Origin of the sequence: Rhizobium leguminosarum bv. viciae (genome assembly GCF_012276115.1) — a bacterium.
Classification (GTDB): domain Bacteria; phylum Pseudomonadota; class Alphaproteobacteria; order Rhizobiales; family Rhizobiaceae; genus Rhizobium; species Rhizobium leguminosarum_T.
On the sequence record NZ_WIEU01000006.1, the window covers coordinates 57,299 to 114,969 of the forward strand.

The 57,671-nt window shown below is 57.0% G+C and carries 51 protein-coding genes and 2 pseudogenes (2 of these 53 running past the window's edge); 30 read left to right on the forward strand and 23 right to left on the reverse strand.

Annotated features, from left to right (window positions below; translation table 11 throughout):
* The 7 genes from GFM02_RS13330 to GFM02_RS13360 form a co-directional block, all read left to right on the forward strand.
* A protein-coding gene (locus GFM02_RS13330; protein WP_168321867.1) for an NAD-dependent epimerase/dehydratase family protein crosses the window boundary here: on the forward strand, nt 1-407 show its final stretch. 547 nt of this gene lie to the left of the window's left edge; 407 of the gene's 954 nt are visible here — the last part of the coding sequence; its start codon lies off the left edge, out of view; the stop codon is at nt 405-407.
* Between the two features lie 30 nt (nt 408-437).
* A complete protein-coding gene (locus GFM02_RS13335) occupies nt 438-1,658 on the forward strand; it encodes a glycosyltransferase family 2 protein (RefSeq protein ID WP_168321868.1) in 1,221 nt (406 codons plus the stop codon).
* Nucleotides 1,652-4,654, forward strand: a complete 3,003-nt coding sequence (locus GFM02_RS13340; RefSeq protein WP_168321869.1) for a trifunctional glycosyltransferase/class I SAM-dependent methyltransferase/polysaccharide deacetylase — start codon at nt 1,652-1,654, stop codon at nt 4,652-4,654. Before GFM02_RS13335 ends, GFM02_RS13340 begins: the two co-directional genes overlap by 7 nt.
* A 7-nt stretch (nt 4,655-4,661) precedes the next feature.
* On the forward strand, nt 4,662-5,738 hold the full coding sequence (locus tag GFM02_RS13345; RefSeq protein WP_168321870.1) for a glycosyltransferase family 2 protein: 1,077 nt from the start codon (nt 4,662-4,664) through the stop codon (nt 5,736-5,738).
* Complete coding sequence (locus tag GFM02_RS13350) at nt 5,731-7,485, forward strand: ABC transporter ATP-binding protein (RefSeq protein ID WP_168321871.1); 1,755 nt, start codon at nt 5,731-5,733, stop codon at nt 7,483-7,485. Before GFM02_RS13345 ends, GFM02_RS13350 begins: the two co-directional genes overlap by 8 nt.
* Nucleotides 7,482-8,606, forward strand: a complete 1,125-nt coding sequence (locus tag GFM02_RS13355) for a glycosyltransferase (RefSeq protein WP_168321872.1) — start codon at nt 7,482-7,484, stop codon at nt 8,604-8,606. Before GFM02_RS13350 ends, GFM02_RS13355 begins: the two co-directional genes overlap by 4 nt.
* A gap of 1,316 nt (nt 8,607-9,922) precedes the next feature.
* Nucleotides 9,923-10,129 (forward strand): hypothetical protein, encoded by a 207-nt coding sequence (locus GFM02_RS13360; RefSeq protein ID WP_003542083.1) that lies wholly within the window; start codon nt 9,923-9,925, stop codon nt 10,127-10,129.
* 270 nt (nt 10,130-10,399) lie between these two features.
* Here the strand turns inward: GFM02_RS13360 and GFM02_RS13365 are convergent, their stop codons facing one another.
* From GFM02_RS13365 to GFM02_RS13395, 7 genes and pseudogenes are all read right to left on the reverse strand, one after another.
* Nucleotides 10,400-10,648 (reverse strand): hypothetical protein, encoded by a 249-nt coding sequence (locus tag GFM02_RS13365; protein WP_168321873.1) that lies wholly within the window; start codon nt 10,646-10,648, stop codon nt 10,400-10,402.
* A gap of 103 nt (nt 10,649-10,751) precedes the next feature.
* The gene (locus tag GFM02_RS13370) at nt 10,752-11,459 is read right to left on the reverse strand and encodes a TfuA-like protein (protein WP_131667019.1); all 708 of its coding nucleotides are present in this window, start codon (nt 11,457-11,459) and stop codon (nt 10,752-10,754) included.
* The gene (locus GFM02_RS13375; protein WP_168321874.1) at nt 11,456-12,664 is read right to left on the reverse strand and encodes a YcaO-like family protein; all 1,209 of its coding nucleotides are present in this window, start codon (nt 12,662-12,664) and stop codon (nt 11,456-11,458) included. The genes GFM02_RS13370 and GFM02_RS13375 overlap by 4 nt, the downstream gene beginning before the upstream one ends.
* Nucleotides 12,665-12,706: 42 nt before the next feature.
* Nucleotides 12,707-12,919, reverse strand: a complete 213-nt coding sequence (locus tag GFM02_RS13380; RefSeq protein WP_168321875.1) for a hypothetical protein — start codon at nt 12,917-12,919, stop codon at nt 12,707-12,709.
* A 20-nt stretch (nt 12,920-12,939) separates the two neighbouring features.
* Nucleotides 12,940-14,787: a peptide antibiotic resistance protein gene (locus GFM02_RS13385; protein ID WP_168321876.1), complete on the reverse strand. Its 1,848-nt coding sequence runs from the start codon at nt 14,785-14,787 to the stop codon at nt 12,940-12,942.
* 9 nt (nt 14,788-14,796) lie between these two features.
* Nucleotides 14,797-15,222: a helix-turn-helix domain-containing protein gene (locus GFM02_RS13390; RefSeq protein ID WP_168272595.1), complete on the reverse strand. Its 426-nt coding sequence runs from the start codon at nt 15,220-15,222 to the stop codon at nt 14,797-14,799.
* Nucleotides 15,223-15,353: 131 nt separating this feature from the next.
* Nucleotides 15,354-15,593: pseudogene (locus GFM02_RS13395) on the reverse strand (hypothetical protein); the annotation flags it as partial.
* A 124-nt stretch (nt 15,594-15,717) separates the two neighbouring features.
* On the opposite strand from GFM02_RS13395, the gene GFM02_RS13400 reads away from it, so the two are divergent.
* Nucleotides 15,718-16,608 carry a DUF6030 family protein gene (locus GFM02_RS13400; protein ID WP_168272593.1) on the forward strand — a complete coding sequence of 297 codons (891 nt, stop codon included), beginning with the start codon at nt 15,718-15,720 and terminating at the stop codon, nt 16,606-16,608.
* 30 nt (nt 16,609-16,638) lie between these two features.
* On the opposite strand, the gene GFM02_RS13405 is transcribed toward GFM02_RS13400, so the two are convergent.
* A complete protein-coding gene (locus GFM02_RS13405; RefSeq protein ID WP_168321988.1) occupies nt 16,639-17,013 on the reverse strand; it encodes a hypothetical protein in 375 nt (124 codons plus the stop codon).
* Between the two features lie 204 nt (nt 17,014-17,217).
* Between GFM02_RS13405 and GFM02_RS13410 the strand changes: the two genes are divergently transcribed.
* From GFM02_RS13410 to GFM02_RS13475, 14 genes are all read left to right on the forward strand, one after another.
* Nucleotides 17,218-18,291, forward strand: coding sequence for an endo-1,4-beta-xylanase (locus GFM02_RS13410; RefSeq protein ID WP_168272591.1), 1,074 nt, complete (start codon nt 17,218-17,220; stop codon nt 18,289-18,291).
* Between the two features lie 31 nt (nt 18,292-18,322).
* Nucleotides 18,323-19,474 (forward strand): glycosyltransferase, encoded by a 1,152-nt coding sequence (locus GFM02_RS13415; RefSeq protein WP_131665158.1) that lies wholly within the window; start codon nt 18,323-18,325, stop codon nt 19,472-19,474.
* Nucleotides 19,474-19,980 carry an acyltransferase gene (locus tag GFM02_RS13420; protein ID WP_003542119.1) on the forward strand — a complete coding sequence of 169 codons (507 nt, stop codon included), beginning with the start codon at nt 19,474-19,476 and terminating at the stop codon, nt 19,978-19,980. Before GFM02_RS13415 ends, GFM02_RS13420 begins: the two co-directional genes overlap by 1 nt.
* The gene (gene pssM, locus GFM02_RS13425; protein ID WP_168272590.1) at nt 19,977-20,879 is read left to right on the forward strand and encodes an exopolysaccharide glucosyl ketal-pyruvate-transferase; all 903 of its coding nucleotides are present in this window, start codon (nt 19,977-19,979) and stop codon (nt 20,877-20,879) included. The genes GFM02_RS13420 and pssM overlap by 4 nt, the downstream gene beginning before the upstream one ends.
* 151 nt (nt 20,880-21,030) lie before the next feature.
* Nucleotides 21,031-22,533 carry a lipopolysaccharide biosynthesis protein gene (locus GFM02_RS13430; protein ID WP_168321878.1) on the forward strand — a complete coding sequence of 501 codons (1,503 nt, stop codon included), beginning with the start codon at nt 21,031-21,033 and terminating at the stop codon, nt 22,531-22,533.
* A gap of 30 nt (nt 22,534-22,563) precedes the next feature.
* Complete coding sequence (locus GFM02_RS13435; protein WP_131665161.1) at nt 22,564-23,595, forward strand: polysaccharide pyruvyl transferase family protein; 1,032 nt, start codon at nt 22,564-22,566, stop codon at nt 23,593-23,595.
* A 12-nt stretch (nt 23,596-23,607) separates the two neighbouring features.
* Complete coding sequence (locus GFM02_RS13440) at nt 23,608-24,429, forward strand: galactosyl transferase (protein ID WP_168321879.1); 822 nt, start codon at nt 23,608-23,610, stop codon at nt 24,427-24,429.
* A gap of 83 nt (nt 24,430-24,512) precedes the next feature.
* Nucleotides 24,513-25,457, forward strand: coding sequence for a glycosyltransferase (locus tag GFM02_RS13445; protein WP_017961657.1), 945 nt, complete (start codon nt 24,513-24,515; stop codon nt 25,455-25,457).
* A gap of 167 nt (nt 25,458-25,624) precedes the next feature.
* Complete coding sequence (locus GFM02_RS13450) at nt 25,625-26,593, forward strand: glycosyltransferase (RefSeq protein ID WP_168321880.1); 969 nt, start codon at nt 25,625-25,627, stop codon at nt 26,591-26,593.
* 91 nt (nt 26,594-26,684) lie between these two features.
* Entirely contained in the window at nt 26,685-27,659 is a 975-nt protein-coding gene (locus GFM02_RS13455) for a glycosyltransferase (RefSeq protein WP_168321881.1), read from the forward strand.
* The gene (locus GFM02_RS13460; RefSeq protein WP_168321882.1) at nt 27,656-28,540 is read left to right on the forward strand and encodes a glycosyltransferase family 2 protein; all 885 of its coding nucleotides are present in this window, start codon (nt 27,656-27,658) and stop codon (nt 28,538-28,540) included. Before GFM02_RS13455 ends, GFM02_RS13460 begins: the two co-directional genes overlap by 4 nt.
* Nucleotides 28,537-29,520 (forward strand): glycosyltransferase family A protein, encoded by a 984-nt coding sequence (locus GFM02_RS13465; protein ID WP_168272583.1) that lies wholly within the window; start codon nt 28,537-28,539, stop codon nt 29,518-29,520. Before GFM02_RS13460 ends, GFM02_RS13465 begins: the two co-directional genes overlap by 4 nt.
* A gap of 209 nt (nt 29,521-29,729) precedes the next feature.
* On the forward strand, nt 29,730-30,188 hold the full coding sequence (locus GFM02_RS13470) for a glucuronosyltransferase (protein WP_011653119.1): 459 nt from the start codon (nt 29,730-29,732) through the stop codon (nt 30,186-30,188).
* A complete protein-coding gene (locus GFM02_RS13475; RefSeq protein ID WP_168321883.1) occupies nt 30,185-30,661 on the forward strand; it encodes a glycosyltransferase in 477 nt (158 codons plus the stop codon). The genes GFM02_RS13470 and GFM02_RS13475 overlap by 4 nt, the downstream gene beginning before the upstream one ends.
* A gap of 44 nt (nt 30,662-30,705) precedes the next feature.
* On the opposite strand, the gene GFM02_RS13480 is transcribed toward GFM02_RS13475, so the two are convergent.
* The 4 genes from GFM02_RS13480 to GFM02_RS13495 form a co-directional block, all read right to left on the reverse strand.
* Nucleotides 30,706-31,401 carry an SGNH/GDSL hydrolase family protein gene (locus GFM02_RS13480; protein WP_168272608.1) on the reverse strand — a complete coding sequence of 232 codons (696 nt, stop codon included), beginning with the start codon at nt 31,399-31,401 and terminating at the stop codon, nt 30,706-30,708.
* A 150-nt stretch (nt 31,402-31,551) separates the two neighbouring features.
* Complete coding sequence (locus tag GFM02_RS13485) at nt 31,552-32,859, reverse strand: HlyD family type I secretion periplasmic adaptor subunit (protein ID WP_025395613.1); 1,308 nt, start codon at nt 32,857-32,859, stop codon at nt 31,552-31,554.
* A 15-nt stretch (nt 32,860-32,874) separates the two neighbouring features.
* Complete coding sequence (locus GFM02_RS13490) at nt 32,875-34,641, reverse strand: type I secretion system permease/ATPase (protein WP_168321884.1); 1,767 nt, start codon at nt 34,639-34,641, stop codon at nt 32,875-32,877.
* Between the two features lie 467 nt (nt 34,642-35,108).
* Entirely contained in the window at nt 35,109-36,719 is a 1,611-nt protein-coding gene (locus tag GFM02_RS13495) for a right-handed parallel beta-helix repeat-containing protein (protein ID WP_168321885.1), read from the reverse strand.
* Between the two features lie 689 nt (nt 36,720-37,408).
* On the opposite strand from GFM02_RS13495, the gene GFM02_RS13500 reads away from it, so the two are divergent.
* Nucleotides 37,409-38,107, forward strand: a complete 699-nt coding sequence (locus tag GFM02_RS13500) for an Ig-like domain-containing protein (RefSeq protein ID WP_168321886.1) — start codon at nt 37,409-37,411, stop codon at nt 38,105-38,107.
* A gap of 236 nt (nt 38,108-38,343) precedes the next feature.
* Here GFM02_RS13500 and GFM02_RS13505 read toward each other — a convergent pair whose 3' ends face one another.
* The 5 genes from GFM02_RS13505 to GFM02_RS13525 form a co-directional block, all read right to left on the reverse strand.
* Nucleotides 38,344-39,048 (reverse strand): hypothetical protein, encoded by a 705-nt coding sequence (locus GFM02_RS13505; protein ID WP_168272579.1) that lies wholly within the window; start codon nt 39,046-39,048, stop codon nt 38,344-38,346.
* Complete coding sequence (locus tag GFM02_RS13510) at nt 39,048-41,324, reverse strand: polysaccharide biosynthesis tyrosine autokinase (protein ID WP_168272578.1); 2,277 nt, start codon at nt 41,322-41,324, stop codon at nt 39,048-39,050. The genes GFM02_RS13505 and GFM02_RS13510 overlap by 1 nt, the downstream gene beginning before the upstream one ends.
* A 54-nt stretch (nt 41,325-41,378) precedes the next feature.
* Complete coding sequence (locus tag GFM02_RS13515; protein ID WP_168272577.1) at nt 41,379-42,035, reverse strand: sugar transporter; 657 nt, start codon at nt 42,033-42,035, stop codon at nt 41,379-41,381.
* A gap of 72 nt (nt 42,036-42,107) precedes the next feature.
* Nucleotides 42,108-43,319 (reverse strand): polysaccharide biosynthesis/export family protein, encoded by a 1,212-nt coding sequence (locus GFM02_RS13520; protein ID WP_168272576.1) that lies wholly within the window; start codon nt 43,317-43,319, stop codon nt 42,108-42,110.
* A 289-nt stretch (nt 43,320-43,608) separates the two neighbouring features.
* Complete coding sequence (locus GFM02_RS13525; protein ID WP_168272575.1) at nt 43,609-45,033, reverse strand: O-antigen ligase family protein; 1,425 nt, start codon at nt 45,031-45,033, stop codon at nt 43,609-43,611.
* A gap of 307 nt (nt 45,034-45,340) precedes the next feature.
* Between GFM02_RS13525 and GFM02_RS13530 the strand changes: the two genes are divergently transcribed.
* Both GFM02_RS13530 and GFM02_RS13535 read left to right on the forward strand, forming a co-directional pair.
* Nucleotides 45,341-45,940 carry a transglutaminase-like cysteine peptidase gene (locus tag GFM02_RS13530; RefSeq protein ID WP_168272574.1) on the forward strand — a complete coding sequence of 200 codons (600 nt, stop codon included), beginning with the start codon at nt 45,341-45,343 and terminating at the stop codon, nt 45,938-45,940.
* 269 nt (nt 45,941-46,209) lie between these two features.
* Entirely contained in the window at nt 46,210-47,538 is a 1,329-nt protein-coding gene (locus GFM02_RS13535) for a UDP-glucose dehydrogenase family protein (protein ID WP_168272573.1), read from the forward strand.
* 116 nt (nt 47,539-47,654) lie between these two features.
* Here GFM02_RS13535 and GFM02_RS13540 read toward each other — a convergent pair whose 3' ends face one another.
* Entirely contained in the window at nt 47,655-48,446 is a 792-nt protein-coding gene (locus GFM02_RS13540) for a metallophosphoesterase (RefSeq protein ID WP_131665173.1), read from the reverse strand.
* A 125-nt stretch (nt 48,447-48,571) separates the two neighbouring features.
* Nucleotides 48,572-48,811, reverse strand: a pseudogene (locus GFM02_RS35090) (TolC family protein); the annotation flags it as partial.
* Nucleotides 48,812-49,118: 307 nt separating this feature from the next.
* Between GFM02_RS35090 and GFM02_RS13550 the strand changes: the two are divergent.
* Nucleotides 49,119-49,361, forward strand: coding sequence for a KTSC domain-containing protein (locus tag GFM02_RS13550; protein WP_003542164.1), 243 nt, complete (start codon nt 49,119-49,121; stop codon nt 49,359-49,361).
* 104 nt (nt 49,362-49,465) lie between these two features.
* On the opposite strand, the gene GFM02_RS13555 is transcribed toward GFM02_RS13550, so the two are convergent.
* From GFM02_RS13555 to ung, 3 genes are all read right to left on the reverse strand, one after another.
* On the reverse strand, nt 49,466-50,071 hold the full coding sequence (locus tag GFM02_RS13555) for an alpha/beta hydrolase (RefSeq protein ID WP_168272572.1): 606 nt from the start codon (nt 50,069-50,071) through the stop codon (nt 49,466-49,468).
* A gap of 11 nt (nt 50,072-50,082) precedes the next feature.
* Nucleotides 50,083-51,015, reverse strand: a complete 933-nt coding sequence (locus GFM02_RS13560; RefSeq protein ID WP_168321887.1) for a VOC family protein — start codon at nt 51,013-51,015, stop codon at nt 50,083-50,085.
* Between the two features lie 134 nt (nt 51,016-51,149).
* Complete coding sequence (gene ung, locus GFM02_RS13565) at nt 51,150-51,851, reverse strand: uracil-DNA glycosylase (protein WP_168321888.1); 702 nt, start codon at nt 51,849-51,851, stop codon at nt 51,150-51,152.
* 239 nt (nt 51,852-52,090) lie between these two features.
* Here ung and GFM02_RS13570 point away from each other — a divergent pair, with 239 nt between their 5' ends.
* From GFM02_RS13570 to GFM02_RS13580, 3 genes are all read left to right on the forward strand, one after another.
* Complete coding sequence (locus tag GFM02_RS13570; protein WP_168321889.1) at nt 52,091-53,515, forward strand: phosphomannomutase; 1,425 nt, start codon at nt 52,091-52,093, stop codon at nt 53,513-53,515.
* Between the two features lie 39 nt (nt 53,516-53,554).
* The gene (locus GFM02_RS13575; protein WP_168321890.1) at nt 53,555-54,982 is read left to right on the forward strand and encodes a mannose-1-phosphate guanylyltransferase/mannose-6-phosphate isomerase; all 1,428 of its coding nucleotides are present in this window, start codon (nt 53,555-53,557) and stop codon (nt 54,980-54,982) included.
* A gap of 119 nt (nt 54,983-55,101) precedes the next feature.
* Nucleotides 55,102-55,407 carry a hypothetical protein gene (locus GFM02_RS13580; protein WP_130684412.1) on the forward strand — a complete coding sequence of 102 codons (306 nt, stop codon included), beginning with the start codon at nt 55,102-55,104 and terminating at the stop codon, nt 55,405-55,407.
* 36 nt (nt 55,408-55,443) lie between these two features.
* Here GFM02_RS13580 and GFM02_RS13585 read toward each other — a convergent pair whose 3' ends face one another.
* Complete coding sequence (locus GFM02_RS13585) at nt 55,444-56,400, reverse strand: endonuclease/exonuclease/phosphatase family protein (protein ID WP_168272569.1); 957 nt, start codon at nt 56,398-56,400, stop codon at nt 55,444-55,446.
* Nucleotides 56,401-56,681: 281 nt separating this feature from the next.
* Here GFM02_RS13585 and GFM02_RS13590 point away from each other — a divergent pair, with 281 nt between their 5' ends.
* Nucleotides 56,682-57,671: the 5' portion of an NAD-dependent epimerase/dehydratase family protein gene (locus GFM02_RS13590; RefSeq protein ID WP_168272568.1), read on the forward strand. 27 nt of this gene lie beyond the right edge of the window; only the first 990 of its 1,017 coding nucleotides appear in the window; its start codon is at nt 56,682-56,684; its stop codon lies off the right edge, out of view.

The following is a 57,671-nucleotide window of genomic DNA, read 5'->3' on the forward strand; positions in this document are numbered from 1 at the left end:
ACGATGGCCGAGCAGTCTCCAACTTCATCACCCAGGCGCTTTCGGGCCGGCCGATTACCGTGTTCGGCGACGGCCTTCAGTCGCGCAGCTGGGGCTATGTCGACGACGTTGTCGATGGTTTCGCGCGATATTTCTGGATGAATGAAACCGACTATAAGGGGCCTCTGAACGTCGGCAATGATCGCGAAATTTCGGTTCTCGAAGTCGCGCAATATGTCTCCAGACTTGTTGGCGGCGTGCCGATCGTCTTCGAACCGTCACCTCCGCAGGACCCCACGAACAGACGGCCGGACTTGACCAATGCGCACTATGTCATGCCCGAATGGTCGTGCAAGATCACCTACGAACAGGGCGTGGCGATGACTCTCGACTGGTTCAGGGACCAAATGAGGCACGCCGCGGAATAACCATGTCGGCTTTCGAGACTCGCGTCTTGGATGCGCGCGGCGTATGTTCACGGTGCGATTGAGAGAGTGATGATGCGAGAAGCAATTCCGTCCGATCTGAAGGATATGAGTTTTCCCGTACCGATTCACTATCTCGATCTCGCCTCCTCTCGTCTCGATGCCGTTTCGCCCCCGATCTCCGATGGGCTCGTGGTCTTTCTGTCGGATGGTCTTCCCGTCGGACAGACCTATATCGAAAGGCCAGAGACAGCTGCCGCCCTCGCCGAGCGTATCGTGCGGCCCGAGACCCTCGAGCATGCGCGTCATGTCACGCAAACGCCGGTGCGCAACCGAGACGTCAGCATTCTGATTTGCACCAAGGACCGGCCGGAGGAGCTACGTCGGTGCCTGGCCTCGATCCCCAAACAGTCGCTCGGCCCCGTAGAGATCATCGTGGTGGATAATGCCTCCGCCGGTGATGCGACACGTCGTGTGGTGGAGGAATCGGGCGCAACCTATGTCCGGGAAGATCGGGTCGGGCTGGATTATGCGCGCAATGCGGCGGTTCGTGCGGCGAGAACCGAATTCGTCGCGTTTACGGACGATGACGTCGTCCTCCACGAGCGCTGGCTGGAAAACCTGATGAAGGGGTTCGACCTGCCGGAGATCGCCTGCGTAACCGGGTTGGTTCTTCCCGGAGAACTTGCAACGCCCGCACAATTTATCTTCGAAAAGCATTGGAGCTTTGGCAGGGGCTATCTGCGGCGGGATTTCGATCAGGATTTCTATGGCCTACACAGGCGTTACGGCGCTCCGGTCTGGACGATCGGGGCCGGCGCAAGTCAGGCCTTCCGCCGCAAAATCTTCGAGGAGATCGGCCTGTTCGATGTCCGCCTGGATATGGGCGCTGCCGGATGCTCGGGCGATTCCGAATACTGGAACCGGCTTCTCCATCATGGACATGTCTGCCGCTACGAGCCGACAGCCGTATCCTGGCATTTTCATCGCAAGGATATGAAAGGGCTCGCCAAACAGATCTACCAGTATATGAGCGGCCATATCGCGGCGCTGCTCGTCCAGTATCAGAACACCGGAAACGGCGGCAACCTCAGGCGCATCCTCATCTCCTTTCCGAAATATTATGCCGGACGGCTCCGCAAACGCCTGCGCAAAGGCGCGACGTCGCATGACTTCTTCTTGAAGCAGGAAATGCTCGGAAGCGTAAACGGCGCTCTATACGTTCTGCGGCGATGGAAGAGGCCCGCATGGTAATCGCCGCGACGCCTGACATTTCATTCCTTATCCCCGCCTACAATGCAGCCGATACGCTTGCCGAGTGTCTTGCCAGCCTGCAGCAGCAGACGCGATCGAACTGGCAGGCGGTCGTGGTCGATGACGGTTCGACCGACGGCACCTGGGAGGTGCTTGAGGGCATAGCAAGAACGGATAGCCGCATTCGCCTCGCCCGCCAGCCGAATGCCGGCGCAGCGGCGGCGCGAAACCACGCTGCAAGACTGGCATCCGCACCCCTGCTCTGTATGTTGGATGCCGACGACTGGCTGGATCCGACCTTCATCGAAAACATGCAGCCGGTGGCAGAGGATGCATCTCCACCCGTTCTCGCCTATTGCGATTATCGTCGCGTTGCTCCGGGCGGCCGGCTGCTGCGGGTAGAACAGGCTCCCATCCTGACGGGAGATGCCGCCAAGCGCGAATTCTCCTCCTTCTGCGCCCTTGCCATCCATACGGTCGTCTTTCCCAAAAGCTTTTTCGAGCTTTTGGAAGGCATGGATGAAACCTTGCAGACCGGCGAGGAATGGGATCTCTGGCTCCGCATGGCCTTTGCAGGCGCCGAATTTTGCCATGTGGACAAATGCCTCGCATTCTATCGCATGAAGGCCGGTTCGCTGTCCGGCGATCCGGTCAAACTGGTGCGCGACGCGGTTCGCGTGACGACGAAAGCGCAGGCGCTGCAGATGCAGCAGGGCTTGTCGGCCGGGGGGCCGGAGACAGGTTGGATCACGCCCCCCGTCAGCCAACTGCGCATGCTCGCCTGGGTCGTCGCGGCCAAGCTCGATCCGGCTTTGGATATTGCAGCTCTTGCAGCGCTTCTGCCTGACATACCGGACGCCGCGGGCTACGAAAACCTTTTTGCCGGCGTAATCCTCCATGGCCTGCAGACAGGGCTCTTTATCGATCGGGCAGACGGTCTCATCGATGTTCTCGATAAATGGCGACCGACGTTCCTTTCGCTCATCCAGCTAATTCAGGATCATTCCATGCCTGGCGCTGGGCGCAAGATCATTGACGCCGTTTCTTGGCACATATCCGCCGCAAACCCTTTGCGGTCATTCACGCTTGGCAATGTCCAGGTGGTCAGTGTCGCGCTCGAAACGCTTTCGCGAATCCCCAAAGCCGAACCATCAGACACGCTCGTCATGCACGCCATGTCCGGCGGACAACATGTCGGCTCCTTTGTCGGGCCATTCTGGGGCGATCTTTCGATCCGGGCGCAGATCAGGCTGATCATGCATGAGATGCAGGCAGACGAGCATCTGCAAACGCCCCACGCACTCGCCTATGCCAGCTCCTGGACAATGGAGGCATTGCGCGGCTACAGGACCTTCGGCGGACTGATCATCAAAAGCGGCCGGCGGCGAGGGCGTCTCGAAAGGTTTTTGGTGCGTGTCGGACGCAATGCCCTCCTTGCCACAGCGCCCGGCGACAAACAGGACAATGACGCCCGGATTTCCGAAATCCTGCGGGATTTCGAACATCGACTGGCACCGCCGTTTCGAAATTCTCCCGAGCCAAGGTCGGAGAAAAGAAAACAGACTGCTTCCACTCAATCGGAAGAGGAATACTGGGAGCATATGTTCGAACGCCCGGATCCGTGGAATTACATCTCGGTCTACGAGCAAGTCAAATATGCTCAGACGTTGAGCCTGATCCCGGAAGGGATCGAAAAGGCCCTCGAACTCGCCTGCGCCGAAGGAATCTTTACTGAGAAGCTGGCGCCAAAGGTCGGTCGGCTGACGGCCACCGATATTTCCCAGCGCGCGATCGACAGGGCGATCAAGCGGTGCCGCGACCATGGTAACGTCGAGCTTCGTGTTCTCGATTTCGTCAAAAGCGATGTTCCGCCCGAGCAGGATCTCGTTATCTGTTGCGAAGTCCTCTACTATATGAAGGATGAGGAGATGCTTGCGGCCGTCTGCCGGAAGATGGCCGCAGCAGTGAAGCCGGACGGCTACCTGATCACTGCCCACGCGCATATCCGCCAGGACGAACCCGGCCGAACCGGTTTCGATTGGGGCCATCCTTTCGGTGTCGAGACGATAAAACGGGTTTTTGCCGCGCAGGCCGGCCTCGCCCTGGAAGAGACGATCGACACCGAGCTCTACGCCATCCACCGATTCAGGAAAGGTGCCGTGGCCGATCCCGCCCTGCGGGTCGAAGCGCACGGAGCCCCATTGGATACGGATGTGGCAAAGCACATTATCTGCGGACCGGCGGGCATCGCGCGCGAGGCGGCATGGAAGACGGAGGTGACCACCTCGGTTCCCATTCTGATGTATCACAGGATCGCAGAAGACGGCCCCGCTGCACTCCGGCGCTTCCGCACGCCGCCGGAGATTTTCCGCAAGCAGATGCAGTTCCTGAGGCGACAGGGCTATTACAGCGTGACCGCGCAGAACCTGGCAAATCTTCTGCGCAGCGGCAAGCCGATCCAGGGCCGGCCTGTGATGCTGAGTTTCGACGACGCCTATCTGGATTTCCAGACGAACGCCTACCCGATCCTTGCCGAGAATGATTTCAGCGCCGACGTGTTCGTGGTGACCGATAAGGTTGGCGGTCGGTCAGATTGGGATTCCGCCCATGGTGAACCTGCACCGCTGATGTCGTGGTCGCAAATTCAGGAATTGCACCAAAAGGGCATCAGCTTCGGCTCCCACCTCGCATCCCACACACCGGCCAGTGCGATTGATAACGAAGCCCTGCTGGCCGAAGCCATATTATCGCGCGACGCGCTGCAGAGCCGGCTGGGCGCCCCGGTGGAATCGATCGCACTTCCTTATGGCGGGACAGACTTCAGGGTCCCGGGCATTCTGGCGCTTGCCGGCTATAGGGTCGGCTTCACGACCCGGCCGGCAAAGGCTACCTTCTCCGATAATATCTTCGCTCTGCCGCGCTTCGAGGTGCGCGGGGATCGCCCGCTTGAAGCCTTCCCTGAACTCATCGGCCTGCCCGGAGCCTTTATCGGATGACAAAGCCATGACTGCCGCAGCATCCCCCTTGGTCACCATCGTCATACCGGCTTACAATGCCGAGAAGACGCTTGTCGAAACATTGCGAAGCGTCTCTGCCCAGTCTTACGACAAGCTCGAAATCCTGGTGGTCGACGACGGATCGCGGGACGGCACCTTCGATCTTGCGCGCGACTACAGCCTGACCGATCGCCGTGTCCGTGTTCTCCGCCAGGACAATGGTGGGGTTGCGCGGGCGCGCAACCACGGCATCAAAGAGGCGCGCGGCTTCTATATAGCCCCTGTCGATGCCGATGACGTGTGGCATCCCAGCAAGATCGAGCTCCAGCTTGAGGCAGTGCTGAAATTTCCCCACGGAAACGGAGTTGCCTACAATTGGTATGCGGCGATCGACGAAAACGGCATCATTTTCGGCCATTCGCGCCCGGTCCTGCATCAAGGAAACATCTTCGAACCGCTGTTGCGGGAAAATTTCATCGGCAATGGCAGCACGCCCTTAATGCCGCGGGCGGAGATTCTTCGCTGCGGCGGTTATGACGCCGGCCTGCGCGACAACGGCGCCGAGGGGTGTGAGGATCTGAAACTTTATCTGGCGCTCGCCGAAACGCTGCCCTTCGTGCTGGTACCCGATTTTCTGACCGGCTATCGTTTCACCAAGGGCAACATGTCCAGCAATGCCTATCGGATGCTGAAGTCCCACGCCTTGGTGATGGCGCCGATCATCGCCCGCTATCCACATTTTGAGCGTGATATCCGGACGGCCGAATTCAACACCGCCTCCTGGTATTTCAAAAAGGCGTTTCTCGACGACGATTATGCGCAGCTCAAAAAGCTGGCGCCGATGATGGTGAGCAAATACCCCTCACGCCTTATCATCCATGGCATGCAGCAGGGATGGCGGCAGGTAAAACGCCACGGCATACGGATAGCGAGGCGCGCCCTGGGCAAGCCTCCGGCCCGACCCAAAACCCGCTTCGCCGCGGTCATCCCGCAAGCCGGAACAGCTTTCCGCGATCGATACGCCGGCATGCCGGCCAGGGAAGCGCCCAGCCCCATCGCTCAGCGGGTGGCCGACAATGAATAGGTTTCGAAAACCTGCATCCGCCAAGCCGGCCACCGCCTACAACCTGATCGTGGCAGCTCGGTTCCGCGAGCTTCGGCAACTCGTGCCGGCGCTGCGGTTCAAGATGACGGTGATGATCGTCCTCGGAATTCTCACCGGCCTTTCGGAAATGATCGGGATAACCCTTCTGGTCAGCCTGGTCTTTCTTCTCGGGCAGCAAGGCCCGGTTTCCGGCTCCGCCATTGCATGGCTCCCGGCGTTTTTCGGCAACATCGACCTCAGCCTTTCCAAGCCTGTCCTGATCGGCATTCTCATCGGCTCCATCCTCCTGCGGATTTTTCTGGGATGCGCCAACTCGCTCATCTCGAGCGCGATCAATCATCGGATTAGCGACAGGATGCGGGACCGCCTCTACGCTAAGGTCCTGGCCATTCCTTTCCAGCGATTTCAGGACTATGAGCGTAGCGACCTGATCAACGTCATCGCCACGGAATCCTATGCGGTCTCCTCGGCGCATGCCAGCCTGGTGCGGTTGGGGGTCAATTTCGGCACGATCGTGATCTTCGGCGTCGGCATGGTGGTGATGGCCTGGCCGATCGCTTTGCTCGGGCTCATCTTCGGCGTCCTCCATAATTTCGCATTAGGCTTCTTTGCCGGCGCCTACCGGCGCGTGGGAGCCTCGGCGGTGGCGGCGGTGGAGGCATTGACGCAACTGAGCTGGACAACGCTGCAAACTGCCAAGGCCGTCAAAAGCTTCGGCCTCGAGAAGCGCCACCAGCAGCTCTTCGCGGCGCTTTCCAGGGAGGTCGGCCAGACTTGGCGCCGGTCGGACTGGATGGGCGCGACGACCTCGCTTGTGAGCGAAATCCTGACGTTCGGTGTCATCCTGACGATCATTCTATCCTCGGAATTCCTGCCGGTGGATTTCAAGGCGGCGCTCTCGGCCACGATCCTTCTCTACAGGCTGCAGCCGCATATCAAAGGATTCGATTCCCAGATTCTGAGTCTTTACGAGATGGAAGCGTCCCTGCAAAACGTCCTGGCGCTGCTTGCGGAGAAGGATGACATCAAACTGACCTCGCAAGGAGAGCCGGTCACCCGCCTGGCGGAGGCGATTGTCTTCCACAACGTCTCGTTCGCCTATGAGCGGTCGAACGCCCCGGCTGTTGACGATCTCAGCTTCTCGATCAGGGCAGGCGAAACGACGGCTCTGACGGGGCCGAGCGGCTCCGGCAAAACCACAATCCTCAACATGATACTCGATCTCAATCCGCCGACCCAAGGCATGATCACCGTTGATGGCAGGGACCTCGCAACCATTGACCGTTCCAGCTGGCTGGAGCTGCTCTCCGTGTCGGGTCAGGACGTTGAACTGATGGAGGGCACTGTCCTCGACAACATCCGGTTTCGTCGCGATATCTCGGAGCAGGATATCCGCTGGGCGGCCGATGTCGCCTGCGCAACGGAGTTCATCAACGATCTGCCGTATGGCTTCGATGAATGGCTGGGCGACGAGGCGATCCGGCTTTCGGGCGGACAAAGGCAACGCATAGGCCTGGCGCGCGCGCTCGCCGGCCGGCCTCAGATCCTGCTGTTGGACGAAGCGACGAGCGCGCTCGACGAAGATACCGAGATGCGGGTGTTTTCGGCGATGAAAGAAAACGCCGGCAGAACGCTCATCGTCGTTAGCCATCGGCCCGCTGTGGCCAGGCTGATGAAGAATCGGATCGATCTCCGCCCCCCCGCTCCCACGTCGAAGCTCGGGTGACGGAGATGGATATGTCAACGATGTCCGGGATTTGGGTGGCCGTCGTGATCCCCGCCTATAACGCCAGAGACTACCTTACCCAGACGCTCCAGTCCGTCATCGACCAGACCCACAAGGCGCTGGAGATCGTCATCGTCGACGACGGCTCGACGGACGACACAGCCTCGATCTGTCGCCATTTTGCCGCGAGTGATCCAAGGATCCGGATTGTCTCGACTGAAAACCGTGGCGTCGCCGCGGCCCGCAACACTGGGATTGAAGCATCGAAATCCGACTATATCGCCTTCCTCGATGCCGACGACCTGTGGCATCCGACCTATATCGAAAGAATGCTTTCGGCTCTCCATCCCCTGCCGAACACCTGGGGCGCGGTCTATGCTCTTCACCGTCTCATCGATCCCGAGGGATATTGCATGAGATCCGGTTCGTCACTGAACGCCAGGGACACCATTTTCACCCGTCATCTCGTATTCCGCTTCGTCGGCAATGGCAGCGGCTTCATGGTTCGCCGCGCAGTCATTGAGAAGATCGGTGGCTACGATCCAAGTTATGCCAGGCAGGGTATCGGAGGATGCGAGGATTTCGACTTCGAACTTCGTACAGCTGAGCATTTCAAGATCGAGACGGTGCCGTTGGGTCTAGTGGGATATCGTGTTCATTCAGCAGCCATGTCTTCCGACAGGTCGCAAATGGCGCTATCGCTTCTGGCTGTGACGGAGCAATGTATCGCCCGCAATCCACAGCTTCCAACTTTTGTCGTCAATTGCGCCCGCGCGTCGGCGAATCTTTATGCATTTTCAAAATTTGCCGCATTGAAAGATTGGCGCCGCGCCGCGACCTCACTCAAGCACATTTATCATCATAGCCCAATGCTTGCTTCCGGCATCCTGTTCAAATTGATCCTTTCAAAAGCCGACAGAGCCGCACGCAGGACATTGTCCAAAGCCTGGCCAGTCAAGGAACAAAAGGGAAAGAATTTCAGGAAATTCGAAGAGATAGACCCACTTGTCCCATTGGTTGGCGGTTGGACACGCTTCAGGACGAAGGCATTGTTAAGGCACTTGTCGGAGATCGATCGGTCCGGCGAATGCTCTGCGGCGGCCTCGTCGCAGGAGGCTTGATGCCTGCCGGCTACACATCTGTTGGTGGCGCCAGCGCCGGCGGCAGTTTTTCGCCCGGCTGCTCAAAAATCTAAAGGTTTAACAACCCATCACTTCAATCGGCGTGGCGACTACCTCGCTACCTTCTATTACGAATTTGATAATTAATCAGAATAGTAATAGCAAATAAGAGAAAAAGATACAAAAAAAGCAATTACCCCAATAATGATCTGTGACAATACAGAGTTTTACTGTAATCATCCTTATGCACGTGCAAGCATTCTTAGCAGAGGACCCGTCACCCACCCCGGCGGGTCCTCGACTTTGCTTTTTTGGCTGATTGCAACAAATGCGACAGCCGTTATCGCTGCATCGGCATAAATAGATTTCACCGCGGATGGCGATACTATGCTGTTGAGTTCGGCTTGATCAGAAAATCCCCCATCATCGGCAAGTGAAGAGCAAAATTCTGGTTCTCTTCTGTCAATATTTCGACCATCGCCTCAATTCATCTCAGGGATTCTTTCGGACTCGCAATGAAATTGCGGAGACAGAAAGATCGTCATCAATTCGAGATTACTATCCGATAGAATTTCATAGGTATCACTGCCGCAGTTAAGAATAACAAATCAGATGATTACCATCATGTATAAAGTTAATCGTCTTATAATTGATTTTTAAATGCAACCATTGTCTGAAATTAATAATTTTACCTTTTGATTAAATTTTATCCTGATGCACTCAATTATCGATTTCAATTTATTGTGCATACATTTTCAAGAGCATCAGCATTACCTTCGACTTGGGAACAGAAGATCTACCGAAAGCGACTTCTCCCGCCAGGCTCTCAACGACCCGGCAAATGCCTGCATCATTGGTGAGATTGGTCACCGCCGATGGCCCAACAATCCTGGGACGGTCGCGAGGAGAAAAGTTGCCGATGCAAAACACGACTGCTGGACTGAAGTGTAATATATTGATAAATAAAGGGTATTTCTTATCTACCTGCGACCTGCACCGAACAGGTCGGCCAACAGCATTCGGTCTGTCTTTTCAACAGTCGGCATATGAGCCTGGACTCGCCAATTGAAATACCGGCACAAAACTCAACGACCAAAGACATTCCTGTCCTCTTTGACGAGCCTCCCGATACGACACAAGCGATTGCTCGCGGCGCAGTTGACCTGTCCTGTTTCAACACGCGGGCGGCCTGTAAGATGGCTGACCTGTGTCGAAATGGTCGCACCTCGCAAACGAATTAACCCTTCATAAAGCATTTGCTTGCTCAACTTATAATTTGTGTCATGGTCACTGTAAGTAGTGAGGGAGCCGACCTGATGAGTGATATAGCATCGCAGATTCCGGAATTTGGTTACGATGAGCGCGTGATGATCTGCCGGAAGCAGATCGAGAAGGCGGTCTATCAGTTCATTGCAAATACGAAGGTCGAGGGATGCGATCCGGCGGAAGTCGCAATGGCCATCGCAGACATCGCCGACGATTACATTCTGTTGCTGGCCCAGAAGCGCAACCTGACCCATTGAGATGAAGGGTCGGTCGTTGATCGGCTGGTCGTGCAGAAGATATTGAGTGCGAAATCGCGCCGCCTCCCTGCCCGGAGGCAACGTCAGCGAAGCTGCTTACCCCTCGCTTGAAACCATCCGTGCTTGAAACAAGCGGCCCCGTTCGATTGACGACTGCGCGGTTGCGCCCAACCACACGCAATAACCCCGAAGATCGAAGCTCACTTTCGGGGTTATGCGCGGGTTTGAAGTGATGGAGCGTTCTCGGCGCGCCCTATCGGACGCGTCGTACTAATGACTTCTCACACTCACTTGCGGAACCGGGGAGCTCAATTCGGCCAATTCCTTGGTCAAGCCCTCCCCCACCTCCTGCTTCACTGCCTCGAGCGCAAGGTCGAGGCAATTCGTCGCGAACGGGAGTTTGACATCCTGAGCGACCTGTCGCGCATAGGCGATCATCCGCGCCAACGCGACGAGCTCTTCCAGACCGTCTTCCGCCCCTTGGTCTGCATCTATCTTGACAACCGATGTCACGCCCATGCCCCATTTCTCCAATGAATTGAAGAAATGATACGCGTGTGGAGGTGATCCAGCCCGTGAAAAAAGCGTGACACAACCCTCGGTGACTATTGCCGATTTCAGTTCACAATGCAGGGCGCGTGGGGAATGAGGTGTTGTGCAGTTTCCAGGGCAGATCGGCAGTCGAGCGAATGTCGCGGACGTCCTGCACCACTTTCAATAATCCCAAGGCATCGATGCGTTTTTGATCGACGGCGTTCGACAGAAGTGTCGCCAGCAGTCGCTGACGATCCGGCTCGGCCAGCCCTGCACACTGCTCGACGACCGCCCGCCACGTTCGCTTCTTGAAGAATATCGCGCTTGCGGCATCGTCGAGCTGTTGGCGCAACCGACTTTCCAGCAGCCCGCGATCCTCCATCGCATCGAGCGTTGCGCTGACATTGACGAGCGGTACCGTCAGCGGCTTGCTGCCCAGCGCGCTCGGCGCGTGCGTGAGCGCGACGGCGGCATCGTCGACCAGCCGGCCGGTGCGATAGTCTTCGAAAATGCGGCCGATTCCGATCATGCCGAACGGATGACATTCGGCAGCGCGCAACGCGCCCATGCTTGCCGCCCCGAGAACCGCGACACCCAGCGACAGAGCATGGAGAATTTCCTTGTGCCAGACCGGTGCGGCATATTCGAAGCCGCCGTCGATCAGGCCGATGACATTGGCACCCTGCTCCACCGCGGCCAGGACATCGCCTTGCGTGGCAGGCGGCAAGACGCGTATCCCCTCGCCGGCAAGCGACGCCGCATCGGGAAGACTGGGACCTGCGAAAATGAGCTTCAAAACCCTATTGCCCTGGCAAGCGCCCTCGTTCCAAACCGCCGGGCGCGCTCCCCCTCCGGATTTTCGAGCTCGGGAATGACAATCTTGACAACACTGAACGGAAGCGTGTTCTCGCTGAGGCGCACGGCGATCACCGAAACGATCCGCCTGTTTCTGAGCGCGTCGAGCACATGCTGCAGCAACTGCGCCAGATCCTGTTGCCGATGTCCTACCACCCCGTCACGGCCGATGGCGGCGGCGGGCGGGCCGGCAACCGCATCGAAGGCCTGTCGCAGCAGCGGCGGCAGGCGTCGTGAGAAAGTTACAGGCGAAATATCGTCCCTGGCTCCGCTGATATAGGTCAGACGGGATTGCACGGCTTCCGTCACCGCCCGAATGGCCGCGCGGACAGGAGACGGATGAGCCCCGGTACCGCCGGTCACCTCGACGAGGCGAATGTCCTCAAGCCCAATATCCCCGGCGCCGTGAATATCCCGGGGGCCCAGAAGGGGATTCCCAGGACCCAGCATGGCGGTGAAACAGGGGACCCCGATGTCGCTGGTGATATCGAAGAGCTTGAGCGCCAATCCCGAGGTTTCGATCTTGTCGATCAACCCGTCCAGGGCGCCGTCCTCAAAACCGCGGGGATCGGTGCAGCCGGCATAACGATCCGCTTCCGCGCCCACCTGCCACAACACATGGGCGTCACGCTCGATCCGCTCCAGGACGCCGTGAAAGATCGCCTCCTCGACATTGTTTCCCGAGGCTAGGCCATCCGACGACATCCAGTATCGCCCGTCACGTGTGCGGTCGAGCACCACCGCTTCAAAGGGGATATAGACCTCCTCGCCGTTGAGGATATTGACGCCGCAAACCCATTCCGTCTCCTCGTCCGGTCCGAGATCGGGTTTATGAAGAGCGGTCAGGCAGTTCAGCGCGTCGGTCTTGTGCCCCATTGCCTGCAGACGGGAAGAGGTGCCGCGGACGAGATCGACGGTGGGTTCGCCGGCGACCGCCCGTTCGAGGGCTTCCATGACGGTGGAAACTTTGGCATCGAGATCGGTCAGGCCCTTTCCCTGGGCAATCACGATCGAGCGGGAATTCGGGGCGTATGCGCACCAGACCGGGATTCCGATGTCGTCCAGTCCGGTATGTCGCGCAACCCTGGTGATGCCGAATCCGGCCAAAAGAGGTTCGACGCGGGAAAGGGTTTCCCGCGGCGACATGACCCTGTCGGAATATATGGACCGATGCGTCAGAATGCCGGCTCAGCCGTCGACGTGACCGGAAAGGGCAACCTGCGCCGAGGAAACCGCGACGGCGAGGTCGACGCCCTTCACGAATGTGCCGCCGGCCTTGCGCAGGCCGTTTGCAGTCGCCAATTCCCCCGTCGGATTGAGAGGCTTGACCGTACCCGCGTCGAGATCGGCAAGCCAGAGACCCACCTCACCAGGTATACCTATAATGACAGCTTTCGCCATGTAATGCCCCTCAGCTATTGTTAAAAACCGGCCTTCAGCAGGCCCTCTCGATAAAGCTCTTTTTGCCACTGTTCCTTGAAGGGAACGATGGCGAGCCACTTCTCGACGTCGAAGACCGGGTTGATGCTTTCGGCGCGTTGCCGATGGAATAGCGCCCGTTTTCGATCGCCGATCATTGCGCAACTGGCCGCGGCGATGCGATGGGCCGGCGCTTTGTCTTTCATCGCCTCGACATAGGCGATGGCCTCCTCGTACTGTTCCAGGAAGAAGCTCGCTCCCGCAGCGCACCAGAGGTAGGCGTCGGGCGCGATCGGATTGAGCAAAATCGCTTTTTTGATCTTAGCGAGCGCATCGCCGGGGCGGGATGCATGCACGAGCGTGTCGGCATGGCTGTAGATGACGTCGGCAAAATGCGGGCTGAGTTGTTCGGCCAGATCAAGTGCGGCGACACTGGCATCGACATCGCCGAGATAGAGTTTGGTGACGCCAAGCTCGCGATGGCCCGCCGCTGATGCCGGATCCCGCTCGATGGCTCGAAGCGCGTTCTGCTCCGCCAGATGCAGCAGCTCATTGTTTCCCTGCGCCGTCACGAGCCACTCGCTGGTGAAGGTCCTCGCCAGCCCGGTAAATGACGGAGAGAAATCCGCCTTATGCGACAACGACTGCTTGAAAGCTTTTCGGGCCCGGCGGATATGCGGCAATGTCAATTTGCTCATCAGGCTCGAGCCGACCAGATAGGCGTGATAGGCCTCAGGATTCGCTTCGAAGCGTAAGCGCTCTTCCTCGTTTTCAGCCAGCTCGCTGGCGACAGACATGGTCAACTGCTGCGCAATCAGCCGTCTCTGACGCGGCAATATATCGGGCGTCATCGTAAAGCGATTAGCCCAGATGATCTCGTCCGTGGGAAAATAAACCAGCTGGGCGAACAATCCCTCTTCGGAAAGCCGTGTATCCAGAAGATAGGCGATCGAGTGACGGGCGACCACGGCAGCCTTCTCGGAGTCACGGCGGATCTGGCCGGCCGTATGGGGCGCTACGATGGAAATGTTTCTGAGCGCGCAGAGTTCGATCGTGACGTCTTCGATCAGGGCGTTGGCAAGCGCAAGCCCGGCATCGGCATGTTTCGATGTCGGAGGAAGCAGCACCAACCGAGGTAGGATCAGCGGCGCCTGCGATACGCGTTCGATGTCGGCAGTTGTCTCACCGCCGGTCTCGGAACGCTTCACCTGCACCCTGGCACGGCCGTCGCCGTTCGGCAATCTCTCGCTGAGGGACGAGCCGCCGGATAGCCGGTGCAGCAAGGCTCTGACCTGCTCGTCATTCGGATCCCGTTCGAGGATCTGCAGGGCGGCGCCGGAAATAGAGCGCGCAGCGCCGGGCTTTTGCGCATCCGGCAACGCATCCAGCAATGCCTGCCGCAATTGCAGCGCCTGAGCGTCCCGTTGCGCCCTGATCCACGCCTCTATCAGCTTTGTCGCTGGCTTGATATTTCCGATGAACCCACGCTGGGTCAGTTCGGCGATCGCGTTCAGCCGCTCCAGCGGCGAACCGCCGGCGCGAAAAATATCCAGATCGCTGGAAACCCCCTGCGTGTTGAGGCGAACCGTGTTGGCGGTGAAATCGAAGGGCATTTCGGCGCGTCCGCCGTCTGTCTCGCGGATGCGGGAAAGCAGTTTGCGCAGATTGAGCCGCGCCAGCTCGGGTTCGACGTCATTCCATAGAAACTGCGCCAATTCATAACGGCTGAGTTCATGGCTCGCGCCGGCATAGAGATGGGCCATCATCAACAGGCCCTTGATCGGATAGCGAACCGGGTCGCCATTCGTCTCGATCAACCGCAGATCGCCGAATGTCTGCAGGTGGAGCACGATCCGTCCTCAGCTGTTCACAACCGAATCCTGCAGCTCACTGTCGCTGTCAGGCAATCCCGCGACTGCCAGGCTTTTGGCCAACGCCACCAGCTTTTGCCTGATATTCGGATCCTCGATGGCGATGAATGCCTTGTTGAGCGCCAGCCCCTCCTTCGAGGACAAAAAGCTGTTCAATTCATTCGTTGCGCCGTCGATCGGCCCGGCGCCGCCGTCCTCGAAGAAAAAGCCGACGGGCACGCGAAGAATCTCGGATATGCGCTGAAGACGGCTGGCGCCTATTCTATTCGTTCCCTTTTCGTATTTCTGGATCTGCTGGAAGGTAATGCCCAGAAGTTCGGCCAAGCCGTTCTGGGTCATCCCGAGCGTCTTTCGCCGAACGCGCACGCGGTTGCCAACATAGACGTCAATCGAATTCGGCGATTTAGCCTTCATGTGAATAAGTCTCCCGCTTTGATCAGCACGCCCGGCTGTATAATGGAGAGTTTAAGCAAGAATGCAACTAAAAGTAAATATTTCGTAAGGTTTTTTTTCAGCAGCTCACACAGTAAAAAACAACCTGTGGATTATCGCAGCGGCGCCATTTGGCGCGGGTGCACCCGCGCGCTCGATCGCGCACTTCGTAGCGGACGAATGCTATCCGAAATCGTTGCCGCTCCGACACCCTCTCTGAGAGGTTTTTGCGCAACAGCGATCATCGACTTGGCGAAAACCGGAATTCTTCCGACATACTCAAAACGAACATTGTCGAAGCCGGCATCCAGCAGCGTGCTCAGCGTGTTTTTCGACCAGAACTTGATATGCCCAATGACGAGGCACAAAGGTGCCCAATTGCCGCCAAGAAGCCAAAGATATTTAACGGATAAATGTATACTGCTGGATTTAGACAGCCCGATCGAAACCCCTTCTCGCGCGCCGGAGAAGACAAGCTTGCCCGATAATTCGTCGTCCGCATATGCAAAACAGCCGGTGGGGAAACCGCGGGTTCCCGTGGTCTTCTGGTTGCTGCTGACGATTTCCCTCTCGCTGGTCATGGGAACGGTGCTGCTTTCCAACAACATGAAACACTTAAAGACGGTTGGCCATTATTTTGGCTTCGATCTCTTTCCCCAGGAGGTCAGACCGCCTCCCCCAAAAGCCCTTCCCCGCCCGACACCACCGGCCACCTTCATGCTTCCATTGCATGTCATCGAACCGCCGGTGGTGCAGACCGCGTCGACTTTCCTGCGGACATGGCGGATATCCGGCGCCGCAATGTGTGCGGCGCTGCGCAATGCCGGCATCGAAACCAGCGATTGGGCGGCGGCGAGTTTCAACGCCGATACATTTGAATGCTTTTTCGAGCAGAGCGGCAAGCGGAAGAAGGATCAGCTCCCGAGCTCCGTCTTCGTCATCGTTCGCGGCGACGCCGCCGGCACGATCAACAATATGCGCGTGAAAATCATCAATCCCGAGACCGATGAAAATGGCCAGCTCGATCCTGGCATTCTGCGAATTTTCGAAATCATGCTGCAGCAACCGCAATGGCTCGATTTTCACCAGACCCTGAACGCGATCAAGAATCTGAAGGACATCAAGGAAGACGGCTTCGGAGCCAGTATCGGCTTCACCCGCGAGGTACTCAATCCCGGGAATTACAACTTCACGCTCTCGCTGGATGCGACTTCAGGACCTCAGAAAAGTACCAGAAATTATTTTTCCGGCAGAAGATGGCTGCCGTTGCCGGACCCCGCAGTCGAGATCGACAGCGCGCAACCGGAATCAGTCTCCAAACCTCCCCATACCGAAACGCCGGCTGAAAGTCAGGAACATCGGCATTAGGTCTTCGGCTTCATGCCATGCACGGACTGATCACGCCATGTGACTCGCATCGTCGTGGTGTGTGGCCATTATCTTGTAGAGCTCTTTCAAACTGTCCGCACTCGGCCGTTCGGTGCCGTCCCCACCCGCCAGACGCCAGACACGCTCGACATTGAGGTCCTGCGTGACTTGCGCAAGGTCTTCGTTCAGCGAGCGAATGACGATTTCCGATCGGTGCAACCGCCACGACATTCTGACCAGCGCTGCTGACGGGAGGGAAATGATGCCGATGATGCCGAGAACAAGGACCGCGAACTGCCAGTCATCGAGAACAGACAGACCGTTTCGAACGGTCGCCATAAAAAAAACGGCATTTTGAAATGCCATGTGAAAATAGCTCATCACATAGCTGGACCAATCTTCCATCACGAGCGCTCTCCCGAGCGGTTTATATCTTGGAGTATGCTGAAAAGTCTAGCAGACACTGACAATACCCCCTGCCGGGAAAGTATATTTGAGGTTGTATTACTCTGCTGAATTGAACGCGAATCTCGTGATGGTTCGGTGCCGACGAGTCCGGCCTTTCAAATTCCACCGCGGACATGAAAAAAGCTAACAGTGAGAGATAGGATGAATAGAAGACGTTTCCTCGCCTCGGTTCCGCTCGCTCTGTTGTATGTCCGTACGGGCCAAGCCCTGGCACAGGTGCCTGCCGCTGCAGGGCTGCGCGTCCTTGCCGACAGCAAGTCGTTCCGATTCGGATCGGCAATCGACCTGCAAAACATCAACGATCCAATCGCTGCCGAGATCTACATCGACAACGTCAATTCGATAACGCTGCGAAACGAGCTGAAGTGGAATTCGACGGAAAAGAGACCGGGTGTTTTCAGCTTCGGCAGCGCCGACCGCATGGTTGCATTTGCACGAAAAAACAACATGAGGGTTTATGGCCACACGCTGATCTGGTATCGCGTCCCGGGCTGGGTGTCGGACATCACCGACGCAAAGACCATTCAGGCGACCATGAACCGTCATATAAAACAGGTTGTCACTCGCTATAAGAACTCGATCGATGCTTGGGATGTGGTGAACGAACCGTTGGAGTATGATGCACCGGATCTGCGGGATTGTGTTTTCCGACGCCTTCTTGGCGACGATTATATTCGTATGAGTTTCGACATGGCGCACCAGGCCAATCCGGGCGCGACGCTGGTGCTCAACGAAACGCATCTGGAGAAAAAATCCGACGTGTTCGAACAGAAGCGTGCGCGCATCCTGAAAATCGTCGAGGATCTCGTCGCCAAAAAAACGCCGATCAATGCAGTGGGTCTGCAGGCGCATTTCCGCCCCGGCCTCGACCGGATCGATCCGGAAGGAATGGGGCGCTTCTGCGCGGCGCTGAAGGACATGGGTGTCGGTGTTTTCATCACCGAACTGGATGCGTCCTGTCACTTCCTGAACCGCGACAAAGCCTTCACGCCGGCATCCTACGCCGATATTTTCAGCGAGGTGATCACTGTCGCGGCCGAACACGGCGACTTGAAAGGCGTGACGGTATGGGGCATGTCGGAAAAATACGGCGCGCCCGATGAGAAAGCGACCGATCCCGCTGCGGCTTGCACGAAGCGCGTTAATCTGTACGACGAAAGCAATGCGCCAAGAAGTGCGGTTGAAGGGATCCGGCGGGCAATAGAGGCGATGTGATGCACAAGACAACGGAGACGCAAACAGATTCATGAAAAAAGCCGTTATTTATGTGGAAAAATTTTTGCCTGCCAGCCAGGCATTTGTTCTCAACCAGGCGGTAGCGTTTCGTTCTTTCGAAGCTGAAATTCTTGCTGGCTCGCGAATTTCTTCGGCCCATACGAAAAAATCCACTGTTCCGGTTCATGACATCCGTCGGTCGCCCGTTGCACGGGCCGGTGAACTGCTTCTGAAAATCCCGCAGATCGGCCTTCCCTTCCTCTTTCCCGCGATCGGCAAAGCCGATCTCGTTCACGCCCATTTTGGCAAGAACGGGTATGTCATAGGTCCATTGGCACGTGCCGCCGGCAAGCCGCTGGTCACGACGTTCCACGGCTTCGACGCCACCTATCGCGGTGACCCGAAAAAGCCGGGTGGCTTCAATCAGGTGCGCTTCTTTGCCAAAGGCCGGAGCGAGATGGCCGGCTGGAACAGCTGGAACATCGCCGTTTCCGATTTCATCCGCGACCGGCTGCTGGCGCTCGGCTTTCGCGCCGAACGTGTCTATCGCCATCACATCGGCATCGATCTCGATCTCTTCAAAATAGAGCCCCGTCCGCGAAAAAAAGGGCTCGTGGTTTCAATTGCCCGCTTCGTCGACTATAAGGGCCATCGTTTCATGATCGATGCGCTTTCGCGTGTGGCTGCTGCCGGCACCCCTGTCGAATTTGTCATGGTCGGCCAGGGTCCCTTGAAGGAGGAAATCGAAGCACTGGCGCGTCGTTCCTTGCCAAGCGTCACGATCCATGAAAATCTGTCGCAGACTGAGATAAGAGACCTGCTCGCCAGTGCGGAGCTTTATCTCCATGGAAGCGTGACCCTCGACAATGGTCACGCCGAAGCTTTCGGCCTTGCCAATCTCGAGGCGGAAGCCGTCGGCACTCCGGTCGTCGCATTTCGCTCGGGAGGCGTGGGCGAAGCGATCGAAGAGGGGAAAACTGGTTATCTCGTGGAGGAGCGGGATGTCGCGGGAATGGCCGAGGCAGTCGGAAGGCTGCTCAACGACCAGGCTCTGTGGACAGCCTTTAGCGCGCGGGCACCGCTTCTGGTGGCCGAGCGTTTCGACTTACGTCGCCAAACGGGGATGCTCGAGGACTATTACAGTTCCGTGCTAGACGAATTTTCCAGCCGGGGTCGGACTTGATGGTGCAGACAGGAAAAAAGCCGAAGTGGGGACTGAATGTATTTCGGCCGCTGCGGAACAGCATTGTGACGGCCAAATGGCTCTACTATACGAAATTCTGGGGAATGGACATCGATCCGACGGCAAGCTTTTCCTTGAGCGTTCGTTTCGACAAGACCAATCCGAAGGGATTGCATATCGGCGCGGAAACTTACGTCGCCTTTGAGGCTGCGATTCTCACCCACGATCTCACACGCGGGCTCTACCTCCACACGAGGATCGGCAAGCGCTGCTTCATCGGCGCCCGCAGCATCATTCTGCCCGGCGTCGAGATCGGCGACGAATGTGTCATCGGCTCGGGCTCGGTGGTGACCAAGAACGTGCCGCCGCGCTCGCTCGTGGCGGGCAATCCGGCAAAGATTATCCGCAGCGACATCAAGATCATTTCGCGTTACGGACGCATGGCACGCGAAGACGAGACGGTCTCGCAGATCGTGACGCACCTGCCGACTGGAGAAGCACGATGAAGATGTTTGCCTACCGGGGGAAACACGAGAATTTTGGCGACGAACTGAACCATTGGCTCTGGGAGCGTCTGCTGCCCGGCTTCTTCGATGAGGACGAAAGCCAGCTCTTTCTCGGCATCGGCTCGATCCTCTACGACAATTTCGACCCGAACATGCAGAAGATCGTCTTCGGCTCGGGTTACGGCGGCTACACCAACCCGCCGAAAGTCGACGGCAACTGGACCTTCTATTTCGTGCGCGGAAAGAAGACGGCCGAGGTCCTCGGCATCGATCCGAGCTACGCCATCGGCGATTCGGGCATCCTCACGCGCAGCTGCTGGGATGCGAAAAGCATCGAAAAGCGTTACCCGGTCTCCTTCATGCCGCACTACGAAAGCGCCATGTACGGCAGTTGGGATAAGGTTTGCGAACTCGCAGGCATTCACTATATCGATCCGCGCTGGCCGGTGGAAAAGGTTCTGACCGAAATCAGCGCATCGCATAAAGTGGTCTCCGAGGCGATGCATGGCTGCATTATATCAGATGCGCTACGCGTTCCCTGGCGGGCGATCCGGCCGATCGCGCCGGGGAACCGAGCCAAGTGGTACGATTGGGCAAGTGCGCTTGATCTCGATATCGACTTCGACCCGATCGGCCCGTCAAACGTCGTCGAAGCAGGCGCGTCACTGGTACGGAATAACACCTATCTTTTGAAGAACATAACGTTCCGCCACCGCCGCATCCGGCAGCTGACCGGCAACTATGTCTTCGGCTCGACGATCAAAACTTTGCAGCGGGTGGCTGAAAAGCCGGGACAGCTCAGCTCCGACGAGGCTATCGTAAGAGCGCACGCGAAAATGCAGGTCGAGCTGGATCGGCTGAAGCAAGATTTTTCCAAGAAGGCGGTAAGCGCCCTGTGATGTCGCAAACCGGGTTTCCGACGAGGCAAGAAGGCATGATGCTTTCCGACGCTATCAACGCTCTTTGCTCCCGCAAGGGCAAGAGGCACTCTGGATGGGCCTGCGGCCCCCTTAAATCGTCAATATCCCAGATCTCAGGAGCCGTTCGCCCATGAGCAGCGTTACCGACCGATTGATTCGGGGTAGCATGTGGCTGAGTCTGTCCCGTGCCATCGTCAACGGGCTTTCGGCACTCAGCACCTTTGTGCTCGCCTGGTATCTCGTGCCGGCTGATTTTGGTCTCGTCGCCATTGCAACGACGATCCAGGTCATCTTGAGTTCGGTGACCGAACTCTCGCTCAATCAGGCACTTATCCGCCACGAGTCTCCGAGCGAAACTCACTTCAGCGCGGTGTGGACGTTGAGCGTGACAAGAAGCGCGGTATTGGCGCTGCTGTTTGCCGCCGCGTCCTATCCGATCGCCGAGTTTTATAACGAGCCGCGGCTGACGAGCGTGATGCTTGCCTTGAGTTTCAGCCTGCTTCTGAGTGGCCTCGCCAACCCACGCCGCGTCATGCTCCAGCGCGATCTGATATTCTGGCAGGAGTTCGTACTCAACGTCTCGCAAAAGCTTGTCGGCTTCGTGGTGACGGTGGCAATTGCCGCGATCTACCAGAGCTATTGGGCTCTCGTTATCGGCACCCTCGCCTATCAAGTGACCAATATCATCGTTTCCTACACCGTTCTGCCGTTCTGGCCGCGCATAACCTTCCGGCATGCACGCGAACTGTTTTCCTTCTCGCTCTGGCTGACGGCAGGGCAGATTGTCAACACGCTGAACTGGCGGATCGAATATCTGCTGATCGGCAAGATGCTGGGCGCCACGCAGCTTGGCCATTATACCGTCGGCAACACTCTTTCGACGCTGCCGACGCGCGAGGCCACGGCACCGTTGAACCAGACCATTTATCCAGGCTTTTCAAAGGTCCGCAACGATCCGGTCCGGCTTGTCGCAGCTTATCAGCGGGCGCAGGCGCTGCTGGCGGCGGTGGCGCTTCCGGCCGGTATTGGCATGGCTGTCGTGGCTGATCCGATGATGAGGCTTGCCTTGGGAGAGAAGTGGGTTCCTGCGATCTTCATCGTGCAGGCGCTTGCATCGGTCTTTGCCCTGCAGACCCTCGGCTCGCTCGTCCAGCCTCTGGGCATGGCAAAGGGCCATACCAAGATGCTGTTCATCCGCGATACGCAGATGCTGGTGGTTCGCATTCCGATCATCATCGCCGGCTTGATGATGTACGGTCTTCCGGGCGTCGTTTATGCACGCGTGTTGACCGGCCTGATTTCCACCGTGGTCAACATGCTTCTCGTCAAGCGCTTGATCAACCTGCCATTCTTCCGGCAGCTCGCAGCAAACTTCCGCGCGCTTGCCAGCGTCGCCTTGATGGCCGCCGGGATCTGGGGATTGTCGAATATTCTCAGCATGCCAACCGACAAGCTGCACTTGGCCCTTCATCTCGCCGTTCTGGTTATCACCGGCGGCATCATCTATGTCGGATCGAGCTTTGTTCTTTGGCTTGCGATGAAGAAGCCGGACGGCCCAGAAACCGAAGTTCACCGCATTATTGTCAAGTTCCTGTCAAAAGCAAAACGTATTGCCGTACCCAAGTCGGCCTGAAGTAAAACGAACATCAACAAGAGAGGCAGAATGACCAGCCAATCCAGATCGGAGCTGATCGCAAAACTCAATGGCATGATCCATGATTGCCTGAAGGACTACGTCTCGCGCGACGAACCGCTTGCGATTCTCGACTTTCCCGACATCCGCAATTGCGGCGACTCGGCAATTTGGTTGGGGGAGATGGCCTATCTCAAGGATCGCTTCGGCAAGCGCCCGGACTATGTTTCGAGGCTGTACGACTTCTCCGCCGACGAACTGAAACGGCGGGTACCGACCGGCCCGATCTTCATTCACGGCGGCGGCAATTTCGGCGATATCTGGGTTGCCCACCAGGATTTCCGTGAAGCCATCATGGAGCGTTTCCCGGATCGGCAGATCATCCAGTTCCCGCAGTCGATCCACTACAGTTCGCCTGAGCGCATCGAGCAATCCAAACGGGCAATCGGGCACCACAAGAATTTCGTGCTGCTCGTGCGCGATGAAGAATCGAAGGAGTTTTCCGAGAAGCACTTCGACTGCACCGTACGACTATGCCCCGATATGGCTTTTGCCATCGGCCCGCTTCCGGAAAGGGCGACACAGATTCCTGTCCTAGCCATGTTGCGCGAGGATGCGGAACGGGTTGGCGGTACCGATCGGAAGATTCCTGCCGATATTCCTGTGGAAGACTGGATTACCGAGTCGAAACGGAAGGTGGATATCGCCAAGAAGTTGGGGGTAGCTTCGGCTTATCTCGCATTGAAGCCGAGCGAAGTTGCCTTGCGCAGGCTTGACGCTGCGGCACACAACCGCTTCGAGCGCGGCATCAGTCAGATTTCGCGTGCCCGCGCAATCGTGACCGATCGCCTGCACGTCCATATCTGCTCGCTGCTGCTCGGCCGCCCGCATGCCGTACTGGACAACAGCTATGGAAAGATTCGCCGCTTCATGAATGCATTCTCCGGCGGAACCGACCTTTCATATAAGGCAACCTCGCTCGAGGACGGAATCGAGTGGGCGCGTGTTCAGGCGGCCAAGGGGCGTGTCGATCAAAAAGAAGCTGTGAGCTTGCGGGCTTAAGGGGGTCATTCAATGCCACTTGTCACCTTCATTATCCCGGTCCGACATCAGGACAATGCCCGCGACTGGAGCAGGCTGAAGGCAAATCTGACCCAGACCGTGGCTTCCATTTCCAACCAGACCAATGGGGACTGGCGCGGCATCATCGTGGCAAACGAAGGTGCCGATCTGCCTGACCTGCCGGAAAAATTCTCCGCCCTGCGTGTCACCTTTCCGCCGAACGACCTGCATGAGCTTGGAAAGGGCAGCAAGGAAGACTTCCTTGATGCCTTCCGGGCAGACAAAGGCCGTCGCGTTCTGAGCGGCATGTTGAACGCCGCCGACAGTCGCTTCTTCATGATTGTCGATGACGACGATTTCGTTAGTTCGCGAATCGTTCAACACGTGTCCGAAAATCGGGACGCCAACGGATGGACGATCGACCGTGGTTATATCTGGGACGATGGCGGCAACTTCCTGTTTGGCCATGACGACTTCAGCCATCTCTGCGGTACCTCATTGATCATCCGTGCCGATCTCTACGAACTGCCGACCCGCTTTGAGGATGCTTCGCTCGACTGGATCAAGTCGATGCTGGGCAGCCATGTCCGAATAGCGGATATTCTTGCGCAACGGGGGGCGCCGCTCACGAAGCTTCCCTTTCGCGGGGCGGTCTATCGGGTCGCCCACAGGGGGTCGCATAGTCAGGCACCGAGCCTGCTGCGACAGTATTTCCTGAACCGCGGCGTACTCACCAAACCGCGGCGGTGGTTGCGCAATCTTCGTAGGCTGAGGATAGTCGGCGAGGGTCACAGGCGCGAGTTTTTCGGTAAGACGCGGTCGAACCCCGCGTAAGCGCCGATCCCATTCGAACATCGCACAGGCGGTCAAAATATGAAGCTCTTCTCTTTCGACTTCACCAAGAGGGTTGTTAACTGATGTCGGATCTATTGGTCAGCGTGCTCTTTTCATCCTACAATGGCGCCAGCCGCCGGCTGCGCCATACTTTGGATTCCTTGGTGCGCCAGGAGCTTCCCCATGATCGGTGGGAACTGATAGCCGTCGACAACAATAGCAATGACGGCACGTTTGATCTTTTGGAAACCTATAGCGACAAGCTTCCCATCACCATCCTGCAGCAGCGCAAGCCGGGAAAGTCCGGCGCGCTGAATATGGCCTTGGATCGGGTGAAGGGGGATCTCGTCGTCTTTACGGACGACGATGTTCGTGCCGAACCGAACTGGCTGAAAGCGATCGTCGACTGCGCCGCAGCCCATCCGAGTTATGGCGTCTTCGGCGGCAGAATCGTCCCTGAATGGGAGAAAGAACCAAAGGACAGGTTTATCGAATGGATTCCGATGGGATCCACCTTTGCGATAGTCGATGACACCCAAAGCGGACCGTGTGACCCGACGAAAGTCTGGGGCCCGAATACGATCGTCCGGCGAGAGCTGCTCGGAACAAGCGTGCGCTACCGCGAAGATATCGGTCCTCTTCCCGGAAAGATTTTTGCCATGGGTGAAGATGCGGAAATCATCATTCGCCTGGCCGCCAATGGCGCCAAGTCCTATCGATGCGCCGAGGCCGTGGTCCATCATTGGATTCCTGCATCGAGCGTGACGGAGGATTGGGTACAGAAAAGAGGCGAGCGGCTTGGCTACGGCATGCCGGCGCTCTTTCCCGACGAGGTGCCTGGAGGGGTGAGGTTAAGCGGAGTTCCGCTTCCGACCTGGATCGAAAGCGCACAATGGGCCTTCCGGGCAGCAATGCTTTATCTCTTGCCGCGATCGAAGAAACGTTTCTGGGCGATCTGGAAATATTATTACATGCGTGGCTATCGCGCCGGAATTCGCCGATACGTTTCTCAGACGATGACACAGTAATTCATTGCCGAGGAGGCAGTAATTTAAAATCTACGGTGCCCATCAGCAATTTATGGCAGTATGCGGCCACGCAGCGACAGCGTTCTATGGCAGGCCAAGTCATCGGTAAGGCGTGACCCAATCCGCACTGGGGAGCGATCAGACCAAAATGAGGTCCGGAGCATCAAATGAGCAAAGTCAAGGTCACAATACTGTTCTCAACTTATAACGGCGAGAAAACCCTGCCAACGATGCTTGACGCACTATGCGCTTCGACCCTACCGAAGGAAGAATGGAAAATCGTCGCAGTCGACAACAACAGCAGCGACAACACTGCATCAGTCTTGAATTCCTTTAAGGCGCGGCTTCCACTGGAAGTTTATTTTGAGCTAAAACAAGGTAAGCAGTACGCATTGACCTTGGGCTTCCGCCATCTGGAGGGCGAACTCGTCATTTTAACCGATGACGACGTCATTCCCGCACCGGATTGGATCGAGCAGTTTCTCACCTTGGCGGATCAGCAGCCACAGTTTGCCATATTCGGCGGCCTAATAACGCCCGAATGGGAGGAAAGGCCGGCATCGTGGCTCATCAAATACGGGCATCTGGGGATTCTCTATGCGCTAAATGACGGTCTACCCGAGGGGCCGATTTCAGCGGCATTGATATCTGGGCCGAATTCGGCCTTCCGTCGTTCCATTTTAGGACCCGGTTATATCGTTCACGACGGCCTCGGCCCGGATGCCACTGTCGCTCAGTTCCCCATGGGCGAGGATACTGCTTTCGCTCTCAGGTTGGAGAAGAATGGAGCCAAGGCTTTTCACTCGCGACGTCCCGGGGTTCGGCACATTGTCAGGAAGGGCTATGTGAACGAAGGCTGGGTTTTGCGGCGCGGCGAGCGTTATGGCATGGGCTTGGTTATCGTTCGGCCGGACCTCTTCGACAGCAAAACGAAAATTGGCGGTCTGCCCATCGCTAGCGCCTTGAGATGGCTTCTGATGGTGCCGGCCAGCGTTGTCGTCAAGAGATTTCCGCCAAGCGGCGTTCGCTTCAAATTGCTCTGGGCGCAGTCGGTGAGACAGGGGATCCTGCGCCAATTTCTCAAGCAGCGATCTACGATGAATAAAACGATCTACTCTCAGGTCGGTGCCAAATGACGAAAGTACTAAACCGCGGCATCGACAGGAAGTGCTCCAACTGCGGAGGCAGCGGGCAGGATTTTCGCACGTCAGGAGGCGAGTAGGTTTGATGACGGATCCGAGAATTAGTGTCATCTTTTCGTCCTTCAACGGCGCCAGCAGACGGCTTCAACAGATGCTGGATTCGATGTTGGGGCAAAACCTTCCAGTCGAGCAATGGGAACTGATTGCCGTCAACAACAACAGTAAAGACGAAACACAGGAGCTTCTCGATCAATATGCAAAGAAGCTTCCAATTGTTGTTGTTAATCATAGCCGCCCAGGCAAATCAGGAGCTATGAACGCAGCTCTGGCGATAGCTCGAGGAGCGCTGATCGTTTTTACGGACGACGACATCCAGGCAGATGCGAACTGGTTGAGTTCGATCGCTGCATGCGCGGAGGCGAACCCGGATTTCGGCGTTATCGGCGGCCGAATTCTTCCAAATTGGGAGCATTATCCCCATGGGGATCCGCTGTTGGACTGGATTCCCATGGGATCAACCTTCGCCATAGCCGACCAGGAATCCAGTGGCCCATGCGACCCGACAAAAATTTGGGGTCCGAACACGACTGTGCGTCGCGAATTGCTTGGCAGCAATATTCGATTCCGCGAAGATATCGGGCCGCTTCCAGGAGGTCTTTTCGCAATGGGAGAGGATACGGAAATTGTCAGCCGCCTATCCCGAAGCGGCGTGAAAACCTATCGGTGCGCCGAGGCCATTGTTCATCATTGGATTCCAGCCTCTAGCGTGACAGAGGCTTGGGTACAGAAGCGTGGGGAACGTCTTGGCTATGGAATGCCAGCGCTCTTCGCCGAGGACATTCCAAAAGGTATAAGGATCGGGGGAATCCCCTTAAGAACCTGGATCGAGAGCGCCAACTGGGCGGTTCGGGCAGCCCTCCTTTATCCGTTGCCGCGATCAAAGAAGCGGTTCTGGGCCATCTGGAAGTACTATTACATGCGTGGCTACCGCGCCGGACTTCGCCGATACGCACCGGCGGTAAATCATTCTGGTCGACTAGCGCAGGAGGTCGTGCATTGAAAATATCGGTGCTTATCAACAATTTCAATTACGGCCAGTATTTGCGCCCATGCATCGACAGTGTTCTGTCGCAGGTCTATCCCGACTTCGAAGTGATCGTGGTCGACGATGGCTCCACCGATGATTCCCAAGAGATTCTTGCTTCCTATGGCGAGCGGATCCTGACCGTATTGAAGGAAAATGGTGGCCAGGCATCGAGCTTCAATGCGGGTTTTGCGGCCGCAAGCGGCGATATCCTCTTTCTCCTCGATGCCGATGATGCGTTTTTGCCGGGCAAACTCGCTCGTATCGCCGAGATCTACGATCGCAACGAGATCGACTGGTGCTTCGACCGCGTGACGACCAATGAAGACGACCAGCCTCCCGCGGAGCTGCAGGTGACGCTGTTCGACAAGCGGGATACGCTTCGCAGGGGCGGCTTTCCCTCGCTTCCGGTTCCGACATCGGGCTTGAGCTTCCGCCGCAATCTGCTGTCCCAGATACTGCCAATGTCCGTCGCGACAGACGTCGTCCTCAGCGACAATTATATCAAGTTTGCTGCTGCCTTTCTCGGCCGCGGCGCCATCGTCGAAACACCGCTGACCTTTCAACGCATTCATGCCTCGAACCGCTATACGGGCACAAGCAGGGCAAAAACACTGCGCCCGCGGATCATGATCGCGACAGGATTGGAACTGGCACGCCGCTATGACGGCCTCCAGGCACTCGGCAAGAGCCTCGTGGCCGGCGGAATTGCCGAAACGACATCGCTTCTGAACCTCCCGAGCGAAGCTCGCAACACAGTGGCCGGCGGTCCGTTCGGCGATGCTGCCGCGACCGAAGTGGCCTTGATGGCGGCGCGCAAGCGTTTGGGAAATATGCTGCGGAGAGGACAGTCATGAATCAGCAAGAAACTTTTCCGCATTCATCTGTCGGCGCCGATCAGGCAGGTGCTTCGCCGTTGAACATTGCGGTCGGTGTGCTGACTTATCGGCGTCTGGACGGGATCGCAAAGCTGCTTGACGTCATGACCCGCCAAATCCGGCATCCGGACCGTCCCTATCATCTCACCATGGTCATCGTGGATAATGACGCGGCCGGCAGCGCGAGGACCACGGTACAGAGCTTTGGCCAAACAGGTGCCTACGACCTGATCTACGTCATTGAACAAAACCAAGGCATACCCTTTGCACGCAATCGCGCACTGGACTCGGCACCTCCAGGCACTGACCTCTTCTGCTTTCTCGACGATGACGAATGGCCCGTCGACGGCTGGCTGGATGCGATGCTGGAGACACGGGAGAAAAACCGCGCCGATTGCGTCTATGGCCCCGTCCAACCGGTCTATCCGGAAAACCCACCGGAATATTTCATCAAGGCAAGAGTGTTCGAGCGCAAGAAGAACAAGGACGGTCAACGCATTTCTTATGCGGCCTCGAACAACGTCATGTTCGACTATCCCCTGATCCGCTCCTGGAACCTGCGTTTTGAAGAGAAGATGCGCTTCACCGGCGGCACGGATTACCTTTTCTTCAACCAGGCCATCCGCCGGGGCATGCAGGTCTTCTGGGCTGACAAGGCGCTTGTCCATGATATCGTTCCGGCCAGCCGGATGACCTGGAAATGGGTGTTGCAAAGACAATACCGGCTCGGCAATACCTTCGCAGTCAGCGAGGTGCTGCACGGCAACCTGAAGCGCCGGATCTACCGAGCGGCCTATGGCGCCACGAGAGTCATGCTTGGGCTGGCCATGCTGCCGGCGATCCTGATTTCACCCTATTGGGGCATGCGTGCCCTCACCCATGTTCTGCGCGGCGCGGGCATGGTTAACGGGATTCTCGGACATGCATATCAGGAGTACAAACCCAATGCCGCTCACTGATCATTTGCGGGGACGCGCTCGGATAAGATTTGGCAGTTATGCTGTTTCAGACGAAAACATCATGCGTACTTGCCGGTTTATCAACTTCATGGCTTCAACCAACCGGGCCAGAAATGGTACACTTCTACTGAACTATCGTGACACAACCGCTGTTCGAACAGAACGGTTTTCGCCCTTATCCATCGGTCAAATATAGGAGATGCCTGTCTATGACTGAGAAAAAATTGAAGGTTCTCGCTGCCTCGTCAGGAGGCGGCCACTGGGAACAGCTGATGGCCATGCGCGGCGCGTTCGAGGGCTGCGATATCGTCTTTGCAACGACCATTCCGGGACTGCTTGCAAAATACGACATTCGCGGCGGACTAGTCCTTCCCGATTGCAGCCGCGACTCGATTACCATGTCGATCCGGTGCTTTTTCACCGCCTTCTCCATCGTCATCAAGCACAGGCCCGACGTCATCATCTCGACCGGTGCCGCACCCGGGCTTTTTTGCCTGCTGGCCGGCAAATTGACGGGCAAGCGGACGATCTGGATCGATAGCGTCGCCAATGTCGAGAAGCTGTCTCTATCGGGTAAACTGGCCGGCCATATTGCGACGCTCTGGCTCACGCAATGGCAACATCTGTCGAGGCCGGATGGCCCCCACTACGCAGGAGCTGTCCTTTGATCCTTGTCACCGTCGGAACGCAGCTGCCGTTTGATCGCCTCGTCAAGGCTGTCGACACCTTCGCAAACGAACTGTCGAAACCGGTTCTGGCGCAGATCGGCAAGGGCACCTACACGCCACAGAATATGAAATGGATTAAGAATATCGAGCCCAAGGACTTTGACAACGTCTTTCGCGATGCAAGTGTCATCGTCTCTCATGCGGGAATTGGCACCGTGCTTACGGCCAAGCGTTTTGGAAAGCCGATCATTCTCGTTCCCCGGCAGGCGGCTCTCGGCGAGCACCGAAACGATCATCAGCTCGCCACGGTGAGCCAGCTCGTGGGCCGGCCGGGCATCTATGTCGCACACACCGATGACGATCTCCGGAACTATCTGCTCGAAGAGCTGGATAGCCCATCTCACGAAGATTCGTCGGAAGTCGGTCGGGCTTCGCTGGTCACCTACCTGAAAAACTATATTACGGCAGTCTGACCCCGAGAGCCGTCATAGGTTGTGACGCGTACACGAGCGAATTTTCATTCTCCGCAACTGTTGCCGGCGATACGTTTGACGAGCTCAGGTGCGATGATTTTGGAGGCTATGCCGGGCAGAGGATGCACGCCATCAGGAATTGCCGTGGCCAGATCATCCGGCGTCAGACGCTCCCAATTGGGCCGGTGGTCGACAAACTCCAGGCCACGTTTTTGCGCCTCCGCCTCATGTGCAGAGACATAACTGTCGACAAAGGGACGGATCAGCCCATGCAATCCTGAAAACGGATTCATGGCCATGACGATGATCCGCGTTTGCGGCAGGCGCTGCCGGAGCTGGTCGAGGATGTCGCCGATATTCTTTCGGCTTTGCGCAAGCGACACGAACCGATGCAATGTCGCATCATTGGCGTAGAGCTCAATCAGGATGATATCCGGCTGCTCGGCAACGACGCGATCAATCTGGGTCAGAGCCCACAGTGACGTTTCACCGCTTTTTGCAACGCTCTCGACCTTCACCGGCTTATGCAAGCAGGCTGCAAGCTCCGTCTCAAGGGCAGGCTGCCATCCCCCTCGCGCCGTCAAGGATGTTCCGAAGGCCACTATTTTCAGCGGCACAGGACTATCGGCATAGCCGTTCCTGACCGCCGAAAGCATCAACAGACACGCCAGAAACAGAACCAGTCCATAGACCGATCGCCTCTCAATCGGCACCGCTCGCCAAAACTCCAAACATATCATGAGGAGACCTTGCAGCAGGCTTGAGACAATTTCGTGAAATGGCCGCGCATGCCTGTTCGAGCAATGCGACACCATCCAATCCCCATCCTGGTAGATGACAACGGCAGCTTTGAAACGTCGGAGCTCTTAACGGCGTGAAACAGCCGCCAATCACTCCTGGCGAAATACGTGCTGCATCTGATCGGTCAGCGGCTTCGTCAGATAGGATATCACGGTCCGATCGCCGATCTTGATGAAGACCTCCGCCGGCATGCCGGGATAGAGCTTTATCGTCTTCAATTTGGCAATGCTTTCAGCTTTCGGCTTGACGCGCAGCGGATAGTAGCTGATGCCCGTGCGCTCATCCTTGACGATATCGGGCGCGATCGAGGTAATCTCACCGGCCACATCAGGCGTCGTGCGTTGATCGAAAGCGCTGAAACGCACATCGACTGACTGGCCGACATGAACCTGATCAATATCGCGGGTGGCGACTTTCGCCTGGACCGTAAGCTCGTTATTTTCGGGAACGACAAGCATCAACGTCTGACCGGGATCGATGACACCATTGACGGTGTGAACCGAAAGTTCGTGAACTCGCCCAGTCAACGGTGCGGTAATGTCGAGACGGTGCAGCTGATCGACTGCGGTTCCGCGGCGTTCTTCATATTCGGCGATCTGCGCCTCGACGTCGGTCAGGTCTTTTGCAATCTCCGAACGACGATCCTCATCCAGCTGGATCGACTGGCGATCGATCTCGATTGCCTTACCTTCGGCCTCCGCCTTAGCTGCGATTTCCTGGCCGCTGTTGCCCTGGAGATCGGCGCGGGCGCGCTTGAGCGTATTCAGACGCTGAAGCGTGACGAGCCCCTTCTTGTAGAGCGTATCAATGCCCTCAAGCTCCTGTTCGATCAAAGCCAAGGCATCGTTGGTGGCATTGATCTGAACGACCAATCCCTTTACCTGCTCGCCCAGTTGGTCCTTGCGCGATGCCAACTGGCTCTTCATTCCGATAAGCGCCGTCCTGCGACTGTCAAACAACTTCTGCTCGCCATCGAGAAGCTTCTCTGCGGAGGTGCTGGATGTCAGATCCCTGATGTTTTCCTCGACCTCGAACGAATCTGCGCCGATTCGTTCCGCCTTCAGACGGGCGCGGCGCGCATAAAGCTGAGCGAGCGTGCTTTCCACAATCGAGAGATTCGCTCTCGTCGTCGTCCCATCGAGCCGTATCAGCACCTGCCCGGCGGTCACATGGTCGTTTTCGGAAACCAGCAATTCCGACACGATACCACCTGTCAGGTGCTGGACTTTCTTGACATCGCCGTCGACGACGATCACGCCCTCGCCGATGACTGCGCTCGAAAGCTCTGTCGTCGCCGCCCAACCGCCAATGCCGCAAACGAGGGCTATCGACAGCACACCGACAACGGCAACATGCCGATTGAGGGAGCGTTTCGATTCACTGATAACTTTACTCACAATCTTCCCTTTGGCTTATTCGGCCGCATTCATGCCGTCGACCACGACTTTAAGCTGAGCCACGCGCTCGGCAATCGGCGTGCGCGCCGCTTCCGGCCGGCTGACTCTCGCCAGAACTTCTTCTTTGGGACCGAACGCGATCATGCGGCCGTCCTGCATCATCAGCACGAAGTCGCAGACCGCCAGAACCCCGGATCGATGTGCGATGACGACCACAATGCCGCCCCGCGCCCGCACGCTCATGATCGCGGCACTCAGCGCCCGCTCGCCTTCTTCATCGAGATTGGAGTTTGGCTCGTCGAGCACAACGAGGAATGGGTCGCCGTAAAGCGCTCGTGCAAGCGCGATACGCTGTCTCTGGCCAGCCGAAAGCGCAGCACCGCCTTCGCCGATTTCGGTTTCGTAACCGTTCGGCAGACGAAGAATGAGATCGTGAACACGCGCCGCCCTCGCCGCAGCAACCACCGCCTCAGGCGACATCTCTTTCGCGAAACGGCAGATATTCTGGGCAACAGTCCCCGAGAAAAGCTCCACGTCCTGTGGGAGATAACCGATATGCCGGCCAAGTGCGTCTCCGTCCCACTGGTCGAGTGCTGCGCCATCGAGGCGAATGGATCCTCTGACGGTCGGCCAGATGCCCATCATCGCCCGTGCCAAGGACGACTTACCCGAGGCACTGTAACCAATGACGCCAAGCGCGCTCCCTGCCCGTAAGCCGAAGCTGACATCGGAAATGACCAGGCGCTGACCCGCCGGCGGCCCGCTCGCCAGTCCTTCGACAGTGACTTGCTTGGTAGGAGCCGCGAGCGCAAGAGGGGCCGGAATCTCAGGAATGGCTTTCAGCAGGCTCGAAAGTCGCGCCCAGCTCTGCTGAGCAGAAACGAAACCACGCCAATTTCCGATCGCCGCTTCGACAGGCGCCAGAGCGCGAGAGGTCAATATCGAGCCGGCGATGATAATTCCCGAAGAGGCCTGCCCTTGAATGACCAGTATTGCGCCGGTCGCGAGCGTTCCCGATTGCAAAGCAATACGGAAAATCTTCGACAAGGTCGCATAGCCATTGCCGATATCCGATGCCTGCCGGGTGATCGTCCGGTATTCACTGTTCTTGCGGTCCCAGATTTCGGCCATTGTGCCTGCCATGCCCATGGCGTGGATGACCTCGGAGTTGCGGATCGAGGTCTGCGCGAAGGCATTTCGCATATTGGCGGAGTCAGATTGCTTTTTTGAGAGCGTACGCGTTCCCTGATTCGTCATGAACGTCAGGATGGCGAGAACCAGCGATCCACCAATCGCGATATATCCGATCGCCGGATGAAAGAGGAAGCAGATCACGATATAGAACGGCAACCATGGCAGATCGAACATCGCTGTCGGGCCCTGGCCGGACAGGAAGGTTCTGATCTGGTCGAAGTCGCGCAACGGCTGAAGCCCGTCGCCGCCGATTTTGACCTTCAACGGAGCCTTGATCAGCGCGCGGAACACACGCCCGTTCACCATCTCGTCAAGCGCACCGGCAACACGCACCAGCATCCTGCTTCGCAGAACCTCGAACGCTCCTTGAAATGTGTAAAGCATCAACGCAAGTATTGCCAGGACAGCCAGCGAAGGTATGCTTTTGCTGGGAATGACCCGGTCATACACCTCAAGCATAAAAAATGAACTTGTAAGGTATAGGATATTGATAAGCGCGCTTGCTATTCCAATGAAAACAAGCCCTCCCTTGCATTTCTTTAATGCTTTGGATGGCTCGCTGACATCAGCTGCTGAACTCTGAAACACGAAGTAATCCCTCTCTTACCGCATCGCACGAAAGCAAATATGCCGGCGCACACTCCAGCTCCGGGTCCATCACGCCCGATCAATGACACGACTGCCTTGGACCCCCGACACTGGCGCCGGACCCGCTTGCAAGCCCACGACCTATTACATGAATCCAACCAAAAAGTGACCAAAAATTCCAATTTATAACGAGCGGCTTCAGGGATTCTGACTTGACGCTACGCTAAATATACCAACCTAAGCAAGTGAAAATCGCAAATTGCCCAACAACGGCGCAGAGAGATGAACGTATCGCGCGCATATTAGCGACGTTTACTGGGGCGTTAACTATAAATTCAATCTATAGTTCATTTTTCCTATGAACGGCGGAACTATTTTTTATCCGCGCCTTCGACCGCCGACACCCCTTCATCATCAAGTTTTCAAGTGTTGAACAGCGGGCCGTCGCTCTCTAATTTTGGCGTGATTCAAACCAGCAGGTGCGACGCTTGGTTGCTATGGAACGCGTCCACATTGATATACACGCCGAGCGAGTCGGTATCGATGTGAGAAGCGCCGTCAGAAATCTTGTATTGGAAGGATTCGCTGACTTTTCCGCTGAGACCGGCGATTTTCACTGCATCGACCGTATAGGTGTAATCACCATCGCTCTCCACATGGATGACGCCGTATTTCCCGGTCAGCGTCAGGCCATGCTTATCCACAGCACTGTCACCGAAGCGACGAAGCAGCACGGTTCCATTGATTGCGCTATCGTTTTCGAGGAGGTTGCCATGATAGGCACCGCCGGTATCCGTGGAGATTTTCAGGCTGTCATGGGCTGCGACAATCCTGGGAACGGCGACGGTGGGTGCGGTCGGAACCTGCACTTCGTCCGCGGGCGCCGGAGTGCTTGTCTGCGTCGGTGTTGACGGTTCGACAGGCGGCTCCACAACCGGCGTGGTAGGCGTCTCACTGTTGGACGGGGTGTGGCCACTCGTGGCGTCGAGTTCGGCCTGCGCTTGCTCCAGGGTCTTATTGTCGTTGATCAAGAAGGTGCTCTGGAGGGCAATTGCGACGGGCATCGTCAACGTCGACACCGCGCTGTCGATGATATTATCATAGAAAGAGCCGGATGCAGGCCTGTCGACCTTCAGCGCCGAGGACGACAGGTCGTCAAAGACATTACCATAAATATCGATATCGGTGCGTGCATAACTTGGGTAACCTGCAGCGCTGATCGACACGCCCCAGACGCCGTCATGAATATAGTTTCCACTGATATCGTAATTTGTCGCATTGCCCTGATCGCCAAGGCCGATACCGTAGGACCAGCTATAGCCGCCATATCCCGAGATGTCGTTGTCGTGGATGGCGATATTCGTGCCCGCGTTGGCACCTATCCCGAAACCGCCGCCGATCACGGTGTTGTCCTCGACTGCTGCATTTACAGCCCGAACAAGCACCAGGACGCCCTTTGCGCTATTGGTCTCCGTCTGCTCTAGGTGGTTACCTTTGATCAGGATATTGCTGCTGTCGTTCAACTGAACGGCGTCTGCCGCAGCGCCCTGGCTGTTGATGACCAGATTATTAACGATGGTAACGCCAATCACTTTATCCATCCAGATGCCGTCTCCATTTACCCCGGAAATCTTGCTGTTCTCGATGGTAATGTTCTGGCTGCTCTGGAAATTGACGGAACCGGGCTTGCCGGCAAGTCCGGTATTTTCGACCTCGACGTTGCGGACGGTCCAGTTGGAGACATTTCCCGCATATATCGCCGCACCGCCGGTATCAGCAATCTTGATGTTCTCCACGATGATGTTTGAAGCCTTCGAGCCGTGGATGCCGTCGTTGCTACTGTGAATAACCGGCGCATCGCCAACGCCGTAACTGCCAATTGTAATCGGAGAGCTGACAGTGCCGGAGTATTTCAGGTCGAATTGCTCGTTAAACACACTTCCGGCGGCAAGCAGCACGCTGTCTCCCGGCATTAGCCTCAAGGATTCGACAGCGGAAAGCGTCGCGAAAGCCGACTGCTCGCTCACTCCACTGTTCTGATTGGATCCTGTCGCCGAATTTACATAGTAGACGGTCACGCCGTGATCTCCCAAAGATACTGGAAAATCTTTTACCTGCGGACCTCTCTCCGCCTGCTAAAATGGAACACTAAAATGCGTTCTATCTCGCGATAATTCTTACATCCTCTACAAAATATCTTCACTTCTCTAATATTTCGCATTGCAAAAAAAGTTGCGCTGCACAATTATGAAACGAATTACCTGACATCAGCAATGGCATTAAGACCATCTTCCGGGACGCGCATATTAATTTGCGAAAATTGCGCCTCGAAAGAGGCCTTACTTGATAAACATGTGCAACAAGAGCACGACATCAGTTACTTCGCCGAAAATCGTGAGATCGAGCGAGCAACGAAACAATACAGCGATGTCACGCCATAGCCCGTAGTGATTATGTCAATATCTCATCTGCACATCTGAACCTCAGCGTATTTTTATAAATTGCCTTTGAATAAACATCCTTATCTCCTGAAGAAAAATGGATTCGTATCTGTCATTTGACATTTTCTCTTATTTTTAACGTAGCAATCCTCTGGCGTTTCATTGTCTTATACGAGTTCCAGGTGTGTCATTATTGTACGATATACCCAAAAACGTTCACTTGCTGTTAATTACACCCTTGACTCTCTGTATTAAGATATCCTTAATCGGGCAGCTCGCTAAAGGTCAGAATTGACCTAGCAAAGAACAATTCAAGGAGAGAACCGATGGCTGTTCACGCAACCGACGATAGTGCAACATTCCTGGAAACTGACGCCATTTCAGGAAATCTGCTTTCCAACGATTCATCCGATAACGGACACCTGTTCCTGCGCGCCTTCGACGGCGCAAGTGTTGGCGCCAAGAGCGGCAACAGCCAGGTCACAGAGATCCAGGGCGACTACGGCACCTTCTTCGTCAAGCCTGACGGTAGTTACACTTATGTCCTGAGCGACGCTGCCAAGGTCGGCTTCACCAATGGTGAATTGATCCAAGAGAAGGTCTCGTACAAAATCTCCGACGGTAGCGGTCATACCGATGTCGGCCTGTTCACGCTGAACATCCAGGGCGTAACCCAGGTAAAGCCGATCGCGGTCGACGACCACTATAGCTTCATCGAGGGCGACGCCATCGGCGGCAACGCCCTGGACAACGACATTGCCGGCGACAATGGTCATCTCTTCCTCCGCCAGTTCGGCGCCACGACCGTAAACGGCGATCCAAGCGCAACGACCGATGTCGCCGGCACGTATGGCACGTTCCATGTCAAAGCGGATGGAACATTCACCTATGATCTGGCAGTGGATGTTGCTCCGGGCGATCACGTCACGGAAACCATCCAATTCTACAAGATCTCTGACGGCGAAGGCCACACCGACGTCGGCGTTCTGACACTCAACATCACTGGCGCGGACGCAGAAGTCTGATCATCGATAGCCAATCAAAAACAAAGCCCGCCGCGTAAGCAGCGGGCGTTGTTTTATACAAGTTGAGCTCCGATCAAGAGAATGAGCCGCAGTGAGCAGCTGCCGGCAACCCAGATGGACTGCTAACTTCAGCGGTGCTCGGAACTGCCTTCAGAACAGCACGATTATATTCCATCGGGCGTTGGTTCACTGCCTTTTTGGAGCTTGGAACTGTCTTTGAAAACCGCCTCGGTGATTTACTTGCTGCAACGCTGTCGGAACCGCGCCGTCGCAGCCTCTCCAACGCTCGTCCAGGTTTGATCGAAGATTGGACGAAGCTGTGGGCTAATCTCTTTTATCGTGGCGTTGACCCTGCAACGATCGCCCAGTTTCAGCATCGTCGTAAGATCGCTATCGAGTGCGCGCTTTGCCGCGGCAAGCGTTGCATCGGTAAAATCGTTCCAGAAATAAAACCGCGTCAGGATCATCACCTGGTCGTAGGGCGCGAGCACAACCGAACGCTTCATCATTCCCGCAATCGCGACCGGCTCTTCTGCAATTGTCGACTGCACGGCCGCAAGGCGAAGCCAAAAATTGCTGTTCGTCGGCATGCACGAAAGCGCATGCCGCAGATACTGGCGCGCACTCGATGCCGCAGCGGCCCAGCCATCGTAATTGACATTGACATTCTGCCGATCGAGTTGCGCCAGAACGAGGGTTACGCCTGCAGCCACGATGTCGGATCGACAATAATGTCCGTCAACGACGTCGACACTGCGCGAGGCATATTTGGTCACGACATCATCCGCAACGGTCTCGCCCCGCTCGATCCTTTCGGCGACGATCGAGATGCTGGCCGTTCTTATCGAAGCGTAGAGCTCTCGACCGGCCAGCACCACCAAGACCACGGTGACGATAACGAAGGCGATCCTGGTAATCGAAACGGACTGACTGCGGAACATCAGCTTTCGGTATAGTATCGCGAATAACGCTTATAATAATATTCGCTCGAACCGAATGTCCGGTAGAGTTTCATCTGCGACGGGTCGACCTTGGTCAAGATAGTACCGACGCATTTCGCATAGAGTTCCGGCTCGGACAGCAGGGTCGACTGCACGACCTTGCGCGATGTTTTTCCCCACTCGATAACGAAAACCACCGCATCGAGCTTCGAATTGATAGCGCGCGCATCCACAACCGGCGCCAGGGGTGGCAGGTCGACTATAATATAGTCGAAGCTTTGACGCGCCGTTTCAAGAAGCTGATCCATGCCGCGTGACGCGAGTAGCTCCGACGAATGCGGAACACGATATCGTGCCACCGTCGGCAAAAATGCGAGCTTTGTTTTTGGATCGAGAAGGATCAGATCCTTGAGCGGACGGCTGTCGACGATCGCCTCGAGCAAGCCGGCCTCGGCATGGCGGCCGATCGCCCGGGTGGCGCCGGGATTGCGCATATCGCCATCGATAAGCAGGCAACGCGCACCCTGCATCGCCAGGAGCTTGGCAAAATTGATGGATGTCGTCGACTTCCCCTCGCCGGGCAAGCTCGACACGACACCGATGACCTTACAGCGCTGATCGGCAGCACTGAGGTCGATGGCAATCTTGGCGCTTCGAAGCGTCTCGGCAAATGCCGAGAGCGGATGCTCCTCGACATAGGTCGTCGTCTTTCCACCCCTGGCGATGCTTCGCGGATTGCTGGGATCAACGAGCGTCGGATCGTCGACGTTGTTTTCAATCAGCGGCATGACACCGAGAGACTCGACATCGAGCACGTCCCGGACATCATCGCCGGTGCGGAAGAACCGATCCCGGAATTCGCGGAAGGCAGCTATACCACTTCCAAATGCACATCCCACGAACATCGCGAAAGCAACGACGAGAGCTCTCTTCGGAGCGCTCGGCTTCGTCGGCGTCTCCGCCGTCGTGATGATGCGCGCAGCGGTAATCGGAAAGCTCTGCTGCTGAATTGCTTCCTGGTAGCGCGTCAAGAAGCTCTGATAGAGATTCTTATAGGTATCGCGCGTACGCTCGAGCTCGCGAAGCTGCACCTGCGTTTCGCCAGCCGTTGCGGCAACGCCCGTCGCCTGCGTGACACTGTCGCGCAAAGAATTTTCCCGCGACTTTGCGACCTGCAACTCGCTTTGGTAGCTCTCGGCGATGCGGTTCAACTCATCGAACATGAGCCTTTTATACTCTTCCATTTCCGCACGAAGCCGAACCGCCTGGACGTGATCGGGACCGAGCCGCGCCTCGATTTCGGTCTCGAGCTTGGAAGCCTCCAGATATTTCTTGCGCAGGTCGTTCGAAATGGAGCTATCGAGCACATCCGTGACGATCGCATCGGTCTGCTTGGCGTCGATGATCGACTTGACGCGCGCATATCTTGCCTCGGCCTTCGCTGTCTCGGCTTGCGCATTGATCAATTGGGTATTGATCTCGGAAAGCTGCTGCTCGCTGATCAGCGTACCGGATCCGGCCTCGACAAGCCCATGCTCGCCGCGGAATTTCTGAACCGCAAGGTCGGTGTCCAACGCCTGCTGCCGGAGCTCTTCGATACGCTCCTGCAGCCACTGGCCGGCCCGGCGTGTCGCCTCGTATTTCGAATTGAGCTTGTCGACGAGATAGACGTCGGCGATGGCAGCCGCGATATCACGCGCCAGATCGGGCGACTGCGCGGTATAGCTGACATCGAGGACATAGGAGCGACCGACGCGTTCGACGTCGATGTTGCCCGCGACGGTCTCCGCAGCGCTTCGCCGCTTCCTTTCCGGATCGGGTGCGACGGCTGCGTCATCGGCAAACCATGACCGAAAATTCACGAAGGATTTCAACGTTGAAACAGAAAAAAGCGAGCTTTTCGGTGCCGTGAACACCGGATTGTCGACGAGTTTCAGTTTGTCGACAACAGCATAGGCGATGGTATCGGACTTCAAAAGCTCGACCTGACTGAGGACAGTACCTTCGTCATCGTCCATCTGGCCGAAAGCCGCCAGCTGGTTGATCACCTGACTATCGCTGCGGTCGATCAGCACGCTCGTGTCGGCGGTGTAGACAGGCACCGAAGTCAACACATACACAATGCCGAGAACGGCAAAAGCGAAACCGCACGCCGCAACCATCCGCCACTGTCGGCGGGCGATTGCGATGAGCTTGTCGAAATCGATGAAATCGGCATCATTTCCGGTATCGCGGGAGGGGTCGATACGCGGTGTAAGTTTATCTGGCGATAGCAATTTCGATCTCCAACAAATGCGTCAAGCGCTAAGATCTAAGGGCAATTCCAGCTATTATATGACCGGGATACTAACACTAGTCGATTCCGCCGAGTCAGACGACTGCCCTGCCCCAGCATTCGAAACCTTCAGCGTGCCAGCGGTTGTCTCGCTGCCGTCAAACGGCGTACCGTCGTCCGCTCCCGGCCCCGTCCGGCCAATCGACCCATTGTTGCCGATGCCGGATGCGGCGGCTGCAGCACTTCCACCCGGGCCGAGCGCCGCGGTTCCGCCTTCGGCGAGAACCTTCGCAAAGGCGGCAAGGAGCGGTGCAAGATTCGGATCGGCGCTCGCCGCCTCGGCGACAGCCTTTTCGATCGCCAGCTTGAATAGCGGATCCGTTACCTGGCAGCTGTTTGCGGCCCGCCCAAGACCGGAACCGATAGCAGCCATCTGTGCGGCATCGGCTTTCTTGGCCTGCTCGATCACCGGCGACAGCGCATCATTGCTGCTCCCAACCAGCGCGCGGACGCTCGATGACAAAACCAGCGGATCGGAGATATCAAGCAGAACGGCGGGGTTGGCCGTAAATCCACTGATATCGATGGAAGTCAGATTTGAAAGCCTCACGCAAGCTGCCGCAAAAGCGCTTGAATTCATGCCGGCAAACATCGCGATGACAATTCCGCTATATGCAAGCTTACGATAAACACCTGACCTTGCCATAACCATAGTCCTTCATCAAATCCGCAATAGGCTGCCGGCATTGATCATCCGCGATCGATACCGGCCCGCCTATTTCAATCAATTTCCAAGATCCTGTACCGCGTTACTGGTATCGTTCGCATCGTCGGCCACGCCGGAAACAGTGGATGATACCGAGTTCACGATGTCAAGGAACTTGACCAGTTCAACAGAGTCCGAATTGGAAATATAGATAATATCCTTGTCTTCCATCTTGAATTGCTGAACAGCAAACAAGGTTGCCGGGTCGCGCATATTCGCACGAATGATCACCGGAACCATTTCACCCGCAAATCTCGTCGTGTCCACATGCATCGCTTGAACCGTTTTCTTCGGGACAAGACGATAAAGCAGGACCTGAGCCGGATCGGCACGGTCGTCGCGTAGGCCGCCCGCCTTGGCGATTGCCTCTCCAAGGGTTAGATCAGACTCTTCGAAATCGAAGCGACCGCTGGTGCCTGCGGCACCGAGCGCAAGATAGGTGCGGCGCTCATGATCGATCGAGATCGTATCATCCGGCGCTACATAGATATTTTCTGCCGGGTTCTTCAACAGCGTAGTGTAGGCGACGGTTGCCGTCTTGCCGCGGCGCTGCAGCGTCACATTCGTTTCGATATTGTTGGTCGTCAAACCGCCCGCGGCGGAAATGATATCGAGAACACGCTCACCGGCCGGGCTGATCTCGACGCGCTGGGGATTGTTGACATCACCGAGCACAGCAACCTGACTGGAGCGGCTTGTCGTTGTCGTGATAACCACCTGCGGTTCGATCGCGCGGCTCGCCAGGCGATCCTCGACGTCCTGCTCCACGGTCTCCTTCAGGCGACCGGCAGCCGGAACCCGACCCGCATAGGGAATTGTGATCGTTCCGTTTCTATCGATGGTCTGCTCCGGCAGCGAGATGTAATTGCCGGGTCGGCTACCTGCATCGGACGGAATGAAGAGACCGCCCGACTGGGCCTCGAAGATGGCAACCTGGACGACGTCGCCGTAACCGAGCGGAATTTCAGGCGCCCCGCCTCGACCACCACCAAACCCTTTGAACGAGGTCGGCTGGGGGGCAGTAAAATACGACAGGACGTTCTTGCTGAGATCAACCAGGGCGTAGTCGATACCGACGCGACGTTCCTTGGTTGTCACTTTCACCGTTGCATCTCGATCAACATCTTTGTGATCGGGACCGGATCTTGGCAACGACGTGCAGCTTGCCAATATAGTCGTTAGCGCTACAACAATGGCGACGCGTGTACTACCGATACGAGAACAACCCATAGAATACCCTGCGTTTACGCCCCTGAAGCTACTGCCCCGCAATCTGACAAAATACAAGACAATCCCCGATCAATAACACTTAAAGCCGATTAACATTCCCCTAACTGTGGCAGGCTGGCAACGCCGAGCCCCTTAGGAAGCGAAAAACGACTTCGGTCCGACTTTTCTTGCGTCGCAACAATCCGAAGGCTGCACCCGCTATAAAATTTCTAGGGTTTCAGAGTCAACCGTTCGCACCTGCACAATCGATCTTTTCCGAAAATCTTATTAAAATCCATCCATTTAAACTTTACGTGGTTAACGGCCGCTCATATGCCATGTCCGCCTCTCCGTTGCTGCGTCCCAGACATATCGCGACAACAGCACTCAGGAAGGCGGAGTAAAACACCGCAAAACCCGGTATCTGCAGCGAAAAATCGACCGCCGCATGAAGGGCGACCAAAACGGTCGCCGCCAGGCCAAGAAGAACATAATGCCTGAGACGCCGTCTTTGGGCGAACCCGCGCCGGAACACTCTGGCAAGCACCGAGAAGGCAAGGACCGTCGCAATCGGGAACAATATTCCGAGGCCCAGAAATCCTTCGAGATAGAAATTGTGCGCGCGGTCGAAGACTCCGAAAATTCCGCAGGCCGGATCGCGGTAGGCGGAAAACACAGTCCGGAAGGTTCCGAGCCCCGTTCCCGTCAACCAATGATCCGAAATGGCACGCCATATGCCAGGCAGGATGCAAAACCGGTCATCATCCTCAAGTCGCCGCTCTTGCGCGCGCAAAATCGCCTGGCCCGCAAACACCGTCAGCAGCAGTACGACGAAACCAATCGCCGAGAGGAGTATCAGCAACGAACGCCATCTTGGCGCCGGTCTCAGATGACGCCTCGAGCCGTTCCAATTGAGGACAAGCCATGGAAAATAGATGAGAGCGGCAACAAAGGTCGCAAATATCCCGGCGCGCGAGCGGCTTAGCATCAGCGCGGTGAAGCATGCGCACAAGAGCAGGATATAGATCCACGATCTCAACAGAAGCGCGTTTCGGCCCGGTTCGCCGGGCGGATAGTTTGAATAGGAACGAGCTATGTCCCTGACCAGGGTCAGCATCAGCAGCGTTCCAAGCCCGAGGAAGGTCGCGGCGGTATTGCGGTTGACGAAGACCGCAGTCAGGCTGTCGAGGTAGGCGCGTTTCTCCACGACGATCAGGATGTTGGGAAACAGCAAAAACTGCAGAAGGCCGAAAACAGCGACAATGCCCGCCGTAAGCCCGAGCCCCGTCAGCACTTTCCGCGCGCGCTGATCGGTATCGCATAAGAGCAGCCCGGTCAGAAATGTGACGAAAGGCAGGGCGATCCACAGGATCGACGCAAGCGTGTCGGCCGGTTCGACCGAGATCGCTGCGTACTGGACACCTGCCAGATCACGCGCAGCACTCCAGGCAGGATTGGCCAACCAATTGGAAGGCAGTTCGATGGTCTGGATGAACGTCCAGCCTGTCAGCACGACGAGCAGAAACAAAGCGATGCTGAAAACCGATCTGGTCTGCCTCGGCTCCCCGAACAACAGCGCGGAAATAATCGCCAGCACAAACATTCCGATTGCAGCGAAGGCGAAGGGAAAGGACGTAACGCTTCCGAACGGAATAAAAGTCAATATCACCAGGCAAATGAAGACAACGAGGATCACCTCCCGCATGATCTGCCTGTTGATGAGGTTGGGTAACATTTGAATTCGCTCACCGGCAGCAGCGGGAATGAGGGGCCTACAACCAGTACGGTCAATATTCCCGTACTAACATAAGTTGCATATCAAGCGCCTGCGTGTTAAAGTGCAACAGAATTCCACATCATTTAAAATTGTCGCGAAACGTTTAAATCAATCGAGACAAGCCCTGGCTATGCTCCTTGAAGCAGCAGGAACGGGACAGACGTTCTGCAGCCAATACTTGGCAGATCACTAAGTCGCCATGCCATTGACTGAGACAAAAGGCAAGCCTGATCTCAATCGGTTGCCCGTAACGGGGATTTAAGAGATGAAGAAAACAGTCGTTACACTTCTGGCACTGGCCTTTACAGCAGGCAATGCATGCTCGGCATTTGCCGCCGGTCCCGCAGGTTTTGCCCGCGGTCTGACCGGTAGTTCGGCGGTCAGTTATATCTCTGAAAAAGGCAAGATCATTCCACCTTTCGCCCAGGTGCTGTTCTGCGCCCAGAACCCAACCGAATGCCGCGATAACAATGGTTTGTCGGTCGTTGCACTGACGGACAAGCAAATGCTGCAACTGAAGGACGTCAACACTGCCGTCAATCGTACGATGATCGGCCGGAACGACCCCCGCAACGAACTGAATGGCGACGTCTGGAAGGTGAATGTGCGCAGCGGCGACTGCGAAGATTTCGCATTGACCAAACGCAGCCGGCTGATCGCGATGGGCTGGTCGTCGCGCGCTTTGCGGATCGCGACGGCATATACGCCCTCCGGTGAAGGACATGCGGTCCTCGTCGTCAGAACCGACAAGGGCGATCTCGTCCTCGACAACAGGAAAAGCAGCATCAAGAACTGGCGCGATACCGATCTGCGCTGGGACAAGATTCAATCGGGAACAGACCCCTACGTCTGGTACCGGCTTTAACAGCCGAGGCAGCGACATAGACTGATTGATCCTGTTTCCGGATTGAAGTCGAGCCTGCTCTGAGGAGCCGCTCGACTTGTCATATCGCCCACACAAACCTATGTTTTGGCTATCGACGGGGCAGCGCGCAGCAAGTTGCGGTGCCCGGAGTTCGATTTCCGATGTTGGTTTCAGGCGATCTTCGGTATTGTCTTTTCGTCCAGATTAACTATGACGAACGTCATGCTGCGACGCAGCATGACGTTCTACTCTAATGATTTGAGGGAAATATGCGCATCACGATGATTGGATCAGGCTATGTCGGCCTCGTTTCAGGCGTTTGCTTTGCGGATTTCGGCCACGACGTCATCTGCGTGGACAAGGATCTGAGTAAGATCGAAGCCCTTCGCGAAGGCCGCATTCCGATCTACGAGCCGGGCCTGGAGCAATTGGTCGCGGAAAATACCAGCACCGGCCGGCTGTCGTTTTCGACGGATGTCGGCGAAAGCGTCCGCAGCGCCGATGTCGTGTTCATCGCAGTCGGCACGCCGTCCAGGCGCGGCGACGGCCACGCAGACCTTTCCTATGTCTACGCCGCGGCACGCGAGATTGCCACCTATGTGGAAGGCTTCACCGTTATCGTCACCAAGTCGACGGTGCCGGTCGGCACCGGAGACGAGGTCGAGCGCATCATGCGCGAAACCAATCCTGCGGCGGATGTCGCCGTCGTTTCCAATCCGGAATTCCTGCGTGAAGGTGCGGCGATCGAAGACTTCAAGCGTCCCGACCGTATCGTCGTCGGCCTGAACGACGACCGGGCGCGCGAAACCATGACCGAGGTCTACCGCCCGCTCTATCTCAACCAGGCCCCCTTGGTCTTTACCACCCGCCGCACCTCGGAACTGATCAAATATGCGGCCAATGCATTTCTCGCGATGAAGATCACCTTCATCAACGAGATTGCCGATCTCTGCGAACGGGTCGACGCAAACGTCCAGGACGTTTCGCGCGGAATCGGTCTCGACGGCCGTATCGGCTCCAAGTTCCTGCATGCCGGCCCGGGTTACGGCGGCTCGTGCTTCCCCAAGGATACGCTTGCCCTTGCCAAAACGGCGCAGGATTACGACGCGCCGATGCGTCTCATCGAGACGACGATCTCGATCAATGACAACCGCAAGCGGGCGATGGGACGCAAAGTCATTTCGGCCGTCGGCGGAGACATTCGCGGCAAGAAGATCGCGATCCTCGGCCTGACCTTCAAGCCGAACACCGACGATATGCGCGACAGTCCGGCGATCGCAGTCATCCAGACCCTGCAGGACAACGGCGCGCAAGTGGTCGGCTACGATCCCGAGGGCATGGAAAACGCCCGCAAGGTGATCGAGAACATCGAATATGCGAGCGGTCCCTATGAAGCGGCCGCTGGTGCGGATGCGCTTGTCATCGTCACCGAATGGAACCAGTTCCGCGCGCTCGATTTCAATCGCCTGAAGCAGTCGATGCGCGCTCCGATCCTGGTCGATCTGCGCAATATCTACCGCAGCGACGAGGTCCGCAAACACGGCTTTACCTATACCGGCATCGGCACCAACTTTTATCAGGAAGCGACCGACGCCTGAGATAGCCTCCTGAACATCTGATCGTCCTGACGCCGCGGAGCATAATCCGCGGCGTTTGGTTTTGAGCATGACGCCGAAAATTGTAGGCGTTTTCGGACGACACCATGCTCGCCGATTTAAAGAATTCCGACCCGCGTCCCCTTTATCGTCAGCACGGTCAGCCGGCCCGTCGCCGAAACTGCGGTGTCGATACCGATGCGCTGCGGACCGAATGTCGGGATTCGCGCCGGGGTGTGCCCATGAATCACCAGGACAGGAAGCTGCGGCCCTTCATCCAGAAAGGGCTGACGGATCCACATAAGGTCGCTGTCTTTCTGCCTCTTGAGCTCGACGCCCGGCTGGATGCCTGCATGAACAAAGAGGATCCTTCCCATCCGCAGCATGACCGGCAGCGATTCCAGAAATTGGATATGCCGCTCGGGTATCATGTTGCGAATGACGCGGGCGATTGTTTCGCTTCCAGCCGCCGACTGCAGCAGATACTCGATATCGATACCGTATGAGTGCAGCGTCTCCGTTCCGGCAAAGCCGAGCCATTCGAGAATGCGCGCCGGTTTGCGATAGAGCTTCGCCAGCTCCGCGTCATGATTGCCGCACAGGACGAAACGTTGAAACCCCGGCGGCGGGGTCTTGCTCAGGAATTCCAGCACCGCGCTCGAATCCGGCCCGCGATCGACATAATCGCCGAGCATGACGATGAGTTTCGGCCCCGGAATGCGGGCGGCATCCTCCTCGATGCGGCGATGTGCCTCGACGAGTTCTTTATAACATCCGTGAACATCGCTCATCGCGTAGACCGCAGCGAATTCGCCTTCGGCAAATGTCAGCCGAGCGCGTCTTTTACGGTTGCCAGCCAGTATCGGTATCTGTCGTCGCCACGGCGCTAGATAGTTAAACATGGAACCCATTTATGAGACCCGACCGAATGGCGGGTTGCGGAAATAATCCATCTCTTATCCATCGCTGAAACGGCATGAGGCTCAGTGTTCATAAGAATTTGGCCTGATCGCGGCCCCACCGAAGTTGTAACCGAACCAATTGCCACATTCAGCGTGACATAGTCCTTCGCCATTTGCTGCACCGCCTGCGCCAGGTTGGCCTGACTGGTCGCGACCGAACGCTCCGCATCCAGCACATCAAGCAAGGATGATTGTCCATCCTTGTAGCTCCCGATTGAAAGCGCAAGAATCTCCTGCGTGGTCTTCACCTGAGCACGCAGCGCCTGCGACTCGGCAACGCCGATATCGGCCGTTGCAGCGGCGAGGTCACGCTCCGCCTTGCGGATGTAATCATTCATACTTCGGAGGGTGCTGCGGTTAATAATACGCTATAGTTTGCGATATGATGGTTAATCCGGCGTTAAGCCGGTGATTATTGTGTTTCTCGCGACATTCTCGGCTAATATTCCCCAAATGGAGAAGCCACAGGTATCGGATTTCCACAGGCCACACCTTCGAAAAAGCTGCAAAAATCAACTATAACGAGAGCCATCAGGAAAAAATGAACGTTAAAGAAGATGACGCTTGACGCCCCCGCAGCGCAGCATAATGATGGCGCGTTGCGAGTGTGAATGACATTTCTTGATCAGGAATCTCAGATCCAAAATTGCGGGGTGCAAAGTGGAAACTGCGGTTGATTCGAAACTTATCGAGGCGATCACCTACGACGAAGACAGCCGGCATCTACGGGTCTATCTGACCAACGGTCAGAGGCGAGAATATGAAGGCGTTCCCAAGGGCGTCGTCGTCGGGTTGACGATGGCGGAATCACCGGGAAATTTCTACATGAAGGCAATCAGGGGCAAATATCCTCCCCGCCCCTAATGTCCTATCGATCACGACGATAGGATCCTTGTTTCAGCAAAGATGCGGGACCGGCATTCGCCGGTCCCGCAAACCACTCTCCCGCCGACCGATGGTGCGCGCCGTTAATAACCGCCGAGAAAATCGCGGACCGCATTGATCTCGAGCGGCGCAATCTCGTGACCGCCGGGGTGCCAGACCACCCTGATCTCCGCCCCTCGGTTTTTCAGATGTTCGGACAGCGCCTCGGTCATGGAGATGGGCGCGATAGGATCCCGTTGCCCGGCCGTCATCAGCACCTTTCTTCCCGCCAGCGTCGACTGGGCTTCGGGTTGAAACGGAATGAGCGGGTGCATCAGAACCGCGGCATCGAAGATACCCTTCTCGATCAGGACATTGGCAAGAATATTTGCGCCGTTCGAAAAACCCAGGCCGAGAATATGGGAAGCCTGGTACTCGTCAGCGAATGCCTTGACGTAGGCGGCCATCTTCTCCGTCGCGCGTGAGAGATCGGGCATGTCGTAGACCCCCTCCCCGGTGCGGCGAAAGAACCGCGCCGCGCCATGTTCGGAAACATCGCCGCGCGGCGAGAGAATCGTCGCTTCAGGCAGCAGGCGCCGGCCGAAGTCGAAGAACTGGTTCTCGTCGCCGCCGGTGCCGTGCAGCACCAACAGGATGGGTTTATCAGGTGCACCGGCATGCAGCTGGTGCACATATCCGGTTTCGGTCATATCGCCTCTCCTCACACTTCGAGCGGCTGCAGATGCTGCTCGAGCAGCGCGCGAAGATGGGCGTGCTGTTGCGGCAGTTTCAGGGCTTCGCCAAGATGGGCCGTATCCTCGTCGCGGTCGAAGCCGGGCTCATTGGTCGCGACCTCGAACAGCACGCCGCCCGGCGTGCGGAAATAGATCGCCCAGAAATAATCGCGGTCGATCACCGGCGTGACCTGATAACCGGTGTCCATCAGCGCCTTGCGCACTTCGAGTTGTTTCTCGCGATTTTCGACGGCAAAGGCGACATGGTGGACGGAGCCGGCACCCGGAAGGGCGCGGGCAATGTTCGGCATGGTCTCGAGATCGATGAGATGCGCGCCATTGCCGGAAGGCTTGATCAGCCGCTTGACGCCGTCTCTTTCCTCGGCGACCTCATAGCCCATGAACTTCAGAAGTTCAGCCGTGGCGCCTTCATCCCTCAGCCGCAAGGCGACGGAGTGGAAGCCGTAAATGGCATGGTCTTCGCTGATGCCGCCATGTGTCCAGGCCTGGCGGGCATCATCCTTGACCTCGACGAGCGCGAAGCCATCGCCATCCGGGCCGGAGAAGTTCAGTCGTTTTTCGCCGAAACTTTCCTCGGCCTTCAGGCCGCCGACACCAAGCGCGGCAAAGCGATCGCTCCAGAAGCCGAGCGAGCCTTGCGGAACGGAAAACACCGTCGTGCCGACTTCGCCGGTACCGGGACGGCCCTGCGCCATCTTTGGGAACGGAAAATAGGTCATGACCGTGCCGGGCGCACCGGTCTCGTCACCATAATAGAGGTGATAGACATCGGGCGCGTCGAAATTCACCGTCTTCTTGACGCGTCGCAGGCCGAGCGCATTGGTGAAAAACTGGTTGTTGGTGCGGGCATCCTGCGCCATCGACGTGACGTGGTGCAGACCCTTGATCTGATCGAGCATGTCAAACCCCTTTCTGCCCGCCGTTGCGGGCTTTCGATGAGGCTAAGATGCGCGCTGAAACTCCCGTAGAACAGACCCGTAGACCAAAACGCATTGTCTTCTTTTAGTGAACGAACGCCGAAGTCCGTTCACACCTACGCCCCATGGGGATCGGCCGGCAATTGCCAGTCGATCGGCGCACGTCCGCGCGACTGCAGGAAGGCATTCGCCTTCGAAAAATGCCCGCAGCCAAAAAAACCGTTATGGGCCGAAAGCGGCGAGGGATGCGGCGCCCGGAGCACGAGATGCCGCGTCGTATCGACAAAGGCGGCCTTGCGTTGAGCATAGGAACCCCACAGCATGAAGACCACGGATTCGCATTCATCGTTGACCTTGCGGATGACGGCGTCGGTGAAGCGTTCCCACCCCTTGCCCTGATGCGCAGCCGCCTGCCCTTCCTCGACGGTCAGCACGCTGTTCAGCAGGAGTACGCCCTGCTTTGCCCAATGTTCGAGAAAACCGTGACGTGCCGGCGCAATGCCAAGATCCGTCTCCATCTCCTTGTAGATATTGACCAGGGAGGGCGGTATGCGCACGCCCGGCCGGACACTGAAACACAGTCCATGGGCTTGCCCGACTCCATGATACGGGTCCTGGCCGAGGATGACGGCCTTGACGTTGGAGATCGGCGTCAGATCGAGGGCGCGGAAATATTCGCTGCCCTTGGGGAAAATCCGCTTGCCTACCTGCTTCTGCGCGACGAGGAAGGATTTGAGCTGTTGCATGTAGGGGCTTGAAAACTCCCCCTCCAGCGCGGCTTTCCAGCTCTCCTCGAGACTGACGGATGTATCGCTCATCTAGGAAAATCCTTCGCATATGACGAAACAACGGACACACGGTTCTAACAAAATCGATCTACGCTGCAATGCCTGCCGGCGCGGCAATGCGTCTACACCTCCAGAATTCGGTGAGAGAAGATTGCGAGAGGCTGTCCGAGGCACGGTCGTCCGTATTTAACTATATGATGGCTTTGGTATTTACGCCGGCAGGCGGCCTGAGTAGAACTTTGATGGTGAAATCGGAGCCATGTCTTCCCATGAAATTCGGCACGAGCGGCCTTCGCGGACTTTCAGTCGACCTCAAGGGACGCGCCTCCGCCCTCTACGCCACCGCGTTCGGCAAATATCTGCTGCAGACCGGTAAGGCGCGGGCCGGCGACGTCATTCTGATCGGCCGCGATTTTCGCGATTCAAGCCCTGAAATTTCAGGGAATTGTGCCGGTGCGCTTGCCGCGCTCGGCTTCCGGATATTCGACTGCGGCACCGTCCCCACACCCGCCCTTGCCCTCTATGGCCTCGAGAGCAACGCCGCCTGCCTGATGATTACGGGCTCGCATATTCCGGCGGACCGCAACGGCATCAAATTCTATCGCCCGGATGGTGAGATCGACAAATCGGACGAGGCTGCTATCACCGCATTGGCGGCCGAGATCGAGCGAACCGGTGAAACCGTGCCGCAGGCGCCAGCCGGGACGGAGGAGCATGAAGCGATCTGCCGGCAGCTCTTTTTCGAACGCAATGCAGCCCTGCTTCCGCAGGGCGCGCTGTCCGGCATGAAGATCGGCGTATACCAGCACAGCAGCGTCGCCCGCGACCTGTTGGTTGATGTTCTCGCCCATTACGGCGCCGAGATCACCGCTCTTGGACGTTCGGAGAGTTTCATTCCCGTCGACACCGAAGCCGTTTCCGACGAGACGATCACGCTGATGAAGCGCTGGGTGTCCGAGCACAAGTTCGATGCGATCGTCTCGACCGATGGCGACGGCGACCGCCCGCTGGTCGCAGACGAAACCGGCACGCCGTTGCGCGGTGACCTTCTCGGCCTTGTGGCAGCTAATTTCTTGCGAGCCGGCACGGTGGTGACACCGGTTACCTCCAATTCCGGCATCGAGGCCGCGGGCTCTTTCGCCGTCAGGCGCACCCGCGTCGGCTCACCTTTCGTCATATCAGCCATGGAAGAGGCGGTAGCGGCCGGCGAAGATCATGTCATGGGCTTTGAAGCCAATGGCGGCCTGCTGACTGCAACCCCTTTCGATATCAACGACAGAGCCGTGCGCGCCTTGCCGACGCGCGATTGTTTTATCCCGATGCTCGCGATCCTGTCGCTCGCGGCCATCCGCAGGCAGCCTCTTTCTGCCGTTGCCGCCTCCTATCACCTGCCCTTTGCTGCCGCCGACCGCCTGGAGAATTTTCCGCTGGAAACGAGTGCCGCGCTGATGGAGCATCTGCGCGCTTCGGACGAAAATCTCTCGGCTTTCCTGCAGCCGATCGGCGAGGTAGCGACGAAATCCGACATCGACGGACTTCGGGTGACGCTGAGGGATGGCGGCATCATTCATTTCCGCCCCTCCGGCAATGCCCCGGAAATGCGCTGCTACACGGAGGCCGGCAGCGAAGCAGCAGCTCTGAAGCTGCTGGATACAGGACTCAATCGAATAACAGACTGGGCAGGCGCCCGCTAACATGCGACGAACAAGCCGTTTATTTCAAGGAACCCGCCTATGACGCAGAAAATCGTTCCCGTGATCATGGCCGGCGGCAAAGGCACGCGGCTCTGGCCGCTTTCCCGTGCCACCGCACCGAAACAATTCATCCAGTTCGTCGGCGACAAGACGCTGTTTCAGGAAACCCTCGAACGCGTTTCCGATCCGGACCTCTATGAAGCCCCGATCGTTGTCACCAATGAGGAATTCCGCTTCCTGGTCGCCGAGCAGGCCCGCGCGCTCGCCGTCCCTCTCGCTGCCGTGCTGCTCGAACCGGTCGCCCGCAACACTGCCGCAGCAGTGGCCGCCGCTGCAACGCTCGCTGGCGAGCTGTTCGGCAAGGGTACCATCATCCAGATGCTCGCATCGGATCACGAGATCCTCGCCGATGAGAGCTATTTCGATTGCATCCGCATCGCCCGCGATGCCGCTGCCGAAGGCAGCCTCGTCACTTTCGGCATCAACCCGACGGAGCCGGCGACAGGCTACGGCTATATCGAGATCGGCGACGCGCTCAAAAACGGTGCGCACAAGGTCAAGCGCTTTATCGAAAAGCCGGCACTCGAGAAGGCCGAGCAGATGCTCGCCGATGGCGGCTTCTACTGGAACTCGGGCATCTTCATGTTCCCGGTGACGGAACTCATCGCCGAACTGCAGGAATATGCGCCCGATGTGCTGAAGGCGGCCAGCAAGGCCGTTTCGAAGGCAAGCCGCGACCTTGATTTTACCCGCCTCGACGCCGACCATTTCGCCAAGAGCCCCGATATCTCCATCGACTATGCGATCATGGAAAAGACCTCCAAGGCCGCCGTCGTCCCCTCGCCGTTCAAATGGTCGGACATGGGAAGCTGGGATGCCGTCTGGAAATCAGGCGCACGCGACGACAACGGCAATGTCGCCGCTGCAAACACCACCGTCGTCAATACCCGCAACTCGCTCGTCATGACCCATGGCGTGCATCTTGCCGTCCAGGGCATGGAGGATGTCGCCGTCATCGCCAGCGAGGACGCCGTCTATGTCGGGCCGCTCAAAGACAGCCAGAATGTTGGACAATTGGTCAAAATGCTGGCCTCGTCTTCCACTACCGCGAAATTCGCCGAAACCCATCCGACATCCTATCGCCCGTGGGGCGGCTATACCTCCATCTTCAACGGCGATCGCTTCCAGGTGAAGCGCATCTTCGTCACTCCGGGCAAGAAGCTTTCGCTGCAAAAACACCACCATCGCTCCGAACACTGGATCGTCGTCAAGGGAACGGCTGAGGTGACGGTCGGCGAGAACGTGCGTATGCTGCGCGAGAACGAAAGCGTCTACATTCCGCTGGGCGAAGTCCACCGCCTCGCCAACCCCGGAAAGATTCTTCTCGAGCTCATCGAGGTTCAGACGGGCTCCTATCTCGGCGAAGACGACATCATCCGTATCGTCGATGAGTTTGGAAGAACGTAAAATCGCAGCCGGAGCGATGGTCGGGCTTTTTCCGGCGCGACCATCCTCGCTGTTGAATTTCCTCTTGGGGTTCTCGTAGAATGGATGTACCGACAGACATGACCGGAGATATCCCCCTGATGCGTACCTTGCCCGTCCTCGCCGGATTTCTTGCAATCATGGTGCCGGGAATGGCGTTTGCCGAAACGGCAAGCATGCGAACCGCAAACGAGTCGGAAATTCGCCAGCACCTGCCCGGTACGTCCGAACTGAAAGAAGCCAAGAACGGCTACGAATATCGCGACGGGAATAAGAATGGCTACAAGATAACCAATGGCCAGGTGTGCGTCCTGTTCCCCAGCAAGAAGACCGATTGCGTCAACGTGAAGACCGACGGCAAGACCTTTCAGATGATCGACAAAAAAGGCGGCCGAACCAGATTCTGATTTATGCCCCCGCAAGCTAGTCTTGCCCGGGCAAAATCATTTTGCCGGTGACGCTTCGCCATCCTTGTCGAGAACGAAGTCGGCGACTAGACCCGAATGGTTCGAGCCGAGGTTGTCATCAAGACGTTTCAGTGATGTCAGATGAAGCGGCGCGCGCGCAAATATGTGGTCGATGGCGATCCCGAGCGCACCGGCGCCGATCGGCCATGTTGCCGGTTCTGGCGTGATCGTCTTCAGCTTCTGCTCGCGCAGGAAAGTTTGGATGCTCGGGGCGATCGCCGAGGAGTTGAAATCACCTGACAGGACCAGAGGGCCGTCGATCGAGCCAAGCGCTTTGCCGAGATCTTCCAATTCAGCCATCTGGAAATCGTCGAAATATGGTTTGGTCAGGTGCGCCGAAACCAGATTGATAGTTTCGCCGCCGAAGTCGACGCTTGCTACGACCAGCCTGTTTTTTCGAAGACTGCCCATGCTCGCGACCTGCCGGCTGACGAACGGGCGTTTGGAAAGCACCAGCGTATCGCATGTATCCTTCCCGGTATCGCAGCCGATATGGTAGGGATAGGCCTTGAACAATTGCTGCAGGTGAAACGTCAGCGGCTTGGCTTCGAGCAGATTGACGACGTCGGCATTCGACGCGATCACCATGTCGGTGATTTCGGTCGAGTTTTTCCAGTTGTCGATCGCAATGTTGAACGACATCAGACGAAAAAGCGGCGGCCTGTCGGTGCCTCTGTCGCCCTGCGAGAACTCGCGCAGCATGATGACGCCGTGAGCGATGAGAAGAAGCGAGGCAAGCAGAAGGATAAAGCCGTAAATCTGCCTTTTGATAGCCAGAACGACGAGACTGGCGGCGACGAACACGACGCCGAGGTGAAGTTGAAAGCTGTGGACGAAGGACAGAAGCCAGAAGTTCGTGACATAGCGTAACGACACGATCGCGATGGCAACGGTCAGAAACGCGCAGAGAATCCAATAAATTATATCTCTCATCGATCCTGACCTGCTTGCAGACGACCGGCCGGCCATAACATGCAAGCTACCATGTTGCAATGCAGCATAGCGGCCGGGAATTGCGGCAGACCGACGGACGATATCGATGGTCCCGCCCTCATCCGGCAAGGCAGCGGCGGACAGGTCGCCGACAGTAGAGACGGTGCTGTGGCCTTCTCGTTCAAAGACCTATCGACTCGGCCTCTTTTTATCTTGTAAGTGGGGTCACTTGATACGGAATCGGCTCTTTGCCGTCGGCAGGGAGCCGAGAAAAGGTGGGAATGCGCTACTTCATTACAGGGACTGCCGGCTTTATCGGTTTTCATCTGGCCAGGCGTCTGCTGCAAGAGGGGCATGACGTCACAGGCTTTGATGGCCTCACTCCCTATTACAACGTCAAGCTCAAGGAGATGCGCCATGCGGCACTCTCCCAGTTTCCGGCCTTCAAACCGGTCATATCAATGCTCGAAGACCGGCCGGCGCTGGAAGCGGCTGTTCTGGCGGCCAAGCCCGATATCCTAATTCATCTCGCGGCACAGGCCGGCGTGCGCTACAGCCTGGAAAATCCCGAGGCCTATCTTCGTTCGAACGTCGAAGGCTCGTGGAATATTCTGGAAATCGCGCGGCGCGTCGAAATCCGCCATCTGATGCTGGCCTCGACATCATCGATCTATGGCGCCAATGCAACCGTCCCCTTTCGCGAGACCGATCGCGCCGACGAGCCACTGACCATCTATGCGGCGACGAAGAAATCGATGGAACTGATGGCGCACAGTTATGCCCATCTTCACAAGATTCCGACCACGGCCTTTCGCTTTTTCACCGTTTATGGCCCGTGGGGCCGCCCTGACATGGCGCTGTTCAAATTCACCAAGAACATGCTTGAAGGCCAGCCGATCGAGATCTACGGCGAAGGCAATATGAGCCGTGACTTCACCTATATAGACGATCTCATCGAGGCGATCGTCAGGCTATCGGCGGTCGTCCCGTCCGAGGGAAATCGCCTCGAAAACACGGCTGTCGAAACGCTCTCGCGCCAGGCGCCCTTTCGCGTCGTCAATATTGGCGGCGGCCAGCCGGTTAGCCTGATGGATTTCGTCGAAACGGTGGAAAAGGCGCTCGGCCGTCCTGCCATCCGCAAGATGCTGGCAATGCAGAAGGGTGATGTGCCGCGTACCTTCGCGGCCCCCGATCTGCTCGTCGCGCTGACGGGCTACAAGCCGGATACGACCCTGGAGATCGGCGTCAAGGCCTTCGTCGACTGGTATCTC

What these genes read in the sequence shown, in the direction of transcription:
- GFM02_RS13455 (WP_168321881.1), top strand. Translation starts at nt 26,685, where the DNA reads ATGACGGATCCGAGAATTAGTGTCATCTTTTCGTCCTTCAACGGCGCC.
- GFM02_RS13415 (WP_131665158.1), top strand. Translation starts at nt 18,323, where the DNA reads ATGAAAAAAGCCGTTATTTATGTGGAAAAATTTTTGCCTGCCAGCCAG.
- GFM02_RS13535 (WP_168272573.1), top strand. Translation starts at nt 46,210, where the DNA reads ATGCGCATCACGATGATTGGATCAGGCTATGTCGGCCTCGTTTCAGGC.
- GFM02_RS13505 (WP_168272579.1), bottom strand. Translation starts at nt 39,048, where the DNA reads ATGTTCCGCAGTCAGTCCGTTTCGATTACCAGGATCGCCTTCGTTATC.
- GFM02_RS13350 (WP_168321871.1), top strand. Translation starts at nt 5,731, where the DNA reads ATGAATAGGTTTCGAAAACCTGCATCCGCCAAGCCGGCCACCGCCTAC.
- GFM02_RS13530 (WP_168272574.1), top strand. Translation starts at nt 45,341, where the DNA reads ATGAAGAAAACAGTCGTTACACTTCTGGCACTGGCCTTTACAGCAGGC.
- GFM02_RS13440 (WP_168321879.1), top strand. Translation starts at nt 23,608, where the DNA reads ATGCCACTTGTCACCTTCATTATCCCGGTCCGACATCAGGACAATGCC.
- GFM02_RS13405 (WP_168321988.1), bottom strand. Translation starts at nt 17,013, where the DNA reads ATGGAAGATTGGTCCAGCTATGTGATGAGCTATTTTCACATGGCATTT.
- GFM02_RS13345 (WP_168321870.1), top strand. Translation starts at nt 4,662, where the DNA reads ATGACTGCCGCAGCATCCCCCTTGGTCACCATCGTCATACCGGCTTAC.
- GFM02_RS13570 (WP_168321889.1), top strand. Translation starts at nt 52,091, where the DNA reads ATGAAATTCGGCACGAGCGGCCTTCGCGGACTTTCAGTCGACCTCAAG.
- GFM02_RS13360 (WP_003542083.1), top strand. Translation starts at nt 9,923, where the DNA reads ATGAGTGATATAGCATCGCAGATTCCGGAATTTGGTTACGATGAGCGC.
- GFM02_RS13465 (WP_168272583.1), top strand. Translation starts at nt 28,537, where the DNA reads ATGAATCAGCAAGAAACTTTTCCGCATTCATCTGTCGGCGCCGATCAG.
- GFM02_RS13515 (WP_168272577.1), bottom strand. Translation starts at nt 42,035, where the DNA reads ATGGTTATGGCAAGGTCAGGTGTTTATCGTAAGCTTGCATATAGCGGA.
- GFM02_RS13480 (WP_168272608.1), bottom strand. Translation starts at nt 31,401, where the DNA reads ATGATATGTTTGGAGTTTTGGCGAGCGGTGCCGATTGAGAGGCGATCG.
- ung (WP_168321888.1), bottom strand. Translation starts at nt 51,851, where the DNA reads ATGAGCGATACATCCGTCAGTCTCGAGGAGAGCTGGAAAGCCGCGCTG.
- GFM02_RS13365 (WP_168321873.1), bottom strand. Translation starts at nt 10,648, where the DNA reads ATGGGCGTGACATCGGTTGTCAAGATAGATGCAGACCAAGGGGCGGAA.
- GFM02_RS13500 (WP_168321886.1), top strand. Translation starts at nt 37,409, where the DNA reads ATGGCTGTTCACGCAACCGACGATAGTGCAACATTCCTGGAAACTGAC.
- GFM02_RS13575 (WP_168321890.1), top strand. Translation starts at nt 53,555, where the DNA reads ATGACGCAGAAAATCGTTCCCGTGATCATGGCCGGCGGCAAAGGCACG.
- GFM02_RS13445 (WP_017961657.1), top strand. Translation starts at nt 24,513, where the DNA reads ATGTCGGATCTATTGGTCAGCGTGCTCTTTTCATCCTACAATGGCGCC.
- GFM02_RS13410 (WP_168272591.1), top strand. Translation starts at nt 17,218, where the DNA reads ATGAATAGAAGACGTTTCCTCGCCTCGGTTCCGCTCGCTCTGTTGTAT.
- GFM02_RS13580 (WP_130684412.1), top strand. Translation starts at nt 55,102, where the DNA reads ATGCGTACCTTGCCCGTCCTCGCCGGATTTCTTGCAATCATGGTGCCG.
- GFM02_RS13430 (WP_168321878.1), top strand. Translation starts at nt 21,031, where the DNA reads ATGAGCAGCGTTACCGACCGATTGATTCGGGGTAGCATGTGGCTGAGT.
- pssM (WP_168272590.1), top strand. Translation starts at nt 19,977, where the DNA reads ATGAAGATGTTTGCCTACCGGGGGAAACACGAGAATTTTGGCGACGAA.
- GFM02_RS13390 (WP_168272595.1), bottom strand. Translation starts at nt 15,222, where the DNA reads ATGAAGGCTAAATCGCCGAATTCGATTGACGTCTATGTTGGCAACCGC.
- GFM02_RS13450 (WP_168321880.1), top strand. Translation starts at nt 25,625, where the DNA reads ATGAGCAAAGTCAAGGTCACAATACTGTTCTCAACTTATAACGGCGAG.
- GFM02_RS13435 (WP_131665161.1), top strand. Translation starts at nt 22,564, where the DNA reads ATGACCAGCCAATCCAGATCGGAGCTGATCGCAAAACTCAATGGCATG.
- GFM02_RS13540 (WP_131665173.1), bottom strand. Translation starts at nt 48,446, where the DNA reads ATGGGTTCCATGTTTAACTATCTAGCGCCGTGGCGACGACAGATACCG.
- GFM02_RS13335 (WP_168321868.1), top strand. Translation starts at nt 438, where the DNA reads ATGCGCGCGGCGTATGTTCACGGTGCGATTGAGAGAGTGATGATGCGA.
- GFM02_RS13560 (WP_168321887.1), bottom strand. Translation starts at nt 51,015, where the DNA reads ATGCTCGATCAGATCAAGGGTCTGCACCACGTCACGTCGATGGCGCAG.
- GFM02_RS13420 (WP_003542119.1), top strand. Translation starts at nt 19,474, where the DNA reads ATGGTGCAGACAGGAAAAAAGCCGAAGTGGGGACTGAATGTATTTCGG.
- GFM02_RS13375 (WP_168321874.1), bottom strand. Translation starts at nt 12,664, where the DNA reads ATGTCGCCGCGGGAAACCCTTTCCCGCGTCGAACCTCTTTTGGCCGGA.
- GFM02_RS13340 (WP_168321869.1), top strand. Translation starts at nt 1,652, where the DNA reads ATGGTAATCGCCGCGACGCCTGACATTTCATTCCTTATCCCCGCCTAC.
- GFM02_RS13525 (WP_168272575.1), bottom strand. Translation starts at nt 45,033, where the DNA reads ATGTTACCCAACCTCATCAACAGGCAGATCATGCGGGAGGTGATCCTC.
- GFM02_RS13470 (WP_011653119.1), top strand. Translation starts at nt 29,730, where the DNA reads ATGACTGAGAAAAAATTGAAGGTTCTCGCTGCCTCGTCAGGAGGCGGC.
- GFM02_RS13585 (WP_168272569.1), bottom strand. Translation starts at nt 56,400, where the DNA reads ATGAGAGATATAATTTATTGGATTCTCTGCGCGTTTCTGACCGTTGCC.
- GFM02_RS13520 (WP_168272576.1), bottom strand. Translation starts at nt 43,319, where the DNA reads ATGGGTTGTTCTCGTATCGGTAGTACACGCGTCGCCATTGTTGTAGCG.
- GFM02_RS13555 (WP_168272572.1), bottom strand. Translation starts at nt 50,071, where the DNA reads ATGACCGAAACCGGATATGTGCACCAGCTGCATGCCGGTGCACCTGAT.
- GFM02_RS13380 (WP_168321875.1), bottom strand. Translation starts at nt 12,919, where the DNA reads ATGGCGAAAGCTGTCATTATAGGTATACCTGGTGAGGTGGGTCTCTGG.